This is a genomic window from Pseudarthrobacter enclensis, assembly GCF_001457025.1.
Taxonomy (GTDB): domain Bacteria; phylum Actinomycetota; class Actinomycetes; order Actinomycetales; family Micrococcaceae; genus Arthrobacter; species Arthrobacter enclensis.
Map to the genome: position 1 here is coordinate 56,464 of NZ_KQ758609.1, position 40,503 is coordinate 96,966.

Sequence of the window (40,503 nt, forward strand, 5' to 3'; positions counted from 1 at the left end):
CTCAAGACGCGCGGAAGTTTCGTAATCGAAGCTGGAGAGGCTGACGGTTCCGGCTTCGGCCTTCAGGAGAAGGCCGGACAGGACCGGTACTGGCGGCCGCGGAGACAACGAGCGGGCTGTCCAGGTAACGGCTTCTGCCAGGACGTCCCGATCGACTCTGAACTTCACGGAAGGATGCCGCCTTTCATTGCTGCTGCCAGGTATGGCCGGAAACGCCGCAGGGGTGCATCCGGAAAATTGTTGCTTCCGATCGGGCAGGTGCATGGTCCACACAGGAGGAGACCACGCAAAAACCCGGGGATGGGAGCGCTGCAGACAGCTTAGCCCGAAGATCGGGGATTAACCCATCCCCCAAACCGGCCCCGACCCCCTGTGGGGCCCGCTGGCCCCTCCGCTGGTCCGGGGTATGGATCTTGTTGTTTGAGGGATTTTCAAATTTTTGGGATTCGTAGTGTTAATAACTGCTGTGGAAACTGTGGATAACCCGGTCTTGCGGTGCGGATCCGCGGTTAAGCCCTGTTCATCCGCTGTGCGTTAAGTGGGTTTTAAACAGGGTGTGGATGGGGACAACCCGGAAGGCCATTTTTAACGATCCACAGACGGCTTAAGGGTTTTAAGCCCATTAATCGCGCTTGTCCCCTTAAGTATCCACAGGCTTATCCACATGCACCTGTTAATAAGGTATAGGTGCGGGGTTTCAGGAGTCGCGCTGCTGCTGCTTGATCCGGTTGGTCAGCTCGGTGACCTGGTTGTAGATCACACGCCGCTCGGCCATCAGCTCGCGAATTTTCCGGTCAGCGTGGATGACCGTGGTGTGGTCGCGGCCGCCAAGCTCCTGGCCGATCTTCGGCAGTGACATGTCGGTGAGCTCACGGCACAGGTACATCGCGATCTGGCGCGCGGTGACCAGGGTCCTGGTCCGCGACTTGCTGCAGAGCTCCTCCATGCTGAGCTTGAAGTAGTCCGCCGTCTGCTGCAGGATCTGGCCGGACGTGATCTCCTGGGCGCCGTCGTCCGTGATGAGGTCCTTCAGGACCATCTCCGCCAGAGCCACATCGACCGGCTGGCGGTTGAGGCTGGCGAACGCGGTGACCCTGATCAGCGCGCCTTCGAGTTCCCGGATGTTGCTTGAGATCTTCGACGCAATGTATTCCAGGGCATCGTCCGGTGCGGAGAGGCCCTCGCTCAGGGCCTTTTTGCGGAGGATGGCGATGCGGGTTTCCAGTTCCGGCGGCTGGATGTCCGTCAGCAGGCCCCATTCAAAGCGGGACTTCATGCGGTCTTCGAACCCGGCGAGCAGCTTGGGCGGCTGGTCGGAGGTGATGACCACCTGCTTGTTGTTGTTGTGCAGCGAATTGAACGTGTGGAAGAACTCCTCCAGCGTGCGGTCCTTGCCTGCCAGGAACTGGATGTCGTCAATGAGCAGGACATCGACGTTCCGGTAAGTGGTTTTGAAGCTGGCGCCCTCGTCATCACGGATGGAGTTGATGAAGTCATTGGTGAACTCTTCGGAATTCACGTACCGGACGCGGATGCCGCTGTAGAGCCGGCGGGCGTAATGGCCGATTGCGTGCAGGAGGTGGGTTTTGCCCAGCCCGGAATCCCCGTAGATGAACAGCGGGTTGTACGCCTTGGCCGGCGCTTCGGCTACAGCGACGGCGGCCGCGTGGGCAAAGCGGTTGGACGAACCGATCACGAAGGTGTCGAAGACGTACTTGGGGTTGAGCCGGCCGAATTCGTGCGAGGTGCTCGGCAGCATGGGCTGCGGCTTCTGCTCAACCAGCTGGTCCGGGGAGTAAGAAGGCTCGACGACGGGTTCAGGCTCTTCGTGGATCGGCACCAGGTCCGTGTCCACGTCGATGGCGCAACGGATGTCTTCCGAGAACACGCTGTGCAGCGCATCGTCAAGTGCGTCCTTGACCTGGGTCTGCAGCACTTCGCGGGTGAGCTCGTTGGGGACGGCCACCAGCAGGGTGGAACCGATCAGGCCCTGTGCCTGGGCCAGGATGACGAAGCCGCGCTGGCGGGGGGAAACCCGGTGATCCTTCTCCAGCAGGCTGACAACGCGCCGCCAGGAACTTCCGACAGTATTGGCGTGGTTGGCTTCGTCTACTGTCATCAATCGGTTTTCCTCAAACTTGCTATGCCGTGCGTTACCTGCAGCCCCGTTCCCGGAACCAGGGTGCTGGCCCAGCTTAATCCACAGGGTTATGCACAGACCGTGGATAATCGGCTACTGAGCCACTCTAGGGGATGAAAAGCCCAGAAGATAGCTGGCAAAGTGCTTGTGGATAATTACACTGGTGTGGTTCGCCTGCGGGGGTTGTGAGCGGCTTCATCCACAGGCCGCGGGCGGGACTTAGACACAGCTGGGGATAGGCCGGAAGAGGCCCCCCGGTTTGACTGTGCTACCCGGATTGCCCTAACGTTGTGAAGTCCTTTGTGTCCGCTTTTTGGTCCCGACTGATCTTCCGAGTGCAGTGCACCCGGGTAGGAGCGGGAAGCGTACACATACAAAACTTAGCGTCGGCCAGTTCTTCCCCTTATTGATCGGGTGGACGCACCTTTGATCCACTGGAGTAACTAACGTGAGCAAGCGGACTTTTCAGCCGAATAACCGCCGTCGGGCCAAGAAGCACGGCTTCCGCCTTCGTATGCGCACCCGTGCCGGCCGTGCCATCCTGGCAGCCCGCCGCGGCAAGGGCCGTACCGAGCTGTCGGCTTAAATACCTGACTTGTCGGTAGACACTTTCCTTGCGAGTTTAAGGTGCTGGCCGCCCGCAACCGCCTGAGGACCTCAACCGACTTTTCAACAACTGTACGTTCCGGTGTCCGCAATGGGCGCCGGAACGTAGTGTTATATGCGGCAGCCATCGCTGCCGACGAACCCAGCCGGATCGGGTTCATCGTTTCCAAGAGCGTAGGGAACGCTGTGGTCAGGAACCTCGTTAAGAGGAGACTAAGAGAAGCAGGTGCCGCGTCGCTGCGCGAACACGGCACCGGGCTTGCCATAGTGGTCCGTGCGCTGCCTGCTTCCGCCTCGGCGAGTTGGGACCAGTTGCTGCAGGACTACAACGCTGCACTTGATTCGACGCTCGCCCGGCTGGCCGGACGCCCCGCCAGGGGCGCCGGTAAAGGTTCGGCCGGTACAACACAGAAGGGGACACCGCGTGCCTAACGCCACCGCCGTCGTCGCCCGCTTCCATCCCGTTGTTGCCGCCGTCCTGCTGTTCCTGTGGAACCTGCCCCGGAACTTCCTCATTGTCTTGCTGAAGGCCTACCGCAAGGTGGTTTCTCCCTTGTACGGCCAGGTGTGCCGTTTTTTCCCTTCATGCTCGGCCTACGCCCTTGAAGCTGTCACTGTCCACGGCGCAGTCAAGGGAACCTGGCTGGCCGTCCGCCGCCTGGGCCGCTGCCATCCGTGGAACGCCGGTGGTGTGGACCATGTCCCCGCCGGCCACCGGGAATGGCCCGCCAATCGGACACCCACAATTGTTGTGCTGAACAATCCGGACAAGTACCTGGTTGCTCGGACTGATGAAGAAGGCCGCAGCGCGGCCTGACGAATAGGGATAAGTATGGACTTCTTTGGAACAATCATGGCCCCGTTCAAGTGGCTGGTTTCCATCATCATGATCGGCTTCCACGATGGCCTGACCGCCATCGGGATGCCGACCGCGAACGGCTGGACCTGGACGCTGTCCATCATTGGGCTGGTGCTGGTGATCCGTGCCGCCCTGATCCCGGTGTTCGTCAAGCAGATCAAGGCCCAGCGCGGCATGCAGCTCCTGCAACCTGACCTGAAGAAGCTGCAGGACAAGTACAAGGGCAAGACCGACCAGCTGTCCCGCCAGGCAATGGCCCAGGAACAGATGGCCATGTACAAGAAGCACGGCACCAACCCGTTCTCCGCCTGCCTTCCGATGCTGATCCAGATGCCGTTCTTCTTCGCCCTGTTCCAGGTGCTCTCCGGCATTACCTCGGCGAAGAACGAGGGCCAGGGCATCGGAGCCATGAGCCATGAGCAGGTGGTCGAGTTCGACGCGTCGAGCATTTTCGGAGCTCCGCTGTCTGCTGCCCTGCTGCACGGCGGCGCCGGGAACGTGGCCGTGGTGGTGCTGTCGATCATCATGATCCTGGCCATGACGGCTTCGCAGTTCATTACCCAGAAGCAGATCATGGCCAAGAACATGTCCGAAGAGGCCATGGCCAGCCCGTTCATGCGCCAGCAGAAGATGATGCTGTACATCCTCCCCATCGTCTTTGGTGTGGGTGGCATCAACTTCCCCATCGGTGTCCTGATCTACTGGACCACCACAAACCTGTGGACCATGGGCCAGCAGTTCTTCGTCATCCGCCGCATGCCGACGCCGGGATCCCCCGCCGCCAAGGCCCTCGCCGAACGCCGGGCTGCCAAGGGCCTGCCTGCGCTCTCCGTCCTGACCGGCAAAAAGGAAGAGGCTCCCGAGGCCGCCGCCGCCGTCGAACCCAAGGGACAGCGCGTCCAGCCACAACGTAAGAACAGGAAGAAGAAGTAATGTCAGCCGAGCGCACCGAACACGCCCTTTCTGAAGACATGGTGGAAGACCGCGGGGATTCTGCCTCCCAGGATGCCGCCGCCGAAAAGCCGTCCGCGGCCAACAGGCTTGAAGAAGAAGGCGACATCGCGGCCGACTACCTCGAGGAGCTGCTGGACATTGCCGATATCGACGGTGATATCGACATCGAGGTCCGCAACGGCCGCACCTACATCTCCATCGTTGCCGATGACGACAGTGAAGGCCTGGAGAGCCTGGTGGGTGAGGACGGGGAGGTCCTGGAGGCCCTGCAGGAACTGACCCGGCTTGCGGTCCTGTCCGCCACGGAAACGCGTTCCCGCCTGGTGCTGGACATCAACGGGTACCGGCAGGAGCGTACCGGCCACCTGCAAAAGATCGCCGAGGATGCGGCCGCCTCCGTCAAGGAGAACGGCAAGCCGGTTGCCCTTGAGCCGATGAGTGCCTACGAGCGCAAGATCGTCCACGACGCCGTCGCCGACCTGGGACTCGTGAGCGAGTCCGAGGGTGAAGGCAACGGGCGCCACATTGTCGTATCCGCAGACTAGAGATTGCTGGCCGCTAAACATGGTTGATATCACCGCTGCCGAGTTGAGCGCGGCTGAGAAGATCTTCGGTGACCGCCTGGACCTTGCCAAGCGCTACGTGGAGCATCTGGCCACGTCGGGTACGGAGCGCGGGCTCATTGGCCCCCGCGAGGTTCCGCGGCTGTGGAGCCGGCACGTGCTGAACTGCGCTGTCATCGAAAGCGAGATTCCGCAGGAAAGCCACGTGGCCGACGTCGGAAGCGGTGCCGGCCTGCCCGGCCTGTGCCTGGCCATAGCCCGGCCGGACCTCGAACTGACCCTGATCGAACCGCTCGAGCGCCGGGTGATCTGGCTGCAGGAGGTGGTGGACGACCTCGGGCTGGATAACGTCACGGTGATGCGCACACGCGCGGAGCTGGCAGTCGGACACATTGAGGCCGACGTCGTCACGGCCAGGGCGGTCTCTGCCTTGACCAACCTCGCCGGCCTCACCATCCCGCTGCTCGGCGGCAAGGGCGAGGTCGTGGCCATCAAGGGCCGCAGCGCGGGCGAGGAAATCGAGAAAGCCGCCAAGACCATCCGAAAGCTTGGCGGCGTGCAGACCACGGTCGTCACAGTGGGTGACCACCTCCTTGAGGAGCCCACCACTGTAGTCCGCATTGTGGTGGACAAGCCCCAAAAGAAGTCCTAGCACTGGCCCGGTGACCGCGGTCTGCCGGGTGCAGCAGTTAGGCTAGACAACGGCAGCAAAATTGGCTGAACGAGAGTGAGTGTGCCCCAGTGACAAGTAGTGAAGCCTCCACACAGCGGATACCGCCGTTTGTGACACTGGGGTCCGCTCGTTCTGTCTCTGGCCCCGTGAGCATCCCGGGACGTGGCGGGACTCACCCGAAACAGGTTGTAGGAAGCCCATCGTCGACGGCGGTTTCACGTGAAACAACCGCTGCCAGTCGATCCAACGTCATCGACGCCATTGATGATTCAAGCCCCATCGCCAGGGAGCTTGCCCACGAGACCAAGCGGCGCGAACGGTTGATGGGCAGGCGGTTGCCGCGGCCTGAGAAGACACGCATCTTCACCGTGTCCAACCAGAAAGGCGGCGTGGGCAAGACCACCACTACGGTGAACATCGCGGCAGCCCTCGCAGCCGCCGGGCTGAACGTACTGGTGATCGATATCGACCCGCAGGGTAATGCCTCCACGGCGTTGGGCATCGAGCACCACGCTGATGTGGACAGCATCTACGACGTCCTGATCAACGATGTCGCCCTGGCCGATGTCGTGGCGCAATGCCCGGACATGGACAAGCTCATCTGCGCGCCGGCCACCATCCACCTCGCCGGTGCGGAAATCGAACTCGTTTCCCTGGTAGCACGGGAACAGAGGCTCCGCCGCGCCATTGACGTGTATGCCAAGACCCGCGAGAAGAACGGCGAGGAGCGGCTGGATTACATCTTCATCGACTGCCCTCCCAGCCTGGGCCTCCTGACGGTCAATGCCTTCTGTGCCGCCAACGAGGTGCTGATTCCCATCCAGTGCGAGTACTACGCCCTGGAAGGCCTCAGTCAGCTGCTGAAGAACATCGAAATGATCCAGAAGCACCTCAACGCCGAACTGGTGGTCTCCACCATCCTGTTGACGATGTACGACGGGCGCACGAACCTTGCGGCGCAGGTTGCAGCGGAGGTGCGCACACACTTCCCGGAGCAGGTCCTGTCAGCTGTGGTTCCGCGTTCGGTCCGCATCTCCGAGGCGCCGAGCTACCAGCAGACAGTCATGACCTATGACCCTTCCTCCAGTGGCGCACTGTCCTACCTGGAAGCCGCTGCTGAAATAGCAGAACGCTAGAATCTTCAATACTGCATCGACCGGAGCCGGGATCACGGCCGGTTCTACCACTGGAGGGATTTACCCATGAGCGAGAAGCGACGGGGCCTTGGCCGCGGACTTGGCGCGCTGATTCCTAGTTCCGGCGCATCCAATGGGCAGGGCAACGGTGCAGCTGTTTCTCGTCCGGTGGACCTGTTCTTCCCTGAGAGCCGCAAAAAGGCTGAACCCCTCGATGCCGCAGATGCTGCGCGTCAGGAGGAATCCGCTAAGGCAGCCGCTTCCGCAAAGGCGCCGGCACGCAAGCCGGCATCCGCGAAAGCACCCGCTCCCAGCAAGGCGCCGGCTGCCAAAGCGCCCGTTGCCAAGGAAGCCACAGCCAAGAAGCCTGCAGTCAGGACGCCTGCGGCCAAGACTCCCGCTGAAAAGGAAGCGGCATCGGGCCCGGTATCAGATACTGCAGCTAAGAAAGCATCCGGCGCCGCTGACTCGGATCCCACCCACAGCGCTTCCAGGAGTGCTGCCTCGCCTGAACCCGCGAAGCCGGCAGCGGCGCCCTCTCCGAACACTTCACCTGCTGAGGCCGAAGGCCAGGCTCCCTCCATGCAGGAGGAATCTTTCCCGGCCGCGCCGGAGGAGATCAGCCGTCCGCAGTCAGATAATGGCGTGGACCTCGTGGAGGTACCCGGGGCACACTTTGCCGAGATTCCTGTTGGCGATATCCATCCCAACCGCAAGCAGCCGCGTTCCGTCTTCGACGAGGACGACATGGCCGAGCTTGTACATTCCGTGCGGGAAATTGGCGTCCTCCAGCCAATTGTCGTCCGCAAATCAACTGAAGACGGTATTGAACCGTTTGAGCTCGTCATGGGTGAACGCCGCTGGAGGGCTGTGCAGGCCGCCGGGCTGGAGACCATCCCTGCCATTGTTCGTGACACCACCGATGACGACCTTCTGCGTGATGCCCTGCTGGAGAACCTGCACCGTAGCCAGCTGAATCCGCTGGAAGAGGCTGCTGCCTACCAGCAGCTCCTTGAGGATTTCGGCACAACGCATGAACAGCTGGCAGACCGCATCGGCCGTTCACGCCCGCAGGTCTCGAACACCCTCCGGCTCCTCAAGCTCCCGCCGCTCGTCCAGCGCCGAGTGGCCGCCGGCGTGCTGTCTGCCGGCCACGCACGAGCGCTGCTGTCCCTTCCTGATGCGGCGGCCATGGAACGTCTCGCCCAAAAGATCGTCGCCGAAGGCATGTCCGTGCGGGCCACAGAAGAAGCGGTCGCGCTGTACCAGGATCCCACCAAACCAGCTAAGAACAACGTTCCCCGACCGGGAGCCCGCCACGAACGCCTGGACTACCTGGCATCGTCGCTGTCGGACCGCTTGGACACGAATGTGAAGATTTCTCTGGGTGTCCGTAAAGGCAAGGTCAGCATTGAATTTGCCAGCGTGGAAGATTTGAACAGGATCATGGACGTCTTGGCCCCCGGATCTGCCAACTAAGGCAACGTGTAGAGGCCCCGTTCGTCGAACGGGGCCTTTAGCGTTCCAGGGCTCCGCCGGGACCTGTCCCCTGCTACTCTCAGCGGTCGGAGGCAGCGAGTTCAGCGGGCACAACCAGCGTCAGTGGATTCGCATTAGTTCCGGCAGGAAGTGTTTGCGCTACTCCGCATTGATGGGGGTCTCCCTGTTCATGTCCGGCCAAGTAATCCGATCTCAGCTTGGGGACGGGCTCGAACCAGCGCGTCTGGAGGCACTCTAAGGCCCTGTCATGAGTCCTGGAGGAAAGGACTGTGCGGTCCCACGCGTGGGCCGGCGACAACGCTTCTGTGGCCTGTGCAGGGCGGCCAGAACACAAACTGATCCAGTCCGGTTGATCCTATGAACCTTCGAGCCCGGTGAGCTCGCTATTTGAGGCCGCCGGTGGCTCGGTTACCGCCCCAACGGCGTTCAAGAGAGACATATCCGAGGCAGTACCGGCCCGTCGTCAGCTGAACTGTGCAAAGCCAGATTCGTTCTCGAACTTATAGGTTGCTGGGCTACGGGGCAGTAGCTGCTTTCGGGGCACCGAATAACTGTGGGTTTCACGTGAAACTTTGACGTAGCCGATCGTCAATGAGTTGGGTGATGTGCTAGGGAGCCTGACCACCGCCCAGGAAGCGGGACGGCGTACTGGCACATGGATATCGAGGGGCGCCGCCCATAATTATGGTCTCTGCGCGTCATAGATGCAGCTGAATGAATGGACTAAAGATTTGGGGCTCCGATCGATGCGCCCGATGAATCCACAACTGGAGAATGGGCCGGAGTTGGTCGGGCCCTATGCACCCCTCGGCACGTAGATTGCCTACGTGGCGGAAGCATGGGGGCCGCATCGCTACTGCTTCATAGCGCCCACGCGTGGGTGGTAGTGGTCGTGCGAGGTAGTGCTGGCTATTGACCAAATGTTCCGTGAGCACGACACTGTGACACTTACGCGGCGCTGTGCTGCGGTGCGTTCGTTCTAAGGCTAGGGATTGGCGGTCTTAAGCGACCGGGCGACATTACTGGTGACGTGAGCACGTGCCATCGCGAACACGGCGTTTCATCCATGTGTGACGGTAGTGCAGTGCCACAGCACTTCGGGTGTTGGAGTGCGAACCACGGCACCGGCACACGGAACGTATTTCCACGGGCCCCGTTTCGGGATCCCTGCAACCGACTAACCCGATATGCTCCGCGTTCCGACGCTCTTCTTGGCCCACCTTCTGCATCGCACGACTCATTCTATCGAGGGCTGATGAGAGGTTCAAAGGATGGGATGTTTCATGTGGAACGGTGTCTGTTGGTCACGTGACGTTCCTGATAGGAAACCAGTTGGATGATGCCCCAGATGGATACGCCCTCCGGCGGCTCCAGCATGGAGTCCATCATGTACACGGACATAACCGGAGGCGCGCTCATGTTTGGAGTTTGGCTGCATGCTGCGAGCCCTTCGGGAGGGATAAATGCTGCGATAGGTCCTGGTATGTTCAAAACCCTCCACCTGCTCTCGGGGAAGTCGCCGCCTCGCACTCGATACGTTGGCCCGAGCCGAGGCGGCAGTCTGTTGACGTGCCAGCACGTGGTAGAAATTGCCACGGCAAGGTCTACTTCGAGGTTGGGTGCTTTCCCGCGGCCTGGACGCGAACAACGAGCCTGCCGCCCCGACCGCTCTACAAGCGACCCCCATTGACCGCTCACCTTACTGGTGTTTCACGTGAAACGGGACATGGAACAATGCGTAGCGAAGCGTGAATTGGCTAGGCCTGGGAAGATTTCACGTGAAACAGAACTGAGCTCGACAGACATAGGACCGTCCGGCGGATCAAGATTGAGGACTGAGTGACAGCAGAAGCGGCATCTGGGCATGGGAACAGCGTCCGATGCGAAGGTCGCGACTCCTTGTCTCACTGTCCGACTCCCCCACCGGTACAAGGGTTGATCTAGGTACGACCGTGAAGGGAAAGATCCTACGAGCCAGTTCCGGAGAGGCGGCCCTCGCAATTTCATAGATCCGTAGTGGAGTGGAGAGTCGAACGACCTGCCTGCCAGGATACCGACGTCGGCGTCTTGCACGCGGGGTGCTGCAGTGCTGGGATTCGAACTGGGAATTGCGTGATGCTGCTCGACCGCAACCATGACCGTGCCGCCGTCCCACCTTCATCGAGCTCACACGGGCCTCCGCCAACTCGCAAACATGCTTGCGCTTCAGGCCGCATCAATTGTCTTCCGGTGCTCGGCCTTGGCCCGGCACCTTTGAGGAGGCCAGAGTAGTTCGTCTCCTGCCACCCAGAACCTAGCCTGTTCACGGATCGGTGGCTGCAGCCGCTCTCCTACCAGCCGCCTTGGGATTGGCACGTGACGACGCCGGCCTCCCCAAGAGCAAGCATGTAAGCGGGTGGGACTTGGGGTCGACCGACATTCGTACCCAGGGCTAGGGCAGCGGATGCCGTACTTGCATGAGGCAGTTCGTTGACGAACTTGGATACGAACCTGGAGTGGCTCCGGGGTCCATGACTTGCAGGCAACAATGATGCAATCTGTCTGTTCAAATGCTTGTGGATAAGTCCGTGGATATTGATGTGAATATCTCGGTGGATATCTACGCTTCACCGCCTGCCATCCCGCCACCATGCGAACGGGTCACACGGTGTCTGACAAGCGAAGTTTATGTTTCACGTGAAACAGAGACTTCGAGCCCTGTTTAGAAAGGAACAGCTTGCGACCTTCATACCCAACTTTCGATGTCGTACGTAGAATTCGGTTGTTATGTGGGCTAGAAGGGGGTTCCAACTGCTTTTATACCCGTTGTGGCCGACGAGCTACGGAGCGCATTCGGTCGCTGACCAGGACCTCCCGAGCGCAGGCATCGGGCGCCGATCGAATTTGCCCTGAGTGGCACGCGGATCACCCTGTGGATAAGTCTGGGGATATTGACTGGACGACCTGTGGATAAAGCTGTGGGAAATCCCACACTGCTTCAGCGCAGTAGCCGCTGCGGACCGGCTCATCACCGCGGCTGATGGACCGTGAGGTCTTAAGCAACGCTGCCACAGGCGCGGCAAATGGCCGTGTCCTGCGTTCGGCGCTCGTGCCCAGGGATGTCTGAGCGAGTGGTGATGCGTACTTCACAAGCCGCAGAGCGGCGACCTTTGCGACCGGGCTGTCGGCTGAAAATCAAGACTTGCCCTCCCATTTTCATGAGTTGGGGTGGCATGAGTCGGAGGGCAACTACCCACATTGGCGATACGGTTGCCCCGACTACTGTCGGCTCACGACGTGCCTCTACGCCGCTGAGAACCTCCAGGTGGCCGCCTACCTGTACTTCAGATCCTCCTGCCTTGCAGGGCGCCGGCGATCAACAGCAACCTCTACTCTTCGGATGTGCCGGCTTGTGCTTGTGGGTGAGTTTGGGTCTCCGGGCAGATCGGCAATGCCCTCACTGTGGTGGTCGCCGCACTGTCATTGTTGCCACAATAGTGCTTGCCCCCGGGGTGTTCTGTGCGGGCGGGAGGTTAGGGCAGCTTTTGGCGTCCTACTATCGGGCGAGCCGCCGTCGCTTCCGGGGTGGCCCTTGAGGGTCTTCCGTTCGTCGGCCTACATTGCGGGTGTGGGTGTGGGGGTGGGTGGGAGCTCATGCAGGCGGAGTCCTTCCGGCGTGCTGCGGTGTCCACTGTTAGGCACCTTCTTGCTTGTTATGAGGGTTCGTGTCCGAGAGTGTTTCACGTGAAACACGCTGTTACTGCTGGCTCTTCCGTCACTGCCGGTGCCCGTAATTGGCCAGTGCGTGCTTGGTACTCGCATCAAGGGGCAAGAGCCAGGCCTGGAAGAACGCGTAACCGGGCGAATAGGTGAAGCGCTAGGTCGTCGGGTGGATGTAGGTTGTCGGATGGGGTTGGTAGTTTCTGGGTCCTTCTGCCCCCAAGTGGCCGGGTGGTCATACCGATCCCGTCCTCCAAGTCCAGCCTGCTCTCCCCCTAATACGTTTCTGCCAAGCAGAAACGGGCGGTGACGGGTGAAGCCCCTCAGCGGCCAAGAACTCGGCACGCGGCATAGCAAGCTTTCCAGGCTGTGTCCTGGTTGCCGTTCCACCCAGCGCTGGCAGTCTGATGCTCGTTTCACGTGAAACAACGCGGCGACGAAAAGCTGTGAACGCACACGCTGTCGCAGAGCCGGTCGAGCTGGTTGTCGATGTGGAGCAATGGCTGGGGTTGCTCAGCGATGCATAGATGTTCGACGGCCATGTGGTCCGCAACATGTCGACAGGACGGCGGCAGGCGCTGCGCGGGATAAATACCCACCCGAGGCCAGTTGCCTTGGACATCCTGCCTAGCTTCCGCGGCGACCGGGTTGAGCTGTCTATGGAGCCGGCGTGGAGGGACTATTGATGGTTTTCCTGATTTCCCAAACATCACCGCATTCTTGGACTGCGCGCGGCATAGGTCGGTGAAGTTTGTGGCGGCACTGCGCCTGAGATCATTGCGCACGATCTTGCGTCTCCGTGTTCGATCTACAGCGCTACTTGTGGCTTAGGCACCTAGCAGACTGCATGGGTGAACCGGTCGAATGGGTTCATCCGATTCTGTCTGCGGCGAGTATCTTGACTGCAAATCTACGCGGAGAATGTCATCGTCGCGGTGCGCGTGCTTGCGTGGGGATATCGGGGTTGACCCTGACAGGGGCACGACCGGCCGTCGGTCCCAGCGCTGCAGCGGTCAAGATGCCACTGATACTCGAAACGACAAGTTTCGCGGGTGTGATAGGACCGGCCTGCGAGCTGGCGCCAGCGTGCTTCTGTCGATGGCGTCTCGCCTGGGACTGAGCAGCCAAATATGGGCTTGCCCTAAGCGAAGACGTCGTAGGGATGTTCGACCAATTTCGGGTTCTATGGGTGCTCCGAAATGGGCACCGCAATTCACCTTTCCTCCAGTTTCGTCACCTGATGCAGCAACTATTAGCCAGGCCGAGGCTCGTTCCAGCGAAACATGGCTACGTGATACGTCCCTGGCCGATTGTTCTAGCAGTTAGCGGCTTCTGAGGTTGACTCTTGGCCTTCCTATGCCTCCAGCGAGTCGCTCCGTATCACCTATTCTCGGGCACAGTCGTTATCGGCAGGAGGTGTTTCACGTGAAACGATGAATGACTGTGAGCTGGTGATCAAGGGACGGTGCTACATCGTCTTGCGGCCTCCTAAAGAATGAGAGCCCAGGACACTCTGGGCAGTTTTTGACTCTAAAGTTGGCGGCCCGTAGGCGGGCTGCGTCCCTGATTCCGATGGTGAGTGTCGAAGCCTCTTCAGGCAGCACCTGGCCAGCATATGAAAAGACGTTTCACGTGAAACAGCGGGCGTCCCAAGGCGGTGAGCATGATGGCGCCACGGTCCGCGCCTACAGCCAGCTTGCACGTGACAGTGCTTCTCCCGCGGATGGTGCACTTAAAAAGGTGGCCCCGTCCGTAGACGGAGCCACCCCTATACCTTGGCGCCACGAGAAGGCACCGCAACGTCTATGAAAGAACGTCTGAGAATTCCTTCTCGAAGAACTGCTTGGGCTTCGCACCAATGACAGTGTTCTTCACTTCGCCACCCTGGAAGAGGTAGACAGCAGGAATCGACGTGATGCCGTATTCTGCTGCGATGGCGGGGTTGTCATCGACGTTCACCTTAACAACGTCAACCTTCTCGCTGTACTCAACCGAAATCTCGTCGAGGATCGGGCCGAGCTTGCGGCAGGGACCGCACCATTCCGCCCAAAAATCAACGATAACGGGCTTCTCCGAGGACAAAACGTCCGTGCTGAAACTTGCGTCGGTTACATCTTTAGCGTTGCTCATTGCCTATCTTTCTTCTCGGACTCTAAACTGGCAGTTTCTTAGGCGGGGAGATCCGCGAGGTAGTGCTCCACGTCGATGGCCGCCACGCAGCCCGAGCCGGACGCAGTGATGGCCTGGCGGTACGTGGGATCTACGACGTCGCCGGCTGCAAAGACGCCGGGCAGGCTGGTCTTGGAGCTCCTCCCCTGCACCGCAATGGTTCCTTCAGGAGTGAGGTCCAGGACGTCCTTGACGAGGTCGGTCCGGGGATCGTTGCCAATGGCCACAAAGACGCCCGTTACGGCAAGATCGGAAACGGAGCCGTCTACCAGGTTCTTCAGCTTCAGGCCCGTGACCTTGTCCTCACCGATGACGTCATCAACGGTGCTGTTCCAAATGAAGTTGATCTTCTCGTGTGCCAAGGCCCGGTCTGCCATGATCTTCGAGGCTTTCAGGGAGTCGCGGCGGTGAACCACGGTGACGGACTTCGCGAACTTGGTGAGGAACAGCGCCTCTTCCATTGCGGAGTCACCTCCGCCAATGACCGCAATGTCCTGGCCCTTGAAAAAGAAACCATCGCAGGTTGCGCACCAGCTGACGCCGTGCCCTGAAAGGCGCTTCTCGTTGGGGAGGCCGAGCTCGCGGTAGGCGGAACCGGTGGAAAGGATGATGGCGCGTGCCTTGAAGGTTTCACCGGTGGCGATGGTAACCGTCTTCACAGGGCCCTCGAGGTCCAGGGCGGTGACATCCTCGAACTGGATCTCGGTGCCGAACCGAGTGGCCTGCTTTTCGAAGTTTTCCATCAGATCCGGTCCCATGATGCCTTCGGGGAATCCCGGGTAGTTTTCCACGTCGGTGGTGTTCATGAGCTCACCGCCCGCTGTCACGGAGCCGGCGAACAGCAGCGGCTTCAGGTTGGCGCGGGCAGTGTAGACGGCTGCCGTGTAACCTGCCGGGCCTGAGCCGACGATGATGACATCACGTACGTCTGACGCGGTGTTTTCTGCGATGGTCACTGAACGGTGAACCTCTTCCTTGTTCGACGCGCCCCCTTGTGGGGGCCGGCCACATGGCACAACTGCTTCTGGATGCTGATTATTCCGGCGTCCGGAGACTGGCGGCAGCCGGGGTGATGGCGTGCCGCGGCTTCCGCCGGGCGCTCTTTCCAGATTACAGGCAGGCCAGGGCCGTGCAGGCAGAGGTTACTTTGCCAAGGTCAGATACGGCGGGTCAGCTACTGAACCTTGATCTCGGCGAGCCGGAGGCCGTAGCCGTATCGCGTCTTCGGGGCAGCCAGCCTGGGCAGTGAGTTGATGGCAACGATCACGTACTGGGCCTTCGCCGGCTCGGCAAGCGGCAGGTTGAGGTCCCCCGACGTGAAGCTGTTGGTTCCCACGGACTTGGCACCGTCGAGCGACGGCCGGTCGTTCGTGTACACCGTAATGCTGCCGCCGGATCCTCCCAGCTGGGACAGGGTGACGGATTTGACGGTTGCCTCGCTCTTCAGCTTGACCGCGAGGGTAACGCCGTCGGGAGCGAGTCCGCCCCAGTTTTCGGTGGCAAATTCCATGTCCGACCAGTAGCTGGCCGCGTTGCCGTCGTAGGCCTTCACGAGGTCGCCGTCGAAGGTTGCTGCGAAGTCGAAGTTGCCCTGGCGGGAGATGCTGTCGATGGCCGGCGGGACAGCGGGTGCAGCAGACGTGGGAGCCTGCGACGGAGTTTCGCTGGCTTCCGGTGCGCTGTTGGACGTGGCCGGGGCGGGGCCTTCGGCCTGCGGCTGCGAGAACAGGCTGCCGAGGTTGGTGACGGCGAAGATGAGGCCGGCGATGAGCACCACCGCGAGGAGTCCGCCCACCAGCCAGCGCATGGAGCGCGGCTCACGTTCAGCGTCGTCGCGGTCGTCGTATTCGTCGCGGCCGTCGTCGTAGTTTCCGCGGTGGCCCAGGGAAGCACCGGCGGCAGCAGCCGAGGCGCCGGCCCGGGCGAAGAGGGAGCTCTTCTTTTGGGCGGGCTGGTCCTCCTCCGTCGGCGCTTCGTCGTAGTCGTAGCCGTATTCGTCCTGGTCTTCAGCCTGCGCGTAGTCGTCATCCGACCACAGGGAGACTTTGGGTCGTCCGGCCTCGGCGCCCGAACCGGCGCCGGTTCCGGCGGCGGACTGCTGGACCGGGTGGGCCGCTGTGGCCTCAGGGTCCGGGGAAGCAGCTGCCGAGGCAGGAGCGGCCGACGGCGGGGCCGGACGGGCGGCGCCGGCGGCAGTCCCAGCGGCGGCTGCACCACCAGCTGCGGCACCGGCCGCCGCTGCCCCGGCGCCTCCCCCGATGTTCCGGGCCTTCGACGACGGCACAGGAGCAGTTGATGCTGCCGGGCGGACAGGCGGCTGCGGCGGAACGGCCGGGGCTGTCCTCGGCGAATCCCGGTACGGATCAACCTGGTCCGGGTGCGTCTCTGAATAGGTAATGTAGCCGGCCTCGACGTTGTCCTCTTCGTCGTAGGGTTCCGGCTCGTGGGAGCGGGCCTGGCCGAAGATCTCGCTGCCGAGGGTGTCGGTGAAGAACGGTTCGACGTACGGCGGGTTGGAGGCCACCACAAGGTCCAGCAGGTCGGCGGCGGACGTGTGGTTGGTAATCAGGTATGTGGCTGCTTCCGTGACACCCAGGTCCAGGACCTGCACCGTTCCGGGCCGTTCACCGGTTGCCACTTCACGGGCGCTCTGGGCCACCTGTTCGGTGTTCTGGGGGCCGGCCACCAGGATGCTGACCGGGCGGTTGAGGACCTGGTCCACACCATCCAGCACCAGATCGTGGTCATGCGAGGCCAATACCGTGGCTGTGACCTTGTAGCGGCCGCCCAGTACTGATCCGACATCGATCGGGTTGGACACGTGTTCCTCCTAGACTTCCCGGGATCGCCGGCATGGGATACCCGGCCATTCGGGGACGCCAAATTGGCCGCCACCCGGATGTTACTTCCCCCTGTACCTTTTCGATCCTAGCGGATTGAGGCTGGGCCGCCGGGGAGAATGAAGCGCCGAAACAGCGCCCCGGTCACTTTTGCCTTGGCCGCCGCTGCTTGAAATAGGGGTTAGCTCCCGCCTTGCCCTGGTAGGTGCGGCGCCCCGGAAGGGGGATCTGTTCGCGGAGCATGCCGCCGCGGGCGGTGCCGGATTGTTCCTCGGCCGGCAGGTAGGCGCCGTCGCCGGGCAGGTTGGCGCCGTCGTCGTCCTGTCCGCGGGGCGCTGCACGCTCCGGCTCCGGGCCGGCCCTGAAGGAAACGGCGTCGAATTCCCCGGAGATCCGGGGAATGAGGCCGGTGTCCACGGACGTGGTGGCGCGGGCCGGCCGCTCCGCCGCGGGGCCTGCCTCGACGGCGGGGGTTCCCTCCGGGGCGGACGACGGCGGGACGCCGCCTGCCGCTGCCGGTGCAGTTTGGCCGCCCCGGCCCAGGCGTCCGAGCAGCGGACGGAGCAGGTCGCGCAGTTCAGCGACGCGGAACAGCTTGAGCAGGAAGAAGTACACCACCAGCATGACCGGGCCCACCACGACCACGGTCAGCAGCGCCGTGATGCGGTCCCGCCAGGCGAAGCCGTCGGCGCTGTAGCTGCCCATCAGCCACAGCGCGCCGGCGCCGGCAATCGCGGACCCGAGTGCCGCGTAGCCCATGCGGATGTAGGAATTGGCGATCCGCGGCCCGTCCAGGTGGCCGAGCAACCGGCGCAGGAACCAGGCACTGATCACCACGGAAAGGATGTTGCCCACCATATAAAGCACGGCGATGGCGTAGATGATCTGGTTGACGGGCAGGAACTGGATGGCAAAGGCGCCCACCACGTACACCACCGCCAGCAGCAGCTGGACATAGAACGGCGTGCGGGCGTCCTCGTTGGCGTAGAAAACCCGGGACATCATGAAATTGGCGCTCATGAACGGAGTGCTCAACGCCAGGATGGTGAGCGTCTGCGCCAGCATCACCCCATCCTGCCGCGAGCCGCCGGAGAAGAACATGCCCAGCGGGCCGGCCAGGGCAAACAACGCCAGCGCACCGAAAACGGTGGCAACCGCCATGGTCCGCAGGCCGTGGGACAGCGCCTCCCGCAGCTCTGCCCGGTTCCCGTCCTGCGAAGCCCTGGTCATGCGGTTGAACAGCACCGTGGCCAGGGAGAGGGCGATGATCGAGTGCGGCAGCAGGTACAGCTGGCTGGCCACCTCAAGGACGGCGTTGCCGGGCAGCATGTCACCGGCGGGATCTCCCGCTTCCTTCAGCCGGAGCCGTTCCGCGCCAGGGATAGTGGCGATGCGCATGACGTACAGGAAAGCGAGTTGCCCGACGGCGGCAGTGAGCAGCGTCCAGACGCTCAGCTTGGCTGCCTGGCCCAGTCCCACGCCGCGCCAGCCGAACCGCGGACGCAGCCCCAGCTTCAGCCGGAAGACGGGGATCAGGAGAATGGCGGTCTGTGCCACCACGCCGATGGTGGAGAAGCCGGCCACGAACAGCGTCTGTGTGCTGCCCCAGTTGTCCAGGGTGTGGGGGCTGAACTCGTTGGTTCCGAAGATCCAGATGAACATCCCCAGGCCGCCGATGGCCACGAGGTTGTTAAGGATGGGCGCCCACATGGCGGGTCCAAAAGCCCCATTGGCGTTGAGGACCTGGGTCAGGAGGGCATACAGGCCATAGAAGAAGATTTGCGGCAGGCACCAGAACGCGAAGGTCACAGCCAGTGCCTTCTGCTGTGGATCGTACCCCTGCGTGGTGACGTCAATGACCAGCGGTGCGGCCAGGGTCACCAGCGCCGTCAGGCCCAGGAGCAGCAGCACCGCCAACGTCAGCAGCCGGCTGATGTAGTCCGCTCCCCGGTCCGGGGCCTTGCTGGCCTTGATGATCTGCGGAACCAGGACGGCATTGAACACACCGCCGGCCACCAGCAGGAAGATCAGGTTCGGCAGGTTGTTCGCGTTGATGAAGGTGTCGTTGACCGTGGAGCCAAGGCCCAGGGCGGTGCCGAGCATCCAGGTCTTGCCGAAGCCGAGGAAGCGGGACACCAGGGTGCCCGCGGCCATGATGGCGCTGGAACGGGTTTCGCTGGCTCCGGCAGCCACGGGTGCCGCGTCCGGTGCTGCCGGTTCTTCGGGAAGGCCTTCCGGCGGTGCATTGCCGGGACGGCCGGCTTTGTCGGAAGGAAAATTGGTTGCTGACATCGAGTTCATCGTCTCACCCGGAGGCGCATAACACCGCAATGCGGGCGGTCGCTGCGCGCCTGTACGGCGTCAGAGGTGGCCGGGCAGGACCTCGCGGGCGAGGTCGGCGATCCGCCGCTCGTTGGGAAAGGACAGCTTGCGGGCCAGTTCCTGGATGGGGACCCAGGCAACGTCCACGGCTTCCTGGTCGGGATCGTTCTCAATGGTCAGTTCGCCGCCGGTGGCACGCAGGAGGTAGTGGTGCACCGTTTTGTGGACCCGGTGGCCGCTGACGGTAAACCAGTAATCGATGCTGCCCAGCGGGGCGAGGATGCTTCCCTCGATGCCGGTTTCCTCGGCGATTTCGCGGACCGCTGCCTCTTCGTTGTTTTCCTTGCCCTCCGGATGCCCCTTGGGAAGGCACCATTCGAGGCGTCCGCCGCGGTTAAGGCGGGCAATGATCGCGACCCGCAGCTCGGCGTCGGACGTGTCCACCACGACGCCGCCGGCGGAAACTTCCTCCACCGTGGGCAGCGACGCCGGCGCCGAATGCTGGGCAGGGGCGACGTGCGCACCGATTGCCGACGGCAATGGTGCGTTTGTCCTCCTGCCTGGAGCGCTCGGTACTGGATGGGCCATGGAGTCCACTCTAACGACTGTTCCCCGTTCGTGATGACCGGAACATGACGCAAACATGGACGGCATATGACGCAGTTTCCCGGGTGCTCCCGGATCACCCGGATCTTGACGGTCTTTTTGGCCTGCCGCGGCGCCGGTTTCTGCCAAGCTTAAGTAACTATGGCGCACGCACATCACAAGACTGATTCCCACACCGTCGATTTCCAGGTGGACCCGGTGGTCCTGGAGCTCGGCCAGCGCTTTGTCGACGCCGGCCATGAACTCTCGCTGGTGGGTGGCCCCGTGCGTGACCTCTTCCTTGGCCGCACCTCGCCGGACCTGGACTTCACCACTGATGCCACACCGGACCAGACCGTTGCCCTCATTAAGAAATGGGCGGACAACTTCTGGGACATCGGGCGCGCCTTCGGCACCATCGGCATGCGCAAGGCCGGGTTCCAGATCGAAATCACCACGTACCGGGCCGAAGCGTATGATCCGGACTCCCGGAAGCCGGTGGTGGCCTTCGGTTCATCGCTGACCGACGACCTGCTGCGCCGGGATTTCACCATCAACGCCATGGCCCTCAAGTTGCCGTCCATGGAACTGGTCGATCCTTTCGGCGGTGTCCGCGACCTCCATGCCTCACTCCTGGCCACGCCCGGCGCGCCGGAGGCTTCCTTCTCCGACGATCCCCTGAGGATGATGCGCGCTGCCCGGTTTGCCTCCCAGCTGGGCGTCTCGGTCCGGGACGACGTCCGGGAGGCGATGACCAACATGGCGGACCGGATCAGGATCATCTCCGCGGAGCGGGTGCGGGACGAGCTGGTCAAGCTCATCAGCGGTGCCCGGCCCCGGGTGGGGGTGGACCTGCTGGTGGACACGGGACTGGCCGAGCACGTCCTGCCCGAGGTCTCGGCGCTCCGGCTCGAAGCCGACGAGCACCACCGGCACAAGGACGTCTACCAGCACTCCCTCCAGGTCCTGGAGCAGGCAGCTGAGCTGGAGACGGACGGGGAAGGGCCCGTTCCCGGCCCTGACTTCATCCTGCGGTTCGCGGCGTTGATGCACGACGTCGGCAAGCCGGCCACGCGCCGCTTCGAACCGGGCGGAGCGGTCAGCTTCCGCCACCACGACATGGTGGGTGCCAAGCTCACCACCAAGCGCATGAAGGCCCTGCGCTTCGACAACGACACCATCAAGGCCGTGGCGCGCCTGGTGGAACTGCACATGCGCTTCTACGGTTACGGCGACGCAGGCTGGACTGATTCCGCCGTGCGGCGCTACGTCACGGACGCCGGTCCGCAACTTGAACGGCTGCACCGGCTCACCCGTTCGGACGTCACCACGCGCAACCAGCGCAAGGCAGACCGGCTGTCCTTCGCCTACGACGACCTGGAAGCCAGAATCGCGGCCCTGCGTGAACAGGAATCGCTGGATGCCGTCCGGCCGGACCTGGACGGTGCCAGGATCATGGAGCTGCTGGGACTCAAGCCCGGACCCCTGGTGGGCAGGGCCTACAAGTTCCTCCTTAACGAGCGGATGGAGCACGGCCCCCTGCCTGTCGACGAAGCGGAGGCCAGGCTGCTCCGCTGGTGGGGCGAACAACCTGAATCAGCACCTGCTGCACCGGAGGACGGACAGTCCCCCGCCGGCGTCGAACCTTCCCCAGTTGAGGAGTCCCAGTGACCAATCCCGCCCTTGCCCCCCGTCCCCAGCTCTGGATCCTCCGCCACGGGGAAACCGAATGGTCCAAGAGCGGCCAGTACACCGGACTCACTGACCTGCCGCTCACTGTTGAAGGTGAACAGCAGGCGGTGGAAGCCCGCAAGGTACTGGACGGCGTCGACTTCGATCTGGTGCTGACGTCCCCCCTCAGGCGTGCACGGCGGACCGCGGAACTGGCCGGCTTCCCCGATGCACAGCATGAACCCCTCGCCGTTGAATGGAACTACGGCGACTATGAGGGCATCAGTTCCGACCTCATCCGCAAGGACAACCCCGACTACCTGATCTGGACGCACGGCGTTCCCAACGGGGAGACCCTGGATGAGGTGGCTGCCAGGGCGGACAAGATCATCGGCCGCGTGCTGGAGTCCGGCATGGACAACGTGCTGGTCGTGGCGCACGGGCATTTCTCCCGCATCCTGACCGCGCGGTGGCTTGAACTGCCGCCGGTGGAGGGGCGGCACTTTGTCCTGGGCACCGCCAAGGTCTGCACGCTCGGATGGGATAAAAGGACGCCTGCAATCGTCCGGTGGGGACTCTGAAACTATTCTTCCGGTAATTTCCCATAATTCCGGGTTGAAAGGATAGTCACCCTGAAGTTTATGGTGTAGCTTTATTCCTGACCCCACGGCTTTCTGCCGGGGGCATCGCCCGTTCTGCCGCATCGCTTTGATGCCGCAAGGGAAAGAAAAGGAGGTTGGGAAAATGATGACTTTGACTGGCGAATGGAATGTGGCCGTCAACGATGCCCCGGCCTCCGCGCACAAGGTGCACTTTCCGTACGGTTTTTCCGGCCACTAGGCCCCCTGCCCCTACCGCTGCTGCAGCGGTGGCTGCAACCGTTTCACGGACCCACCAGCACGGAGCGCGCACGGCCGGGCCTTGACTGGCATCCCCGTGCACAGGCCGTTCCTCCGGCTGGCCGCCCGTAGGAGCAGGCCCGTTGCCGGCGATTCCATGACCCCCTGCTGACGGCCCTTTTGCGATTCAGGCCTCTTTTTGGCCCGCCCTTTCCTGCCTCATTCCGGCGCGCCCGGAAATTGCGGCTCTTTATTGCCAAAAATCTTTTTTCGGCACGACTTTATTTGTCGTGCCTAAAAACGGAATGACATTCCGGAGAGGAGGTGAGTACCTTGATACGAAAACTCCGCGAACTCGTGTCCGCCGCCCGCCGGCGGAACAGCAGCACCAGTTTCAACGGCCGGCTGCTGGAGCAACACCGTGACGACGTCTACGTCCTGATGCACCAACAGCTGGGTGGACTGCGCTGACGCCCGCCCCGCGGACCCCGGTCCCGGGGCGGGCTGTAAGCTCGGGACCATGCAGGAAACCGAGCCCCGGGGGCGCGCGGGACGGTCCCGGCTGGTCGTTCCCAGCCGCAGCGACGTGCTGTTGCGGAACTTCACCGAAGTGGCGGGCGGCCCGATGGGCCGCAGGTCGGATCCGGGAGTGGTGTCCCCGGCGGTCTTCACCGTGGAACGGGTCCTGATCCTGCTCACCCTCGTTGGGGCACTCCTGGGCGTCCTCATCAAAGGTTATTGCCGCTCGAACGGCTGGGAATCCCCCACCCAGTTCTACGCCACGTGCTATTCCGATCTTCCCGAGCTGTTCCGCACCAGGGGACTGGCCGATGGCGCCTTCCCCATCATCAGCGGCCAGTTCGAGTACCCGGTGCTGGTGGGCTTGGTGGCCGGGCTGACGGCACTGCTGGTTCCCGGCGGGCTGGGCGCCGATGCACGGGTGCTGGCGTTCTTCGACCTCAACGCCGTCCTGCTGGCTGCCGCCGCCATGGTCACGGTGCTGGCCACCGCACGGATGTCCGCGCGCCGGCCCTGGGATGCTGCGATGGTGGCCGTGGCGCCCGGGCTGATCCTTGCGGGCACCATTAACTGGGACCTGTGGGCCGTGTGCCTGCTGGCCGTGGGAATGTACCTTTTTGCCGCGCAGCGGCAACTTGCCGCCGGTGTGTTGATGGGGCTGGCCGTCGCCGCCAACGCCTACACCCTGCTGATCCTCCTGGCCATGCTCCTGCTGGCCGTCCGGACCGGGACCTACCGCCCCTTGTTCATGACCGTGTGCGCGGCGGCCGTCAGCTGGGCTGCCGTAAACCTGCCGTTCGCCGTCGCCAACCCGGCTGGCTGGGCCTATTACCTGCAGTTTTCCGCCGGCCGCGATGCCGGTTATGGCTCGCCCTGGTTCGCGTACAACCTGGTGGCGGCCAAACTGGGCCGCCCGGGGATCACTCCCGAGGGCGTTGATGCCCTTTCCGCGGGGTTCTTCATCCTGGCCTGCGTCCTGATCGCCGCCGTGGCCCTGTCCGCTCCACGGCGTCCACGGCTGGCGCAACTGGCGTTCCTCCTGGTCGCGGCTTTCGTCCTGGCCGGAAAGGCCTACTCCCCCCAGTTTGTCCTCTGGCTGATCCCGCTCCTTGCACTGGCCCGTCCACGCTGGCGCGACTTCCTGGCCTGGCAGGGCATTGAGGGCCTGCACTGGGCAGCGGTGTGGATGTACCTTGGTCAGGTGACCAGCGCCGGCCCCTCCCAGCACAACCTGGACATGCCCTACTACGTCCTTGCCGTCGTCGCGCACATGGTCGCCGTTGCCTACCTCATGGCGCGGGTTGTCCGGGACATCTACGACCCCGCCCAAGACCCCATCCGCCGGCACCATCTGGACGACCCGCAGGGGGGTCCGTTCGCCAACGCTCCCGACCGGCTGCGGCTCAACCTCCGCCGTCCATCGGCGTCGCTTCTTCCCTGGAAGGAATCCGCCCATGCCTGATGTGAACGTGGTGGGAGCAGGGCCCAACGGGCTCGCAGCAGCAGCGGTCATGGCACGGGCAGGGCTGTCGGTGGAAGTCTACGAAGCCGGCACGGCCATCGGCGGCGGCACCCGGACGTCCGAACTGATGCAGCCCGGGCACTTCCACGATGTCTGTTCCGCCGTCCACCCCATGGCCCTGGAATCCCCCTTCTTCCGCGCCTTTGAGCTGTCCCGGCGCGTGGAGCTCATCAGCCCCGAGCTGTCCTACGGCTCGCCCCTGGACGGCGGCCGGGCTGCCTTGGCGTGGCGCTCCCTGGACCGTACGGCCTTTGAACTGGGCCGGGACGGCGCCGCGTACCGTCACCTCCTGGCGCCCCTCGTGGCCCGCATCGACGGGATCATGGATTTCACCCAGAACCAGCTGCTCCGGATCCCACGGGACCCCCTCGCGGCCGCAATCTTCGGCCTTCGCACGGCGGAGCAGGGGACGCCGCTGTGGAACCTCCGCTTCAGGGAGGAGAAAGCCCCCGCGCTGCTGGCGGGGGTGGCCTCGCACCCCATCTCCCACCAGCCATCCTTGGCCGCGGCCGGAGCCGGACTGATGCTCAGCGCCCTGGGGCACGCCCAGGGCTGGCCCATCCCCAGAGGCGGATCGATGGCCATCGCCGAGGCCCTGGCGCAGGACATCCGCGCCCACGGCGGCACCATCCATACCTCCACGCCGGTGGACAGGCTTGCGGATCTGCCCTCCGCACGGGCCACGCTGCTCAACGTCTCCCCCCGCGGCCTTGTCCGGATGGCCGGTGACTCCCTGCCGGCCCGGTACCGCTCCTCGCTCGAATCGTTCCGGTACGGCAACGGTGCCTGCAAGGTCGACTTCATCCTGTCCGGTCCCGTTCCCTGGCAGGCGGCCGGCCTGGCCGATGCGGGCACCGTACACGTCGGCGGGACACGGGAGGAACTGGCCCGCTCCGAAAACGACGTTGCTGCCGGCCGCCACCCGGAACGGCCCTACGTGCTGGTATCCCAGCCGTCCCGGTTCGATGCAGGGCGCGCCCCGGACGGACGACAGACGCTGTGGACCTACTGCCACGTTCCCGCCGGCTCCACCCGGGACATGACCGCGGCCGTCACCGCCCAGCTGGAGCGGTATGCGCCAGGCTTCCGGGACCTGGTCCTGCAGTCCCACGCGGTCTCCGCCGCAGGGCTCGCCGATTACAACCGCAACTATATTGGCGGCGACTTCAGTGCCGGAGCCATGGACCTCCGCGGACTGGTGCAGCGGCCCGTTGTCTCACCCGTGCCGTGGCGCACCCCGCTGCGCGGCGTCTACCTGTGCTCGTCGTCCACCCCGCCCGGCCCGGGGGTCACCGGCATGCCGGGGCTGCACGCCGCGACGTATGCCCTGAAAGACATATTCGGCCTGCCTGTACCGGAGCTCGGCCTGTCCGCCTGAGTCACACCCACGGGGGATAATGGCGCGATGGGGAAAACAACAAAACTTTCACTGGCAGTAGCTGCCCTCGTCATCGGAACATCGCTGGTGGCCTGCGACGACGGCAGGGGCGGAGCGGAAGCGGCAGCAGGCCAGCTGGCATCGGCGCTGTCCGCGCTGGACGTTGCCGGCGTAGCCTTTGACGGCAAGGACGCCGGAGCGGCAAATGAGCAGCTCAAGAGCGTCTTCGCGGCGCTGGATCCGGCCAAGCCCACCGTGGAAACCGGGGAACTCAGCCTGGACGGGGACAACGCCTCCGCGCCACTGAACTACAGCTGGAAGATCGCCGACAGCGAGTGGAAGTACACGGTCCCGGCCAAGTTCCGGAAATCCGGTGACACCTGGCAGACGGTCTGGGACCCCGCAGCCCTTGCCCCCGACCTCAATGACTCCGAGATCCTGTCCATGGGCACCCAGTCCCCACAGCGGGCAGACATCCTTGGCGCGGGAGACACTCCCCTGGTCACGTACCGACCCGTGGTGAACGTTGGCATCGACAAGCCCCGGCTGGGCGGGGCCGACGCCGCCGGATCAGCCGCCAGGCTGGCCGACCTGGTGGGGGTGGATCCCGCAGCGTACACCCGCCAGGTCGAAGCGTCAGGCGCGGAAGCCTTCGTCCCCGCCATCACCCTGCGCGAAGAAGGCCGCACCGTCACCAACGAACAGATCGCCGCCATTCCCGGCGCCCGGGCCATCCCGGATTCCGTGCCGCTGGCCCCGTCGCGGACCTTCGCCCGCGCGGTCCTGGGATCCGTCAGCCAGGCCACCGCCGAACAGATTGAAGCGTCAGACGGCAAGCTGGCCGCCGGCGACGTGACCGGCGTCGGCGGCCTGCAGCAGCAGTACGACGAACAGCTCAGGGGGACTGACGGCGTGGTAATCCGCGCCCAGCGCGCAGACCTGACGCGCGAACAGCTCCAGGCCTCCGGAACGGACCCGCGCCGCGTCCTCTTCGAGACGGCAACGAAACCCGGGACGCCACTGAAGACCACACTGGATCCCCGGCTGCAGGCACTGGCCGAGAGCACCCTCCAGGACGTCAAGCCCGCCTCCGCCATCGTGGCGCTGCGGCCCTCCACCGGCGCTGTCCTCGCCGCAGCCTCCGGGCCGGGAAGCAACGGCTACAACACCGCCATGCTGGGCCAGTACGCGCCCGGCTCGACCTTCAAGATGGTTGACTCCCTGGCCATGTTCCGCAACGGCCTGACACCGGATTCGAAGGTCCAGTGCACGCCGACGCTCAACGTGGACGGGCGCACGTTCAAGAACTCGGAAGGCTACCCGGAAAGCTCCCTGGGTTCGGTGACCCTCCGGGATGCCTTCGCGCACTCCTGCAACACCGCGTTCATTGCCGCCCGCGACTCGGTGTCCCAGGGACAGCTTGAAGCCGCGGCTATGGCCATGGGGCTTGCCGTCGAGGCGCCGAAGCTCGGTGCCGATGCGTTCCTCGGGTCTGTTCCGGCGGAAGCGGAGGGCACTGAGCACGCAGCCTCCATGATCGGCCAGGGCAAAGTGCTGCTGTCGCCCCTGGCGGCAGCCATGATGGCAGGTGCGGTGGCCAAGGGAGCCCCAGTGTCCCCGCAGCTCGTCCTGAACCCCGACGGCGGTGCTGCCGCCGCCGGGACAACCAGCGGCGCCGGCGCCCCGTCTGCCCAGCCCTCAGCGACCGCCAGCGCCGAAGCGCCGGCAACCGCGTCGGACAAGCCGATCACGGCGGCTGAGGCAGCCTCGCTGGCGGACATGATGCGCGCCGTGGTGACCTCGGGGCATGCAGGCTTCCTGGCCACTGTCCCGGGAGCCCCGGTCGGGGCCAAAACCGGTACCGCAGAGTTCGGCAAGGAAAACCCGCCCAAGACCCACGCCTGGATCGTGGCAGTCCACGGAGACCTGGCAGTAGCGGTCTTCGTGGAGGACGGCGGCCTCGGGGCGACCACTTCCGGGCCGCTGCTGAAGTCATTCCTCACCGCGGCCGGGTAAGGCCGGCCCGGCGGACTCGTGGCGTATGCCGGGCCGGTGCCCGGGACCGGGCGTGGGAAGATGGAGCCCGTGGCCCATATTGACGTATCCGGCATCGACTATTTCCTCTCCGACGGCACGCAGCTGCTCAACGGCGTGACCTTCAAGGTCCCGGACGGCACTAAAACGGCCTTGATCGGACCCAATGGCACCGGAAAGACCACCTTGTTCCGGATCATCGCCGGCGACCTGGTTCCGGATGAGGGAGTGGTGGGACGGTCCGGGAACATGGGCATCATGCGCCAGTTCGTAGGGCAGGTCCGGGATGATTCCACTGTCCGGGACCTGCTGGTCTCAGCAGCTCCGCCGGCCCTGGCGGCCGCGGCCCGTGAGGTGGACGAGGCAGAGCTGGCCATGATGGAGGACGACGACGAACCAGCCCAGATGCGCTACGCGCAGGCAATCGTGGACTGGGGCGACGCCGGCGGGTACGACGTGGAGACCGTCTGGGACGAAGTCTGCATGGCCGCGCTGGGACTGCCGTTCGACCGCGCCCAGCACCGCCCGGCGTCGAGCCTTTCCGGTGGCGAACAGAAGCGCCTGGTCCTGGAGGCGCTGTTCGCCGGACCGGATGAACTGCTGCTGCTCGACGAGCCGGACAACTATCTGGACGTCCCGGGCAAGCGCTGGTTGGAGGACAAACTCAACGAGTCCCGCAAAACGGTGTTCTTCATCAGCCACGACCGGGAACTGCTGAACAACGCGGCCGGACGCATCGTCACCCTGGAACCCGGGATCAACGGTGCCGGCGCCTGGATTCACGGCGGCGGGTTCGAATCCTACGTGGAGGCCCGGGCCGACCGGAACGCACGGTTCGAGGAACTGCGGAAGCGCTGGGACGAGGAGCATGCCAAGCTCAAGGAACTCGTCAACATGTACAAGAACAAGGCCGCCTTCCGCTCCGACATGGCCAACCGCTACCACGCTGCACAGACCCGGCTGGCCAAGTTCCTCGAGGCCGGCCCGCCCGAAGCACTGCCCGTGGAGCAGAACGTGCAGATGCGCCTCAAAGGAGGCCGCACCGGAAAACGCGCCGTGGTGGCGGAACGGCTGGAACTCACCGGGCTCATGAAGCCGTTCTCCACCGAAGTGTGGTTCGGCGACCGTGTGGGTGTGCTGGGCTCCAACGGGTCCGGCAAATCCCACTTCCTGCGGCTGCTGGCCACAGGAGGCACCGACCCGGAACGGGAACACCTGCCTGTCTCCGACGTCGAGATCGCCGAGGTGCCGCACGAGGGAACCGTGAAGCTCGGCGCACGCATCCGGCCCGGGTTCTTCGCCCAGACCCACGTCCGCCCCGACCTGCTGGGCAAGACGCTGCTTGAAATCCTGCACCGGGGCGATGAACACCGTTCCGGGCTGGGCCGCGAAGCGGCAGCCGGTGCGCTGGACGGCTACGGACTGGCCGGCCAGTCCGAGCAGAAATACGAATCGTTGTCCGGCGGCCAGCAGGCCCGCTTCCAGATCCTCCTCCTGCAGCTGTCCGGTGCCACCCTGCTGCTCCTCGACGAACCCACTGACAACCTGGACCTGCATTCGGCGGAGGCGCTCGAACGGGCCATCGACCACTTCGAAGGGACCGTCCTGGCCGTCACCCACGACCGCTGGTTCGCGCGGACCTTCGACCGGTTCCTCGTCTTCGGAGCTGACGGCAAGGTGTACGAGTCCGCCGAGCCGGTCTGGGACGAAAAACGGGTTGAACGCGCGCGTTGAACCGTTGACGGCGGATCGAAGCGGGTAGAAGTACTAACGGAGATCCCGCCCTGGCGCCGGGAACCTGAACAACACCAGTGGAAGCAGTGAACGCATGAGTACCAATACCGGCACGGCCAGGACTGCGGGAGTAACGGCGGCCGCCGCGGCAACCTTCGTGGTCTTCGGCATTAACGGACTGGTGTTTGCCAGCTGGGCCGCCCGCATTCCGGCCGTCACGGAGATTCTGAGCATCACGTCCGGGCAAATGGGAACCCTGCTCCTGTGCACCGCTGTCGGTTCGCTGCTGGCGCTGCCCACCGCAGGGCTCGTGGTAGGGCGAATCGGGACGGCCAACGCCGTCCGGTTCGGCGGCGTGCTGGCAGCAGCAGCCGGTGTGGGCATCGCCCTCTCGCTGTCCGCAGCCTCCATCGCGGGCACAGCGGTTTCCCTGTTCTTCTTCGGGATCGCCATCGGGCTGTGGGACGTCTCGCAGAACATCGAAGGGGCGGACGTGGAACACCGGCTGCGCCGAACCATCATGCCCCAGTTCCATGCGGCCTTCAGCGGCGGCGCGTTCATTGGTGCGCTGGTGGGGGCCGGACTGTCCAACCTGGGCGTGGGACTTCCGGCACACCTGCTGGCCATCGCCGGCGTGGTGCTGGTGGCCACCCTGGTGGCACCCCGCTATTTCCTGCCGCACGTTGCGTCCGTCCCGCCCGAGGGTGGGGCCAAGCCGGCCAAGGGCCCGTCGGCCTGGCGCGACAGCAGGACCCTGCTCATCGGAGTGGTGGTCCTGGGGGCGACACTCACCGAGGGCGCCGGCAACGACTGGATCGCCAAAGCCTCGGTGGACGGCCTGGGAACGGCAGATTCCACGGGCGCCCTGATGTTCGCGCTGTTCGTGCTTGCCATGACAGCCATGCGCTTCCTGGGCGGCCGCGTTATCGACGCGTACGGCAGGGTGGCGGTACTGCGGGCCAGCATGGCGGCAGCAGCGGTGGGGCTCGGGCTGTTCGTGCTGGCCGGCAATGCCTGGATTGCCGCGGCAGGCGCCGCTCTGTGGGGAATCGGCGCCGCCCTCGCCTTCCCCATGGGCATGTCCGCGGCGGCAGACGATCCGCACCGCGCGGCGGCCCGTGTGTCCGTTGTATCCACGCTGGGGTATGTATCGTTCCTGGCGGGCCCTCCCCTGCTGGGGTACCTGGGCGACCTGGTAGGGATCCACCAGGCCCTGCTGGCCATCCTGGCGCCGATTGTCGTGGCCCTCCTGCTGGCCGGCGCAGCCCGGCCGCTTCGGAAGGAATAGCGGCGGGCCGGGACGGCCCCGGCGGTAGGGTAGGCACATGCAGAGCAAGTGGCGCGGCAGCCATCGATGGATCGACCGGCTGGACAAGTACCTCGTCCAACATGTTTCAAGCCTTCCCGGCGGAAACCACGATGACTTCTTCCGCCGGCTCTCGGCGTCCGCCAACCACGGGAAGCTCTGGATTGCCGTGGCTGTCGGCATGGCTGCCTTTCCGGGCAAGACCCGCAGGGCCGCTGTCCACGGACTCATCGCGCAGGCTGTTGCCTCCGCCGTGACCAACGGTGTCTTCAAGACCCTCCTGCCCCGTGCCCGCCCGCTGCCGGAGCACCTGCCGGTTTTCCGCTTCGTCCACCCGCAACCGACCAGTTCGTCGATGCCGTCCGGGCACTCGGCGTCGGCCGTGGCTTTTGCCGTGGGCGTGGGCTTGGTGCGCCCGGCCATCGGGGCTGCCCTTGCCCCGGTTGCAGCCGGGGTGGCGTATTCAAGGGTCCACACGGGTGCGCACTGGCCCTCCGATGTCCTGTTCGGTTCCGCATTGGGCGCAGGTGCCGCGCTCGTCACGCGGCACTGGTGGCCCGTGCGCCCGCCCATCCCGATTACCCGGCGCACGGCGGCACTCGCTCCCGGGCTTCCCGGGGGTGAAGGCCTGAGCATCGTGGTGAACACCCTGGGCGGCTCTTTCACCGAAGAGACAGCATCGGCACTCCGGGATGTATTCCCCAAGGCGTATATCAATACGGTGGACCCCGGGGAGGACCTGAAGCAACAGATCACCGAAACGGCGGAGCATCCCGGGACCAAGGCCCTGGGTGTGTGGGGCGGAGACGGGACCGTGGGCGCCGCGGCCGCCGCCGCCGTCGAGCGGTCACTTCCGCTGCTGGTCCTTCCCGGCGGCACCCTCAACCACTTCGCCCGTGACGCCGGTACCGGAAGCCTTGCGGACGCCGTGGCCGCCGCCACCAACGGCGCCGCGGCCAAGGCGGACATCGGATTCGTGACGGCCGAACGCGGCCTCGCAGGGTCCCCCGCAGTCTCCGAGCTGATCATGCTGAACACCTCGAGCATCGGCCTGTACCCCAACCTGGTCCGGCGCCGCGAACACCTGCAACCCGCACTGGGCAAACCGCTGGCGGGGGTGGTGGCCATGTTCAGGACCTTCGCCGCCGGGACGCCCATCACCCTCACCGTGGACGGTGTCCGGCGCAGGGTGTGGATCGCCTATGTGGGCCGCGGCCGCTACTACCCGAGGGACCACGCACCCCTGCTGCGTCCGGTGCTCGATGACGGCGTGCTGGACTTCAGGATCTTCTCTGCGGACGAATCGTTTGCCCGGCTGCGGCTGCTGTGGGCGGTCCTCACCGGCACCGTGGCCAGTTCCAGCATCACCCACCTGCGTGAGGTGACGGAGGTCAGCATCGACGCCGGCGGTTCCCCCATGGCGCTGGCAGTGGACGGCGAGGCCCTGGCGGGAGTCCGCAAGGTGCACTACCGAGTGGTTCCCCGCGCCCTGGTCTACTACACGCCCCTTGGCTAGGGCCGGAACGGTCATCCGCCGGGACTACCCTGATTCAGCCCTGAATCATCCCTGAGACCGGCGAAAACAGCCGCCGGCGTCGGTAGCGTAGGGAGTACCACGTCCCTGAACGCATTCCGCAGCCCAGCGCTGCCGATCAAAGGAACATCCATGATTGAGGCAAGAGACCTGGCCAAGGTCTACGGCGGCAAAACCGCCGTGGCCGGGGTCAGCTTCACCGTCCGGGCCGGACAGGTTACGGGCTTCCTGGGGCCGAACGGCGCCGGCAAGTCCACCACCATGCGCATGATCATGGGACTGGACCGGCCGACGTCGGGCTCGGTCACCGTCAACGGACGGCCCTACGCCGAACACCGGGCGCCCCTGCACGAGGTGGGCGCCCTCCTTGATGCCAAGGCTGTGCACACCAGCCGCAGCGCCTACAACCACCTGCTGGCCATGGCTGCGACACACGGCATTCCCAAGTCGCGGGTCCACGAGGTCATCGACATGACAGGCCTGGAAGCCGTGGCCAGGAAGAAGGCCGGCGGATTCTCGCTCGGCATGGGCCAGCGGCTGGGCATCGCCGCCGCCCTCCTGGGTGATCCGCAGACCCTCATCCTCGACGAGCCGGTCAACGGCCTGGATCCCGAGGGCGTGCTGTGGGTGCGCAACCTGGTACGGTACCTCGCCAACCAGGGAAAGACGGTGTTCCTGTCCTCCCACCTGATGAGCGAAATGGCCCAGACCGCCGACCACCTGATCGTCATTGGCCGCGGCCGGATCATTGCCGACGCACCCGTGAAGGACATCATCGCAGGCACCCGGCAGGCCAAGACCCTGGTGCGCACGGGTGATGCACCGTTCCTGCAGTCGCTGCTGGCCGGCAACGGCGTGACCGTGGACCAGAGCGAGCCCGAAACGCTGACCGTCACCGGCCTGGATCCGCGGCAGATCGCCCAGGTTGCCCTGGACAACGAGGTGCTGGTGTACGAGCTCACGCCGCAGCTCTCGTCCCTGGAGGACGCCTACTTCGACCTCACCAAGGACGAAGTGGAATACCACTCGCACCTGACCGGCGGCCCGGCCGGCGCACAGCCCGCGGCAGCCCCGGCGACGGCAGGAAAGTAAGGACCATGAGCACCCAGACCCAATCCCCCGCGGCCCCCGCCCGTTCCAGCGCCGCTACCCGCCACAACCTCAGCTTTGGCGGCGTGCTCCGGTCAGAGTGGATCAAGCTCTTCTCCCTGCTGTCCACCCGGATCCTCCTGCTCCTGACGTTCGCGGCCATTATCGGCGTCGGCGTCCTGACCGCCTTCGTGCGTTACAACATCCTCGATTCCATGGCCGCCAGCGCCCGCGCACAGGGCGTGGAGCCTTCCTCCGACATGCTGGAGCAGTCCATGCCGCCGGGTTCCGGCCTGGACCTGTACAACCTGCCCAACGCCGGGCTGCAGATCGGCATCCTGATCTTCGGCGCCCTGGCAGTGCTCTTCATGGCCTCCGAGTACGCCACCGGCATGATCCACTCCACCATGAGCGCGGTGCCCCGGCGCACGCCGGCGTTCGTGGCCAAGGCGATCATCCTCGCGGTGGTCTCCTATGTGATCACCACGGTGGCCGGAGCCGTCACCTTCCTGCTCTCGCTGCCGATGTTCCAGGGCCTCGGCGTGGACCTGTCCTGGTCCACGGACGGCGTCGTCTACAGCGTCTTCACCGGCGGCCTGTACGTTGCCGGAGTGGCCCTGATCGGCCTGTCGCTGGGGACGCTGCTGCGGAACTCCGCAGGAGCCATCACCGTGCTGGTGGGCATCTTCTTCGTCATCCCCATCGCGGCGGGATTCGCCTCGCTGATCCCGGGTGACTTCTGGAAGTACGTGCCGCAGTACATTCCGAGCGAGGCAGGCGGACGCTTCCTGGCCATCGGCGAAATTGACGCTTACATCGACCCCTGGCAGGGCGGCCTGCTGTTCCTCGGATACGTGCTGCTGTTCCTGGTGCCGGCCGTGATCGTGCTCAAGGAACGCGACGTCTGACCACCGCCCCAGGATGAGCGAAGCCCCGACTGCAAGGGACGCGCCGGCCGGACAGGCCGACGCGTCCTTTGCCGAACTTACGGAGCGGCGGCGGGGCAGGATCCGGCGCTACCTCCACCAGCATCCGCGCGTCATGGACGGCGTCGTGGTGCTGGCCTATGTCCTGCTGGTGGCGCCCACGGCGGTGGATGCGCTGGTGTCCGGCACATGGCTTGTCGCAGCCCTGCTCGGGTCCGTGGCGGCCGCACTGTTCCTGCGGCGCTTCCAGCCCGTGGGGCTGGTGGCGTACGTGGCCGTGGTGGAGGTTGCCGTCACGTTGCTGCACCCCTGGGGCTCCAACGCCTCCACCGGGCTGTGGTTCTCGCTGTACTCCGTGGCCGTGGTGCACACCAGGCGGTTCGCGCTCATCACCATGGCCGCCGCCACGGCGCCGCTGTCCCTGCTGTACCTGCTCGCCGCGGTCGGGCCCATGGAGAACTCCCTGGTGCAGGACACCGGCGCCAACCCGGCGGACTTCCACCTGCTCACCAGCATCGCCACCGGTGCCACCATCGCCCTGTCCAACGTCATTGCCACGGGCATCGGCATCGGCGTGAAGCAGCGCCGCGAACACGAACAGGAGGTGGCGGCATGGGCGGCGCGCACCGCCCGGCTGGCCTCCGTGAACGAACGCAACCGGATCGCCCGGGAAATGCACGACGTCGTGGCCCACTCGCTGACGGTGATGATCAGCCTCTCCGATGGTGCCGGCGTCGTGGTCCGGAAAAGCCCCGAACGCGCCGGGGAGGTGCTGGGGGAGCTTTCGCGCACCGGCCGGGCGGCGCTGGCGGACATGCGGCGGGTCCTCGGCGTGCTCCGTGACGACGCCTCAACCTCCGCGCCCCGGCTTCCGCTGGCGTCCGGGGACAGCCTGGCCAAGCTGCTCGAAGGGTTCCGGACCGCCGGCCTTCCGCTGCATTACTCGCACACCGGGCCCGCGCTGCCTGCCGACGCGGCCTTCCAGCTCACGGTGTACCGGATCGTGCAGGAATCGCTGACCAACGTGCTCCGCTACGGACGTTCCCTGAGCCGTGTTGATGTGGACATTACGCGCGCGGGCGGGACGGTGACCATTGACGTGCACGACGACGGTGCGGCCGGGGGCGCACACCGCGCCGACGACGGAGGTACCGCAGCCGATGCCGGGTCCGGTGCGGGCGTCCCGTTTGGCACGGGGCAGGGCCTTGCGGGCATGGCCGAACGGGCCCGCATTTACGCCGGGACCGTCAGCGCCGGCCCGGGAGGCCGCGGCTGGCGCGTCCGCGCGGTGCTGACCTGCCCGGCAGAGGACCGCCCCAAACCGCTTCCCGCACTCGACCAACTGCAAGGCAAAACATGAGCGAAGCATCACCGATCACCGTCCTGCTGGTGGATGACCAGCCGCTGCTGCGGATGGGATTCCGCCTGATCCTGGAGGGTGAGGAAGACCTGCGGATCGTCGGTGAGGCGTCCGACGGCGCGGAGGCCGTGGAGAAGGTGCGGGACCTCAGCCCCGATGTGGTGCTCATGGACGTCCGGATGCCGGTCCTGGACGGCATCGAGGCCACCCGGGCCATCACGGCAGACGGTTCGCCGGCGCGCATCATCATCCTCACCACGTTCGACGTGGACGAGTACGCGTTCGCCGGCCTCCAGGCGGGAGCGTCCGCGTTCCTGCTCAAGGACGTGGCGCCGTCGGAACTCATCCACGCCGTCCGCGTGGTGGCCAGCGGGGACGCCGTGGTGGCGCCGAGGGTCACGCAGCGGCTGCTCGAGACCTACGTCCGGGGTGCGGCAACCCCCGCCCCGGCGGCCCCAGCACCGGATCCGCTGCTGGCTGACCTGACGCCGCGGGAGACAGAGATGCTGGAGGCGATGGCCGAGGGGCTGTCCAACGCCGAGATAGCCCACCGGTACTTCCTGTCCGAAGCCACGGTGAAGACCCACGTGCGCCGCATCCTGACCAAGCTGCACCTCCGGGACAGGGTGCAGGCGGTGGTGTACGCCTACGAGACCGGCCTGGTGGTGCCCAGCAACCCGGATTACTGACAGCCGGTTCACAGGAAGGCCCTATGCAGGACATAGGGTCAGACCCTTTGATGTATGCATGAGTACGCACCCGCAGCACGAGTCCGGTCCCGAGGGACACCAGCCGCACCCGGACCACGACCGAGGCCTGGAGTTCGACCTGTCCACCATGCTGAGCCGGCGGTCGTTGGGCCTGGTCCTGGGCGCCGGCGGCGCCGCGGCTGCCCTGGCCGCCTGCACACCAGGCGGTACCGGCTCGGCCAGCCAGCCGGCGTCGACCGCGTCCACGACTGCCGCCTCCGCCCCTGCCTCTTCTTCCGCGTCCGCTTCCGCCAGCGCCACTCCGACGCCCACCCTCACCCGCGCCATTGCCGAATGCGGTGTGGAGATCCCGCAGGAAACCGCAGGACCGTATCCGGGGGACGGCTCCAATGGGCCCAACGTCCTCGAGGCGTCCGGGGTGGTCCGCAAGGACATCAGCTCCAGCTTCGGGACAGCCTCGGCCACGGCGGAGGGCGTGCCCCTGACCTTCACCCTGACCCTGCTGGACAACGCCAACGGCTGCACTCCCATGGCCGGCGCCGCCGTGTACGCGTGGCACTGCGACAGGGACGGGAAGTACTCGATGTACGATTCGAGCCTCAACAACGAGAACTACCTGCGCGGGGTCCAGGAAGCCGACGCCAACGGCCAGGTCACCTTCACCTCCATCTTCCCGGGAGCCTACTCCGGGCGCTGGCCGCACATCCATTTCGAGGTGTTCGAGTCGATGAACAACGCGACGGCGGCGGGCCAGGTGCTGGCGGTTTCGCAGATTGCGCTCACCCAGGCCGCCTGCGACGACGTGTACGCCACGGCCGGATACGAGAAGAGCATCGCCAACGTGAGACGCACCACCCTGCAGTCGGACAACGTCTTCGGCGACGACGGCGGCATCTACCAGTTGGCCACGATGACCGGCTCGGCGGCGGCAGGCTACACGGCGGGACTCAACGTCACCCTCTAGACTCGGGAGCATGCCTATCCACGCCACAGCCGCAGACCACATCCAGGACCTTGGCGCTTACGTCAGCGCATCGCCGTCGAGCTTCCACGCGGCACACGAAGCGGGACGGCGGCTGGAGGAGGCGGGCTTTGTCCGGCTGGATGAGCTGGAGCCCTGGGACGGCGGCCCCGGTTCGTTCTTCATCATCCGGGACGGTGCGCTCATTGCCTGGGTGGTTCCGGAGAACGCCGGCCCCACCACCGGGTTCCACATTTTAGGGGCCCACACGGATTCGCCGTCGTTCAAGCTCAAGCCCAAGCCCACCACCGGCGCCTACGGCTGGCTCCAGGCGGGCGTGGAGGTGTACGGCGGTCCGCTGCTGAACTCGTGGCTGGACCGCGAGCTGCAGCTGGCCGGCCGGCTGGTGATGCGGGACGGCACCGAGCACCTGGCCGCCACCGGACCGCTGCTGCGGTTCCCGCAGCTGGCCATCCATTTGGACCGCGCCGTGAACGACGGGCTGACGCTGGACAAGCAGCGGCACATGAACCCGGTGTGGGGGCTGGGAAACCCCGCCGACTTCGACGTGCTGGCGGTCCTGGCCGCGTCCGTGGACGGCGCCACCGTGGATCCCGCCGGCATTGGAGGGTACGACGTCGTCATTGCGGACACGCAGGCGCCTGCGGTTTTCGGGGGGTCCGGGGAGTTCTTCGCGTCGGGGCGGCTGGACAACCTTTCCTCCACGCATGCTGGGCTTTCTGCGCTGATCGCGCACGCGGGCTCGTCCCTGCCTGAGGACGCGCCGATCGCCGTGCTGGCCGCCTTCGACCACGAGGAAATCGGGTCCAACTCGCGCTCCGGCGCCTGCGGCCCCATCCTGGAGGACGTGCTGGTGCGGATCTCCGACGGCCTGGGCGCCACGGTGAGCCAGCGGCGGCAGGCGCTGGCGGCGTCGTTCTGCGTCTCGGCCGACGCCGGGCACGCGGTGCACCCGAACTACGCCGAGCGGCATGACCCCGCCAACCACCCCGTCCTGAACGGCGGGCCGCTGCTGAAGATTAACGCGAACCAACGCTACGCCACGGACGCGCCCGGCGCGGCGCTGTGGGCACGGCTGTGCGGGGAAGCCGGCGTGCCCTACCAGGAGTTCGTGTCCAACAACGCCATTCCCTGCGGTTCCACCATCGGTCCCCTGACCGCCACGCGCCTGGGCATCCGGACCGTGGACGTGGGGGTGGCGCTGCTGTCCATGCACTCCGCACGGGAGCTGTGCGGCGTGGAGGACCCGCTGCGGCTGGCTTCCGTGGCGGAGCTGTTCTTCGCTGCTGCCCCGTAGGGGCCCGGTTCTGCCGCGACTGTAGAAAGCGCGGCCACATTTTATTTGTGGACAGGCACGGAAGTCTGCCTGTCCGGTGTGTCTTGGCGGGTGCGGATTACCACAGCGGCAACGCTGCGAGAGGACGTCACTTCACCTGACGGGCCCGCCGTATAACTTGCCATGACCTCCCCGGGTTCTGTCCGGATGCTGCCGCTTGAACCTGCATCCCGGATTTCCCGCAATTCCCGCAACGTCCACATTGAACCGGCCATATCCCGCATGGGTGCGTCCGCACCCGGGGTAATCCATCCACTCGATGCCTAGCTTGGTGGCACCACAACGCCCGGCAGCACTTCGAGCTCAGGACCACGGTGACCATGGCCACTTCTTTATTTCACGACGCTGATCCCGGCCCCGTGCCCTCTCGGATCGCCGTCCTTGGCCGCAGGGCTCTGGCCGTTGTCGCGACGGCACGCATGTCCCGGTTTGCGGCCGTCGGGGCGTGCGGAACAGTACTGAACCTCGCCATCATGGCCTTGCTGCTCGGCTTTGAAGTTCACTACTTGCTGGCAGCGGCCGTCGCGGCGGAGTTGACCATCCTGAGTAATTTCCTCATGCAGGAACACCTGGTTTTCGCGGACAGGCGCCACAGCCGTCCCTTTTGGCACCGGTTCTCCGCCAACTTCGCCTTCAACAACGTTGAAGCTCTGGCCCGGGTCCCGGTGCTCATGTTCCTCGTCGAAGTGCTCGTTATTTCTGAGGTCCTCGCCCAGGCGATGACGTTAGCTGCAGCTTTCCTGCTGCGGTTCCTTTTTGCATCGCGGTTTATCTACCGCGCACAGCCAACGAATGCTGCCGGGGTGCGTGCCAGCTCCGCCGTTCCCGTGGAGGTGGAAACCGCATGAAGTCAGCTCACCGCTCACGGGCGGCCGCCATTCTCGCCACTTCCAGTATGGTTGCGGCGTTCCTGGTTTTGGTTCCGGCTCCGGCTCACGCTGCCCTCCCGACAGGCAGCCTCACAGCACCGGCGGCCGGCAGTTCATATTCAGCGGGCGACACGATGCAGCTGAGCGCCACCGTCCAGGACACCCCTGGCGCGACCGGTCCCACGGCCGGAGTCCGCCAAGTGGAATGGTGGCTTTACGCAGACAAAGACCAGGGCGCCCCCACGGACTTCTCCGATCAGTACGCAAACAACCACGAGGACAAGATCAACTTGGGCGTGGCCCGCGTACCTGCTATCGGCACGGCCACCGACGGCACCTTCCAGAGTACTTTCACGGTTCCTTCAGGGGGAACCATCGCGGTGACCTGGGACGGGGACCATACGACGCCCATTCCAAGCGGCCAGACACGGACCTACTCGCTTCCGTCGGGAACCTATCGTGTCCAGGCACACCTTCAGGACGACGAATGGTTGGCCAACCCGGGGACCCCAGGGCTCACGCAGGTCAACACCATAACCCTCGACACCGGGGTTGCTGGTCCGCCGCCGGCGTCCACGAATTTGGTGGTGAACGGTAATTATGCCGATGGCGATGGTATTCCGTCCTGTTGGCTCGAGGGATCCTGGG

The 40,503-nt window shown here is 64.9% G+C and carries 33 protein-coding genes (1 of these 33 only partly in view); 25 read left to right on the forward strand and 8 right to left on the reverse strand.

The annotated features are described in order from the left end of the window. Positions 1-168 carry the beginning of a DNA polymerase III subunit beta gene (gene dnaN / locus AS031_RS18870; RefSeq protein WP_058269705.1) on the reverse strand. It extends 957 nt beyond the left edge of the window, so 168 of the gene's 1,125 nt are visible here — the first part of the coding sequence; it begins with the start codon at positions 166-168; the stop codon falls past the left edge of the window. 529 nt (positions 169-697) lie between these two features. After that, on the reverse strand, positions 698-2,119 hold the full coding sequence (gene dnaA, locus AS031_RS18875) for a chromosomal replication initiator protein DnaA (protein WP_058269706.1): 1,422 nt from the start codon (positions 2,117-2,119) through the stop codon (positions 698-700). A 469-nt stretch (positions 2,120-2,588) separates the two neighbouring features. Here dnaA and rpmH point away from each other — a divergent pair, with 469 nt between their 5' ends. From rpmH to AS031_RS18905, 8 genes are all read left to right on the forward strand, one after another. Next, on the forward strand, positions 2,589-2,726 hold the full coding sequence (gene rpmH / locus AS031_RS19675) for a 50S ribosomal protein L34 (protein WP_003800212.1): 138 nt from the start codon (positions 2,589-2,591) through the stop codon (positions 2,724-2,726). Positions 2,727-2,767: 41 nt separating this feature from the next. Then, positions 2,768-3,178, forward strand: a complete 411-nt coding sequence (gene rnpA, locus AS031_RS19680) for a ribonuclease P protein component (protein ID WP_074447036.1) — start codon at positions 2,768-2,770, stop codon at positions 3,176-3,178. Beyond that, entirely contained in the window at positions 3,171-3,563 is a 393-nt protein-coding gene (gene yidD / locus AS031_RS18880) for a membrane protein insertion efficiency factor YidD (RefSeq protein ID WP_176716575.1), read from the forward strand. Before rnpA ends, yidD begins: the two co-directional genes overlap by 8 nt. Before the next feature lie 15 nt (positions 3,564-3,578). After that, on the forward strand, positions 3,579-4,538 hold the full coding sequence (gene yidC, locus AS031_RS18885) for a membrane protein insertase YidC (RefSeq protein ID WP_058269707.1): 960 nt from the start codon (positions 3,579-3,581) through the stop codon (positions 4,536-4,538). After that, complete coding sequence (locus tag AS031_RS18890) at positions 4,538-5,104, forward strand: Jag family protein (protein ID WP_058269708.1); 567 nt, start codon at positions 4,538-4,540, stop codon at positions 5,102-5,104. Before yidC ends, AS031_RS18890 begins: the two co-directional genes overlap by 1 nt. 19 nt (positions 5,105-5,123) lie before the next feature. Continuing rightward, on the forward strand, positions 5,124-5,774 hold the full coding sequence (gene rsmG / locus AS031_RS18895; RefSeq protein WP_058269709.1) for a 16S rRNA (guanine(527)-N(7))-methyltransferase RsmG: 651 nt from the start codon (positions 5,124-5,126) through the stop codon (positions 5,772-5,774). Positions 5,775-5,863: 89 nt separating this feature from the next. Continuing rightward, positions 5,864-6,931 carry a ParA family protein gene (locus AS031_RS18900; RefSeq protein WP_306590420.1) on the forward strand — a complete coding sequence of 356 codons (1,068 nt, stop codon included), beginning with the start codon at positions 5,864-5,866 and terminating at the stop codon, positions 6,929-6,931. A gap of 66 nt (positions 6,932-6,997) precedes the next feature. After that, positions 6,998-8,410 (forward strand): ParB/RepB/Spo0J family partition protein, encoded by a 1,413-nt coding sequence (locus AS031_RS18905; RefSeq protein WP_058269711.1) that lies wholly within the window; start codon positions 6,998-7,000, stop codon positions 8,408-8,410. Between the two features lie 1,302 nt (positions 8,411-9,712). Here the strand turns inward: AS031_RS18905 and AS031_RS19990 are convergent. The 6 genes from AS031_RS19990 to AS031_RS18930 all read right to left on the reverse strand — a co-directional run bounded on the left by AS031_RS19990 (position 9,713) and on the right by AS031_RS18930 (position 20,001). After that, positions 9,713-9,850 carry a hypothetical protein gene (locus AS031_RS19990; RefSeq protein WP_158505838.1) on the reverse strand — a complete coding sequence of 46 codons (138 nt, stop codon included), beginning with the start codon at positions 9,848-9,850 and terminating at the stop codon, positions 9,713-9,715. Between the two features lie 4,083 nt (positions 9,851-13,933). Beyond that, a complete protein-coding gene (gene trxA / locus AS031_RS18910; protein WP_058269712.1) occupies positions 13,934-14,260 on the reverse strand; it encodes a thioredoxin in 327 nt (108 codons plus the stop codon). 38 nt (positions 14,261-14,298) lie between these two features. Next, entirely contained in the window at positions 14,299-15,255 is a 957-nt protein-coding gene (trxB, locus tag AS031_RS18915; RefSeq protein ID WP_058269713.1) for a thioredoxin-disulfide reductase, read from the reverse strand. Positions 15,256-15,473: 218 nt separating this feature from the next. Continuing rightward, a complete protein-coding gene (locus tag AS031_RS19910; RefSeq protein WP_058269714.1) occupies positions 15,474-17,120 on the reverse strand; it encodes a protein kinase family protein in 1,647 nt (548 codons plus the stop codon). 163 nt (positions 17,121-17,283) lie between these two features. Then, on the reverse strand, positions 17,284-19,431 hold the full coding sequence (murJ, locus tag AS031_RS18925; RefSeq protein ID WP_058269715.1) for a murein biosynthesis integral membrane protein MurJ: 2,148 nt from the start codon (positions 19,429-19,431) through the stop codon (positions 17,284-17,286). A gap of 69 nt (positions 19,432-19,500) precedes the next feature. Beyond that, positions 19,501-20,001, reverse strand: a complete 501-nt coding sequence (locus AS031_RS18930; RefSeq protein WP_058269716.1) for an NUDIX hydrolase — start codon at positions 19,999-20,001, stop codon at positions 19,501-19,503. Between the two features lie 207 nt (positions 20,002-20,208). On the opposite strand from AS031_RS18930, the gene AS031_RS18935 reads away from it, so the two are divergent. The 17 genes from AS031_RS18935 to AS031_RS19010 all read left to right on the forward strand — a co-directional run. Continuing rightward, entirely contained in the window at positions 20,209-21,717 is a 1,509-nt protein-coding gene (locus AS031_RS18935) for a CCA tRNA nucleotidyltransferase (protein WP_058269717.1), read from the forward strand. Next, positions 21,714-22,298 carry a histidine phosphatase family protein gene (locus AS031_RS18940; RefSeq protein WP_058269718.1) on the forward strand — a complete coding sequence of 195 codons (585 nt, stop codon included), beginning with the start codon at positions 21,714-21,716 and terminating at the stop codon, positions 22,296-22,298. Before AS031_RS18935 ends, AS031_RS18940 begins: the two co-directional genes overlap by 4 nt. Positions 22,299-22,889: 591 nt before the next feature. Next, positions 22,890-23,027: a hypothetical protein gene (locus AS031_RS19995; RefSeq protein ID WP_158505839.1), complete on the forward strand. Its 138-nt coding sequence runs from the start codon at positions 22,890-22,892 to the stop codon at positions 23,025-23,027. Positions 23,028-23,076: 49 nt separating this feature from the next. After that, positions 23,077-24,537, forward strand: a complete 1,461-nt coding sequence (locus tag AS031_RS18945; RefSeq protein ID WP_058269719.1) for a glycosyltransferase family 87 protein — start codon at positions 23,077-23,079, stop codon at positions 24,535-24,537. Then, the gene (locus AS031_RS18950; protein WP_058269720.1) at positions 24,530-25,975 is read left to right on the forward strand and encodes a phytoene desaturase family protein; all 1,446 of its coding nucleotides are present in this window, start codon (positions 24,530-24,532) and stop codon (positions 25,973-25,975) included. The genes AS031_RS18945 and AS031_RS18950 overlap by 8 nt, the downstream gene beginning before the upstream one ends. Before the next feature lie 27 nt (positions 25,976-26,002). Then, positions 26,003-27,991 (forward strand): penicillin-binding transpeptidase domain-containing protein, encoded by a 1,989-nt coding sequence (locus AS031_RS18955; protein ID WP_058269721.1) that lies wholly within the window; start codon positions 26,003-26,005, stop codon positions 27,989-27,991. A gap of 69 nt (positions 27,992-28,060) precedes the next feature. Then, positions 28,061-29,743, forward strand: a complete 1,683-nt coding sequence (locus AS031_RS18960; protein ID WP_058269722.1) for an ABC-F family ATP-binding cassette domain-containing protein — start codon at positions 28,061-28,063, stop codon at positions 29,741-29,743. Positions 29,744-29,837: 94 nt separating this feature from the next. Then, entirely contained in the window at positions 29,838-31,031 is a 1,194-nt protein-coding gene (locus tag AS031_RS18965) for an MFS transporter (protein WP_058269723.1), read from the forward strand. A 37-nt stretch (positions 31,032-31,068) separates the two neighbouring features. After that, on the forward strand, positions 31,069-32,565 hold the full coding sequence (locus AS031_RS18970; protein ID WP_058269724.1) for a bifunctional phosphatase PAP2/diacylglycerol kinase family protein: 1,497 nt from the start codon (positions 31,069-31,071) through the stop codon (positions 32,563-32,565). Between the two features lie 150 nt (positions 32,566-32,715). Continuing rightward, complete coding sequence (locus AS031_RS18975) at positions 32,716-33,675, forward strand: ABC transporter ATP-binding protein (protein ID WP_058269725.1); 960 nt, start codon at positions 32,716-32,718, stop codon at positions 33,673-33,675. Positions 33,676-33,680: 5 nt separating this feature from the next. Continuing rightward, positions 33,681-34,580 carry an ABC transporter permease gene (locus tag AS031_RS18980; RefSeq protein ID WP_058269726.1) on the forward strand — a complete coding sequence of 300 codons (900 nt, stop codon included), beginning with the start codon at positions 33,681-33,683 and terminating at the stop codon, positions 34,578-34,580. Positions 34,581-34,593: 13 nt separating this feature from the next. Then, positions 34,594-35,958: a sensor histidine kinase gene (locus AS031_RS18985; protein WP_058269727.1), complete on the forward strand. Its 1,365-nt coding sequence runs from the start codon at positions 34,594-34,596 to the stop codon at positions 35,956-35,958. Next, complete coding sequence (locus AS031_RS18990) at positions 35,955-36,647, forward strand: response regulator (protein ID WP_058269728.1); 693 nt, start codon at positions 35,955-35,957, stop codon at positions 36,645-36,647. Before AS031_RS18985 ends, AS031_RS18990 begins: the two co-directional genes overlap by 4 nt. A 58-nt stretch (positions 36,648-36,705) precedes the next feature. Further along, complete coding sequence (locus AS031_RS18995; protein ID WP_058269729.1) at positions 36,706-37,632, forward strand: intradiol ring-cleavage dioxygenase; 927 nt, start codon at positions 36,706-36,708, stop codon at positions 37,630-37,632. Positions 37,633-37,642: 10 nt separating this feature from the next. Next, on the forward strand, positions 37,643-38,947 hold the full coding sequence (locus AS031_RS19000; protein WP_058269730.1) for a M18 family aminopeptidase: 1,305 nt from the start codon (positions 37,643-37,645) through the stop codon (positions 38,945-38,947). A gap of 398 nt (positions 38,948-39,345) precedes the next feature. After that, positions 39,346-39,834, forward strand: coding sequence for a GtrA family protein (locus AS031_RS19005; protein WP_228379681.1), 489 nt, complete (start codon positions 39,346-39,348; stop codon positions 39,832-39,834). A 155-nt stretch (positions 39,835-39,989) separates the two neighbouring features. Beyond that, the coding region (locus AS031_RS19010; RefSeq protein WP_141688871.1) for a hypothetical protein at positions 39,990-40,503 on the forward strand (514 nt) is incomplete at its 3' end.

Bases quoted from the DNA above. Each gene is read 5' to 3' on its own strand.
- dnaA (WP_058269706.1), bottom strand. From the start codon at position 2,119: ATGACAGTAGACGAAGCCAACCACGCCAATACTGTCGGAAGTTCCTGG.
- yidC (WP_058269707.1), top strand. From the start codon at position 3,579: ATGGACTTCTTTGGAACAATCATGGCCCCGTTCAAGTGGCTGGTTTCC.
- AS031_RS18890 (WP_058269708.1), top strand. From the start codon at position 4,538: ATGTCAGCCGAGCGCACCGAACACGCCCTTTCTGAAGACATGGTGGAA.
- rsmG (WP_058269709.1), top strand. From the start codon at position 5,124: ATGGTTGATATCACCGCTGCCGAGTTGAGCGCGGCTGAGAAGATCTTC.
- AS031_RS18905 (WP_058269711.1), top strand. From the start codon at position 6,998: ATGAGCGAGAAGCGACGGGGCCTTGGCCGCGGACTTGGCGCGCTGATT.
- AS031_RS19990 (WP_158505838.1), bottom strand. From the start codon at position 9,850: ATGAGCGCGCCTCCGGTTATGTCCGTGTACATGATGGACTCCATGCTG.
- trxA (WP_058269712.1), bottom strand. From the start codon at position 14,260: ATGAGCAACGCTAAAGATGTAACCGACGCAAGTTTCAGCACGGACGTT.
- murJ (WP_058269715.1), bottom strand. From the start codon at position 19,431: ATGTCAGCAACCAATTTTCCTTCCGACAAAGCCGGCCGTCCCGGCAAT.
- AS031_RS18935 (WP_058269717.1), top strand. From the start codon at position 20,209: ATGGCGCACGCACATCACAAGACTGATTCCCACACCGTCGATTTCCAG.
- AS031_RS18945 (WP_058269719.1), top strand. From the start codon at position 23,077: ATGCAGGAAACCGAGCCCCGGGGGCGCGCGGGACGGTCCCGGCTGGTC.
- AS031_RS18950 (WP_058269720.1), top strand. From the start codon at position 24,530: ATGCCTGATGTGAACGTGGTGGGAGCAGGGCCCAACGGGCTCGCAGCA.
- AS031_RS18955 (WP_058269721.1), top strand. From the start codon at position 26,003: ATGGGGAAAACAACAAAACTTTCACTGGCAGTAGCTGCCCTCGTCATC.
- AS031_RS18965 (WP_058269723.1), top strand. From the start codon at position 29,838: ATGAGTACCAATACCGGCACGGCCAGGACTGCGGGAGTAACGGCGGCC.
- AS031_RS18970 (WP_058269724.1), top strand. From the start codon at position 31,069: ATGCAGAGCAAGTGGCGCGGCAGCCATCGATGGATCGACCGGCTGGAC.
- AS031_RS18975 (WP_058269725.1), top strand. From the start codon at position 32,716: ATGATTGAGGCAAGAGACCTGGCCAAGGTCTACGGCGGCAAAACCGCC.
- AS031_RS18980 (WP_058269726.1), top strand. From the start codon at position 33,681: ATGAGCACCCAGACCCAATCCCCCGCGGCCCCCGCCCGTTCCAGCGCC.
- AS031_RS18985 (WP_058269727.1), top strand. From the start codon at position 34,594: ATGAGCGAAGCCCCGACTGCAAGGGACGCGCCGGCCGGACAGGCCGAC.
- AS031_RS18990 (WP_058269728.1), top strand. From the start codon at position 35,955: ATGAGCGAAGCATCACCGATCACCGTCCTGCTGGTGGATGACCAGCCG.
- AS031_RS18995 (WP_058269729.1), top strand. From the start codon at position 36,706: ATGAGTACGCACCCGCAGCACGAGTCCGGTCCCGAGGGACACCAGCCG.
- AS031_RS19000 (WP_058269730.1), top strand. From the start codon at position 37,643: ATGCCTATCCACGCCACAGCCGCAGACCACATCCAGGACCTTGGCGCT.